General features: G+C 66.9%; 58 protein-coding genes and 2 tRNA genes (2 of these 60 only partly in view). 28 read left to right on the top strand and 32 right to left on the bottom strand.

The features are described 5' to 3' along the window. Window positions 1–381, bottom strand: the 5' portion of a protein-coding gene (locus tag BLQ70_RS08600; RefSeq protein ID WP_061967043.1) for a hypothetical protein. It extends 339 nt beyond the left edge of the window; 381 of the gene's 720 nt are visible here — the first part of the coding sequence; it begins with the start codon at window positions 379–381; the stop codon falls past the left edge of the window. A 240-nt stretch (window positions 382–621) separates the two neighbouring features. Between BLQ70_RS08600 and BLQ70_RS08605 the strand changes: the two genes are divergently transcribed. Both BLQ70_RS08605 and BLQ70_RS08610 read left to right on the top strand, forming a co-directional pair. Further along, complete coding sequence (locus BLQ70_RS08605; protein ID WP_091856603.1) at window positions 622–948, top strand: DUF6949 family protein; 327 nt, start codon at window positions 622–624, stop codon at window positions 946–948. A gap of 54 nt (window positions 949–1,002) precedes the next feature. After that, window positions 1,003–1,533, top strand: a complete 531-nt coding sequence (locus tag BLQ70_RS08610; protein WP_091856604.1) for a gamma carbonic anhydrase family protein — start codon at window positions 1,003–1,005, stop codon at window positions 1,531–1,533. Window positions 1,534–1,677: 144 nt separating this feature from the next. On the opposite strand, the gene BLQ70_RS08615 is transcribed toward BLQ70_RS08610, so the two are convergent. Further along, window positions 1,678–2,313 carry a transglutaminase-like cysteine peptidase gene (locus BLQ70_RS08615; protein ID WP_091856605.1) on the bottom strand — a complete coding sequence of 212 codons (636 nt, stop codon included), beginning with the start codon at window positions 2,311–2,313 and terminating at the stop codon, window positions 1,678–1,680. A gap of 363 nt (window positions 2,314–2,676) precedes the next feature. Between BLQ70_RS08615 and BLQ70_RS08620 the strand changes: the two genes are divergently transcribed. Then, window positions 2,677–3,315, top strand: coding sequence for a glutathione S-transferase family protein (locus tag BLQ70_RS08620; RefSeq protein WP_091856606.1), 639 nt, complete (start codon window positions 2,677–2,679; stop codon window positions 3,313–3,315). A gap of 40 nt (window positions 3,316–3,355) precedes the next feature. Here BLQ70_RS08620 and BLQ70_RS08625 read toward each other — a convergent pair whose 3' ends face one another. Together BLQ70_RS08625 and BLQ70_RS08630 are read right to left on the bottom strand one after the other, a co-directional pair. Further along, window positions 3,356–3,970 (bottom strand): PilZ domain-containing protein, encoded by a 615-nt coding sequence (locus BLQ70_RS08625; RefSeq protein ID WP_061967052.1) that lies wholly within the window; start codon window positions 3,968–3,970, stop codon window positions 3,356–3,358. Between the two features lie 60 nt (window positions 3,971–4,030). Continuing rightward, complete coding sequence (locus tag BLQ70_RS08630) at window positions 4,031–4,600, bottom strand: PAS domain-containing protein (RefSeq protein WP_061967053.1); 570 nt, start codon at window positions 4,598–4,600, stop codon at window positions 4,031–4,033. Between the two features lie 409 nt (window positions 4,601–5,009). Here BLQ70_RS08630 and BLQ70_RS08635 point away from each other — a divergent pair, with 409 nt between their 5' ends. Both BLQ70_RS08635 and BLQ70_RS08640 read left to right on the top strand, forming a co-directional pair. Continuing rightward, window positions 5,010–5,822, top strand: coding sequence for a rhomboid family intramembrane serine protease (locus BLQ70_RS08635; RefSeq protein WP_061967055.1), 813 nt, complete (start codon window positions 5,010–5,012; stop codon window positions 5,820–5,822). 175 nt (window positions 5,823–5,997) lie between these two features. Next, window positions 5,998–6,429 (top strand): CBS domain-containing protein, encoded by a 432-nt coding sequence (locus BLQ70_RS08640; protein WP_061967056.1) that lies wholly within the window; start codon window positions 5,998–6,000, stop codon window positions 6,427–6,429. Between the two features lie 24 nt (window positions 6,430–6,453). Here BLQ70_RS08640 and BLQ70_RS08645 read toward each other — a convergent pair whose 3' ends face one another. From BLQ70_RS08645 to folE, 3 genes are all read right to left on the bottom strand, one after another. Further along, window positions 6,454–7,431: a patatin-like phospholipase family protein gene (locus tag BLQ70_RS08645; RefSeq protein ID WP_244511946.1), complete on the bottom strand. Its 978-nt coding sequence runs from the start codon at window positions 7,429–7,431 to the stop codon at window positions 6,454–6,456. Window positions 7,432–7,633: 202 nt separating this feature from the next. Continuing rightward, window positions 7,634–8,041 (bottom strand): phosphoribosyl-AMP cyclohydrolase, encoded by a 408-nt coding sequence (gene hisI, locus BLQ70_RS08650; RefSeq protein ID WP_091856608.1) that lies wholly within the window; start codon window positions 8,039–8,041, stop codon window positions 7,634–7,636. Window positions 8,042–8,108: 67 nt separating this feature from the next. After that, window positions 8,109–8,753, bottom strand: a complete 645-nt coding sequence (gene folE, locus BLQ70_RS08655; RefSeq protein WP_091856609.1) for a GTP cyclohydrolase I FolE — start codon at window positions 8,751–8,753, stop codon at window positions 8,109–8,111. 296 nt (window positions 8,754–9,049) lie between these two features. Here folE and BLQ70_RS08660 point away from each other — a divergent pair, with 296 nt between their 5' ends. Then, window positions 9,050–9,496, top strand: coding sequence for an iron-sulfur cluster assembly scaffold protein (locus BLQ70_RS08660; RefSeq protein WP_091856610.1), 447 nt, complete (start codon window positions 9,050–9,052; stop codon window positions 9,494–9,496). Window positions 9,497–9,503: 7 nt separating this feature from the next. Here BLQ70_RS08660 and BLQ70_RS08665 read toward each other — a convergent pair whose 3' ends face one another. Further along, complete coding sequence (locus BLQ70_RS08665) at window positions 9,504–10,205, bottom strand: phosphatase PAP2 family protein (protein WP_170843349.1); 702 nt, start codon at window positions 10,203–10,205, stop codon at window positions 9,504–9,506. 164 nt (window positions 10,206–10,369) lie between these two features. Here BLQ70_RS08665 and yidD point away from each other — a divergent pair, with 164 nt between their 5' ends. The 6 genes from yidD (at window position 10,370) to BLQ70_RS08695 (ending at window position 17,069) form a co-directional block, all read left to right on the top strand. After that, a complete protein-coding gene (gene yidD, locus BLQ70_RS08670) occupies window positions 10,370–10,699 on the top strand; it encodes a membrane protein insertion efficiency factor YidD (protein WP_091856612.1) in 330 nt (109 codons plus the stop codon). A 65-nt stretch (window positions 10,700–10,764) separates the two neighbouring features. Continuing rightward, window positions 10,765–12,762 (top strand): threonine--tRNA ligase, encoded by a 1,998-nt coding sequence (thrS, locus tag BLQ70_RS08675; RefSeq protein ID WP_091856613.1) that lies wholly within the window; start codon window positions 10,765–10,767, stop codon window positions 12,760–12,762. Window positions 12,763–12,917: 155 nt separating this feature from the next. Next, entirely contained in the window at window positions 12,918–14,207 is a 1,290-nt protein-coding gene (locus tag BLQ70_RS08680; RefSeq protein ID WP_170843350.1) for a DUF2157 domain-containing protein, read from the top strand. Beyond that, complete coding sequence (locus BLQ70_RS08685) at window positions 14,207–14,824, top strand: GDYXXLXY domain-containing protein (RefSeq protein ID WP_091856615.1); 618 nt, start codon at window positions 14,207–14,209, stop codon at window positions 14,822–14,824. Before BLQ70_RS08680 ends, BLQ70_RS08685 begins: the two co-directional genes overlap by 1 nt. A 272-nt stretch (window positions 14,825–15,096) precedes the next feature. Beyond that, the gene (locus tag BLQ70_RS08690) at window positions 15,097–16,323 is read left to right on the top strand and encodes an OpgC family protein (RefSeq protein WP_061967072.1); all 1,227 of its coding nucleotides are present in this window, start codon (window positions 15,097–15,099) and stop codon (window positions 16,321–16,323) included. 23 nt (window positions 16,324–16,346) lie between these two features. Then, the gene (locus tag BLQ70_RS08695; RefSeq protein ID WP_061967073.1) at window positions 16,347–17,069 is read left to right on the top strand and encodes an SGNH/GDSL hydrolase family protein; all 723 of its coding nucleotides are present in this window, start codon (window positions 16,347–16,349) and stop codon (window positions 17,067–17,069) included. A 15-nt stretch (window positions 17,070–17,084) separates the two neighbouring features. Here the strand turns inward: BLQ70_RS08695 and BLQ70_RS08700 are convergent, their stop codons facing one another. Continuing rightward, window positions 17,085–18,014: a hypothetical protein gene (locus BLQ70_RS08700; RefSeq protein ID WP_091856616.1), complete on the bottom strand. Its 930-nt coding sequence runs from the start codon at window positions 18,012–18,014 to the stop codon at window positions 17,085–17,087. Window positions 18,015–18,171: 157 nt separating this feature from the next. On the opposite strand from BLQ70_RS08700, the gene BLQ70_RS08705 reads away from it, so the two are divergent. Further along, entirely contained in the window at window positions 18,172–18,741 is a 570-nt protein-coding gene (locus BLQ70_RS08705) for a nitroreductase family protein (RefSeq protein ID WP_061967076.1), read from the top strand. A 4-nt stretch (window positions 18,742–18,745) separates the two neighbouring features. After that, window positions 18,746–19,351 (top strand): flavin reductase family protein, encoded by a 606-nt coding sequence (locus BLQ70_RS08710; RefSeq protein ID WP_061967078.1) that lies wholly within the window; start codon window positions 18,746–18,748, stop codon window positions 19,349–19,351. 7 nt (window positions 19,352–19,358) lie between these two features. On the opposite strand, the gene BLQ70_RS08715 is transcribed toward BLQ70_RS08710, so the two are convergent. Genes BLQ70_RS08715 through BLQ70_RS08725 form a run of 3 tightly spaced genes read right to left on the bottom strand, consistent with a single transcriptional unit; the run spans window position 19,359 to window position 20,963 of the window. Then, entirely contained in the window at window positions 19,359–19,562 is a 204-nt protein-coding gene (locus BLQ70_RS08715; protein WP_091856617.1) for a heavy-metal-associated domain-containing protein, read from the bottom strand. Between the two features lie 19 nt (window positions 19,563–19,581). Further along, complete coding sequence (locus tag BLQ70_RS08720) at window positions 19,582–20,460, bottom strand: HpcH/HpaI aldolase/citrate lyase family protein (RefSeq protein WP_061967081.1); 879 nt, start codon at window positions 20,458–20,460, stop codon at window positions 19,582–19,584. Between the two features lie 5 nt (window positions 20,461–20,465). Beyond that, window positions 20,466–20,963: a MaoC family dehydratase gene (locus tag BLQ70_RS08725; protein WP_091856618.1), complete on the bottom strand. Its 498-nt coding sequence runs from the start codon at window positions 20,961–20,963 to the stop codon at window positions 20,466–20,468. A 193-nt stretch (window positions 20,964–21,156) separates the two neighbouring features. Here BLQ70_RS08725 and BLQ70_RS08730 point away from each other — a divergent pair, with 193 nt between their 5' ends. Then, on the top strand, window positions 21,157–22,233 hold the full coding sequence (locus BLQ70_RS08730) for a hypothetical protein (protein ID WP_091856687.1): 1,077 nt from the start codon (window positions 21,157–21,159) through the stop codon (window positions 22,231–22,233). Then, window positions 22,230–23,444, top strand: coding sequence for a DUF2336 domain-containing protein (locus BLQ70_RS08735; protein ID WP_091856619.1), 1,215 nt, complete (start codon window positions 22,230–22,232; stop codon window positions 23,442–23,444). The genes BLQ70_RS08730 and BLQ70_RS08735 overlap by 4 nt, the downstream gene beginning before the upstream one ends. A 12-nt stretch (window positions 23,445–23,456) precedes the next feature. On the opposite strand, the gene BLQ70_RS08740 is transcribed toward BLQ70_RS08735, so the two are convergent. The 5 genes from BLQ70_RS08740 to BLQ70_RS08760 form a co-directional block, all read right to left on the bottom strand. Continuing rightward, window positions 23,457–24,230: an NAD kinase gene (locus BLQ70_RS08740; RefSeq protein WP_061967091.1), complete on the bottom strand. Its 774-nt coding sequence runs from the start codon at window positions 24,228–24,230 to the stop codon at window positions 23,457–23,459. Between the two features lie 137 nt (window positions 24,231–24,367). Continuing rightward, complete coding sequence (locus tag BLQ70_RS08745; RefSeq protein ID WP_091856620.1) at window positions 24,368–25,351, bottom strand: MBL fold metallo-hydrolase; 984 nt, start codon at window positions 25,349–25,351, stop codon at window positions 24,368–24,370. Window positions 25,352–25,429: 78 nt separating this feature from the next. Then, entirely contained in the window at window positions 25,430–25,864 is a 435-nt protein-coding gene (locus tag BLQ70_RS08750; protein WP_091856621.1) for a hypothetical protein, read from the bottom strand. A 121-nt stretch (window positions 25,865–25,985) separates the two neighbouring features. Beyond that, on the bottom strand, window positions 25,986–26,492 hold the full coding sequence (locus BLQ70_RS08755; protein ID WP_091856622.1) for a hypothetical protein: 507 nt from the start codon (window positions 26,490–26,492) through the stop codon (window positions 25,986–25,988). Window positions 26,493–26,575: 83 nt separating this feature from the next. Continuing rightward, entirely contained in the window at window positions 26,576–26,866 is a 291-nt protein-coding gene (locus BLQ70_RS08760; protein WP_061967099.1) for a hypothetical protein, read from the bottom strand. 24 nt (window positions 26,867–26,890) lie between these two features. Between BLQ70_RS08760 and BLQ70_RS08765 the strand changes: the two genes are divergently transcribed. Continuing rightward, the gene (locus tag BLQ70_RS08765) at window positions 26,891–27,535 is read left to right on the top strand and encodes a DUF3617 domain-containing protein (RefSeq protein WP_244511947.1); all 645 of its coding nucleotides are present in this window, start codon (window positions 26,891–26,893) and stop codon (window positions 27,533–27,535) included. Window positions 27,536–27,634: 99 nt separating this feature from the next. On the opposite strand, the gene BLQ70_RS08770 is transcribed toward BLQ70_RS08765, so the two are convergent. From BLQ70_RS08770 to rlmB, 3 genes are all read right to left on the bottom strand, one after another. Beyond that, window positions 27,635–27,709 (bottom strand) — tRNA-Thr (locus BLQ70_RS08770). A gap of 171 nt (window positions 27,710–27,880) precedes the next feature. Beyond that, on the bottom strand, window positions 27,881–29,539 hold the full coding sequence (locus BLQ70_RS08775; RefSeq protein WP_170843351.1) for an MFS transporter: 1,659 nt from the start codon (window positions 29,537–29,539) through the stop codon (window positions 27,881–27,883). A gap of 274 nt (window positions 29,540–29,813) precedes the next feature. Continuing rightward, window positions 29,814–30,614, bottom strand: a complete 801-nt coding sequence (rlmB, locus tag BLQ70_RS08780) for a 23S rRNA (guanosine(2251)-2'-O)-methyltransferase RlmB (protein WP_061967105.1) — start codon at window positions 30,612–30,614, stop codon at window positions 29,814–29,816. Window positions 30,615–30,715: 101 nt separating this feature from the next. Here rlmB and BLQ70_RS08785 point away from each other — a divergent pair, with 101 nt between their 5' ends. Both BLQ70_RS08785 and BLQ70_RS08790 read left to right on the top strand, forming a co-directional pair. Further along, window positions 30,716–31,270, top strand: a complete 555-nt coding sequence (locus BLQ70_RS08785) for an AAA family ATPase (protein ID WP_091856688.1) — start codon at window positions 30,716–30,718, stop codon at window positions 31,268–31,270. A 256-nt stretch (window positions 31,271–31,526) separates the two neighbouring features. Then, window positions 31,527–31,611, top strand: a tRNA-Tyr gene (locus BLQ70_RS08790). A gap of 146 nt (window positions 31,612–31,757) precedes the next feature. On the opposite strand, the gene BLQ70_RS08795 is transcribed toward BLQ70_RS08790, so the two are convergent. Further along, on the bottom strand, window positions 31,758–32,435 hold the full coding sequence (locus tag BLQ70_RS08795; RefSeq protein WP_244511948.1) for a GntR family transcriptional regulator: 678 nt from the start codon (window positions 32,433–32,435) through the stop codon (window positions 31,758–31,760). 127 nt (window positions 32,436–32,562) lie between these two features. Between BLQ70_RS08795 and BLQ70_RS08800 the strand changes: the two genes are divergently transcribed. The 4 genes from BLQ70_RS08800 to BLQ70_RS08815 all read left to right on the top strand — a co-directional run bounded on the left by BLQ70_RS08800 (window position 32,563) and on the right by BLQ70_RS08815 (window position 37,325). Then, entirely contained in the window at window positions 32,563–34,236 is a 1,674-nt protein-coding gene (locus BLQ70_RS08800) for an IlvD/Edd family dehydratase (RefSeq protein WP_425284567.1), read from the top strand. Between the two features lie 302 nt (window positions 34,237–34,538). After that, window positions 34,539–35,750 (top strand): DUF3137 domain-containing protein, encoded by a 1,212-nt coding sequence (locus BLQ70_RS08805; protein ID WP_170843352.1) that lies wholly within the window; start codon window positions 34,539–34,541, stop codon window positions 35,748–35,750. Then, window positions 35,747–36,319 carry a LemA family protein gene (locus BLQ70_RS08810; RefSeq protein ID WP_091856627.1) on the top strand — a complete coding sequence of 191 codons (573 nt, stop codon included), beginning with the start codon at window positions 35,747–35,749 and terminating at the stop codon, window positions 36,317–36,319. The genes BLQ70_RS08805 and BLQ70_RS08810 overlap by 4 nt, the downstream gene beginning before the upstream one ends. Before the next feature lie 19 nt (window positions 36,320–36,338). After that, a complete protein-coding gene (locus BLQ70_RS08815; RefSeq protein WP_091856628.1) occupies window positions 36,339–37,325 on the top strand; it encodes an OmpA family protein in 987 nt (328 codons plus the stop codon). A 72-nt stretch (window positions 37,326–37,397) separates the two neighbouring features. Here the strand turns inward: BLQ70_RS08815 and BLQ70_RS08820 are convergent, their stop codons facing one another. The 4 genes from BLQ70_RS08820 to BLQ70_RS08835 all read right to left on the bottom strand — a co-directional run bounded on the left by BLQ70_RS08820 (window position 37,398) and on the right by BLQ70_RS08835 (window position 40,983). After that, window positions 37,398–37,892, bottom strand: a complete 495-nt coding sequence (locus BLQ70_RS08820; RefSeq protein WP_061967114.1) for a hypothetical protein — start codon at window positions 37,890–37,892, stop codon at window positions 37,398–37,400. A 13-nt stretch (window positions 37,893–37,905) separates the two neighbouring features. Continuing rightward, on the bottom strand, window positions 37,906–38,163 hold the full coding sequence (locus BLQ70_RS08825; RefSeq protein ID WP_091856629.1) for a hypothetical protein: 258 nt from the start codon (window positions 38,161–38,163) through the stop codon (window positions 37,906–37,908). Between the two features lie 89 nt (window positions 38,164–38,252). Further along, the gene (locus tag BLQ70_RS08830; RefSeq protein ID WP_170843353.1) at window positions 38,253–39,200 is read right to left on the bottom strand and encodes a tetratricopeptide repeat protein; all 948 of its coding nucleotides are present in this window, start codon (window positions 39,198–39,200) and stop codon (window positions 38,253–38,255) included. Window positions 39,201–39,267: 67 nt separating this feature from the next. Continuing rightward, window positions 39,268–40,983 (bottom strand): caspase family protein, encoded by a 1,716-nt coding sequence (locus BLQ70_RS08835; RefSeq protein WP_091856631.1) that lies wholly within the window; start codon window positions 40,981–40,983, stop codon window positions 39,268–39,270. Between the two features lie 252 nt (window positions 40,984–41,235). Between BLQ70_RS08835 and BLQ70_RS08840 the strand changes: the two genes are divergently transcribed. Next, window positions 41,236–41,631 (top strand): (R)-mandelonitrile lyase, encoded by a 396-nt coding sequence (locus tag BLQ70_RS08840; RefSeq protein WP_061967120.1) that lies wholly within the window; start codon window positions 41,236–41,238, stop codon window positions 41,629–41,631. Window positions 41,632–42,124: 493 nt separating this feature from the next. Here the strand turns inward: BLQ70_RS08840 and BLQ70_RS08850 are convergent, their stop codons facing one another. Continuing rightward, a complete protein-coding gene (locus BLQ70_RS08850; protein WP_170843354.1) occupies window positions 42,125–43,558 on the bottom strand; it encodes an undecaprenyl-phosphate glucose phosphotransferase in 1,434 nt (477 codons plus the stop codon). A gap of 185 nt (window positions 43,559–43,743) precedes the next feature. Further along, window positions 43,744–44,349, bottom strand: a complete 606-nt coding sequence (locus BLQ70_RS25275; RefSeq protein WP_139163505.1) for a hypothetical protein — start codon at window positions 44,347–44,349, stop codon at window positions 43,744–43,746. Between the two features lie 86 nt (window positions 44,350–44,435). On the opposite strand from BLQ70_RS25275, the gene BLQ70_RS08860 reads away from it, so the two are divergent. Then, a complete protein-coding gene (locus BLQ70_RS08860; protein ID WP_091856689.1) occupies window positions 44,436–45,185 on the top strand; it encodes an aspartate/glutamate racemase family protein in 750 nt (249 codons plus the stop codon). A gap of 3 nt (window positions 45,186–45,188) precedes the next feature. Here BLQ70_RS08860 and BLQ70_RS08865 read toward each other — a convergent pair whose 3' ends face one another. The 4 genes from BLQ70_RS08865 to BLQ70_RS08880 all read right to left on the bottom strand — a co-directional run bounded on the left by BLQ70_RS08865 (window position 45,189) and on the right by BLQ70_RS08880 (window position 49,593). Next, window positions 45,189–46,112 (bottom strand): 3-hydroxyacyl-CoA dehydrogenase NAD-binding domain-containing protein, encoded by a 924-nt coding sequence (locus BLQ70_RS08865; RefSeq protein ID WP_091856635.1) that lies wholly within the window; start codon window positions 46,110–46,112, stop codon window positions 45,189–45,191. Then, entirely contained in the window at window positions 46,112–47,845 is a 1,734-nt protein-coding gene (gene araD / locus BLQ70_RS08870) for an L-arabinonate dehydratase (protein WP_091856636.1), read from the bottom strand. The genes BLQ70_RS08865 and araD overlap by 1 nt, the downstream gene beginning before the upstream one ends. A 139-nt stretch (window positions 47,846–47,984) precedes the next feature. Further along, a complete protein-coding gene (locus BLQ70_RS08875) occupies window positions 47,985–48,902 on the bottom strand; it encodes a dihydrodipicolinate synthase family protein (protein ID WP_091856637.1) in 918 nt (305 codons plus the stop codon). After that, a complete protein-coding gene (locus BLQ70_RS08880) occupies window positions 48,892–49,593 on the bottom strand; it encodes a GntR family transcriptional regulator (RefSeq protein WP_091856638.1) in 702 nt (233 codons plus the stop codon). Before BLQ70_RS08880 ends, BLQ70_RS08875 begins: the two co-directional genes overlap by 11 nt. 197 nt (window positions 49,594–49,790) lie before the next feature. Between BLQ70_RS08880 and BLQ70_RS08885 the strand changes: the two genes are divergently transcribed. Continuing rightward, entirely contained in the window at window positions 49,791–50,762 is a 972-nt protein-coding gene (locus tag BLQ70_RS08885; protein WP_061967131.1) for a Bug family tripartite tricarboxylate transporter substrate binding protein, read from the top strand. Window positions 50,763–50,888: 126 nt separating this feature from the next. Here the strand turns inward: BLQ70_RS08885 and BLQ70_RS08890 are convergent, their stop codons facing one another. Then, the gene (locus BLQ70_RS08890; protein WP_091856639.1) at window positions 50,889–51,659 is read right to left on the bottom strand and encodes an HpcH/HpaI aldolase family protein; all 771 of its coding nucleotides are present in this window, start codon (window positions 51,657–51,659) and stop codon (window positions 50,889–50,891) included. Between the two features lie 203 nt (window positions 51,660–51,862). Between BLQ70_RS08890 and BLQ70_RS08895 the strand changes: the two genes are divergently transcribed. Beyond that, entirely contained in the window at window positions 51,863–52,873 is a 1,011-nt protein-coding gene (locus tag BLQ70_RS08895) for a DUF2891 domain-containing protein (RefSeq protein ID WP_091856640.1), read from the top strand. Between the two features lie 202 nt (window positions 52,874–53,075). Then, window positions 53,076–53,687 carry part of the coding region annotated (locus BLQ70_RS08900; RefSeq protein WP_091856641.1) for an NnrS family protein on the top strand (this coding region is incomplete at its 3' end). Its footprint extends 410 nt past the window's final position, so 612 of the 1,022 annotated nt are shown.

The raw sequence follows: 53,687 nt of genomic DNA on the forward strand, positions 1-53,687 counted from the left end.
CAACGTGACAAGGAGCCGCTTGCGGTTCTCCGGCTGGGCCGGGCCGAGGCTCGGCCAGTCCAGGCGCAGCCGGACCATGCCGACGAGCCGGCTCGTATCGCCATCATCATCGATCCCGGAGAGGTCCTTCGGGATCATCAGGGCGACATCGCCGACGCGGGCCGGCTGCGGCACGGCTCCCGGTTCGTCGCGGCGATGGGTCAGGTAGACGGCCAGCGCCGTCGCCAGCACGCCCGCCGTCAGGATCAGCAGCACCGCCTTCAGCAGGGCACCATCCGCGCGCGGAAGCGGGGCAGTCTGCCGCTGCAGGCGCATGCGCACCATCGAGGTCAGGTGGGCGGCCTGGTGGCCGGGCCGGTGGTAGGGCAGCGATGCGGTCATCCCGGTGCCTTGCGCGCTAGGCTCGTTATCGCATTTTCGTTGTCGCGTACCTTCGGTTCACGCGAACCGGTGTCCACTTCGCTCGAAAATGCTTTCGTCGCGACCACTGAATCACCGACGGCTTAACGCGCCGTAAACCATGACCGCGCCGGTACGGTTAACCATCGGTTAAATCTGTCCTTCACAGGCCACAGGTCATACGGCAGGCTCGGGCGTCGCTCTGGTCGAGAGTTTGCGTCCGTGACCATCCAGCCTTCCGCCGTCGAGGCGCTCCAGTCCCTGTTCCTCGGCTTCGCCTTCGCCGGATTGCTGGCGAGCGCGTTCGAGCTGTTCACGGCACGGCGCGCGGATTTCAAGCTGCTGCAGGCGGGTGGGCTCGCTGCCGTCGCCAGCGTGCCCGTGGTGGTCTTCTGCGCGCCCTTCCTGATCCTGCGCAACACCGTGCACAGCCGGCCGTCAGACGGGAGGCCGTTCGCCTTCGTGATGCTCGCGAGCATGACCGCCGCGATCTGGAGCCTGGCCTCGGGGCGGGTCGTGCTCGACCTGCTGCATTTCCTCGGCGCTTGACGACGGGCGTTGCGGGCCTGCAATCCTGAGGGCTCGAACCGTCAGGACAAGCCGATGCCCCTTTATGCGCTCGATGGAACCAGCCCCGAAACCGCCGAGGCCGGAGACTGGTGGCTCGCACCCGATGCGCATGTCATCGGCCGGGTCAGGCTGGCGGCAGGGGTCGGGATCTGGTTCGGCGCGGTGCTGCGTGGCGATAATGAATGGATCAGCATCGGCGAGGGCAGCAATATCCAGGAAGGCTGCGTGCTCCATACCGATATGGGCTTTCCGCTGACGGTCGGCGCCAACTGCACGATCGGCCATCGCGCCATCCTGCATGGCTGCGCGATCGGCGAGAACAGCCTGGTCGGCATGGGAGCGACGGTGCTCAACGGCGCCAGGATCGGCCGCAACAGCCTCGTCGGCGCCAATGCGCTGGTGACGGAGGGCAAGGAATTTCCCGACAACGCGCTGATCGTCGGCTCGCCGGCCCGCGCGATCCGGACGCTCGACGAGAAGGCCGCGGACGGGATCACGGCCTCGGCGCGCGCCTATGTGCAACGCTGGCGGCAATTCGCGGTCGGCCTGCAACGGCTGGATTGAAGCCAAAAACGCAGCGGGCCGGCTTCCCGATGTGGAAAGCCGGCCCTTGGCGAAACCCGATCCCTTGGGGACGGGTGGGTGGGGACGTGACCGAGCCTCGCCGTCCTTATCGCCGCAGCCGGCTTGTGGCCGCGGCAGTCTTCCTCAACGCTGCACCGAGGCGACCGTCGGGGTCTGCGCGCCGCCGAGCGAGGTCCAGCCCGTGCGGTACTGGGACTCGCGCTTGACGTAGACGTAGCCGGTCTGGCTCCAGGGCAGGATCGCGTTGCGCTTGTTGTCGAGGATGAAATCGCCGCGATCGGTACGGATCATCAGCACGGCGTGGCCGGCATTCTCCTCATCGATCACCACGGTGACCAGCATGGCGCGGCGCGGCAGGCCGGCTTCGGCCAGGCGCTTGCGCTTCAGCAGAACGTAGTCCTCGCAATCGCCCTTGCCATCCGTCGGGATGTCCCAGCGGTCGACGAGGCCCCAATGATCCTCGTCGGTGATCGCCTCGATCTCGCGATTGATCGTGTTGTTGACGGCGACGATCGTCTTCCAGAGCTTGGAGTTCACTTCGATCCGCTCGGCCTCGCGGGTGTCGACGCGGCATTCCGACGGCATACGCTTGCAGAAATCCGTCCAGGCATAGGGCGCACGGGCGTCGCCGGAAGCATCGGCCGGAAGGCTCGCCACCGGGATGCCGGCCGAGCCCTGAGCCTGAGCCGAGGTTGCGCCGGTCATGACGACCATGGCGGCCAGTGCGGTACCAATCAGATTGCGATGGAGTGAGAGCATGTCGTCCCCTTTCTGTCCCGGGGAGACGATGCGCGGCGGCAGATGGATTCGAACTGAAATGGAAACATACAAATTTATGTATTCGGCCGTCACAGCAGCCAAGTAAAAATCAGGATCAACCTTGTTCGAAATCGGAAGTAATGTTTCGATGCGATGGGACAACCAAGCGTTAACCATTAATTGTTCGTTGTGCTGAAAGGGTCGATTAACCTACTCAATCGTTACCGCGCCGAGGCGGCACGGAGGGCGTTGGTTGGTCCGCCGAATCCAGGGCGTAGGCGGGGAGAGGGCCGCGAGATCGAGTGGAACGCCAGCCTGCGATGAGGAATTGTTCCCGACCGACTCAGGTTCGAAAGGCTCGCTATGACTGCACTGACGATCTGGACCTATGATTGGGTGCCCGAGGGCGTGTGGGGTTTCGTCCGCGACCTCAGGCTGAGATGGGCGTGCGAGGAGGCCGGTCTCGCCTACGGCGTTCGCACCATCCCGTTCGACGGTCGCGAGACCAACCATCTCGCGCGTCAGCCCTTCGGCCAGATTCCGTTCCTGGACGATGGCAATGTGAAGCTGTTCGAGAGCGGAGCAGGCCTGCTGCACCTGGCCCGGAAAAGCGAGACGCTGATGCCGGTCGATCCGATCGGGGAAGCGGAAACGCTGCAATGGACGCTGGCCGCGCTCAATTCGATCGAGATGGTCGCCGTGCCCTGGTGGTTCCTGACGGTCTCTGGTGCCGCCGAAAATCAACTGACGGGATGGCTCGGCATGCGCCTCGGCCAGCTCGAAACGCTTCTGGGCGAACGCGAGTGGCTCGCGGCCGGCCGCTTCACCGTCGCGGATCTGCTGATGGCGGATGTGCTGCGGGTCGAGAAGCTCCGCGCCTTCGGCGACCGGCCGGCAACGGAGGCCTATGTCGCCCGCATCACCGATCGCCTGGCCTTCCGCAAGGCCAAGGCCGATCAGACCGCCTTGTTCAAGGCTGCCGACGCGAAGCGGCGTGCCTGAATGTGATGCGGAAAGGGCAGGAGGCCCGCAAAGCGGGGCTTCAGAGCTCCAGGTTCTCGTCGAGCAGGTCGGCCGAGAGCGGGAAGCGGAACTCGGCGGCATAGCCGCCGTCGAAGCGGCGCACGACGCGGGCCGGTGTCGTGCCGAGGCGAACCGGCGTGTTGATCGGCAGGTCGAGATCGCTGGAGAAGGCGGCGCCCGAGAGCGAGATGTCGATGATGCGGACGATATGCTCGGTGCCGTCATCCATCATCAGGACCGAACGCGGATTGCGCGGCACGATGCGCTCGTGGCGGCGATCCTCGGGCAGGCCGAGCTCTTCGCGATTGGCGAGCCAGGTCAATTGCGCCGTGAATTTCTCGCGCTTGCGGCTGGTCGCGGTGATGGTCATCGCGAAACCTTCGGCCGTGGTGCGGACGCAGGTGCCCTCGATACGGCCGAGATGCTCGAGATAGACGATGACGCGTTCGCCGGGCCGGGCCTTGGCCGGCGCCGCGAGATGGACGCCGCCAGGCGAAATGTCGATCGACTGGCAGGGATATTCCATGCGGTTCGGCAGCATGTAGCGCCCCAGCAGCACGACCTTCATACGGAAATGCCGCCTGCGCTCAGCAGGGAAAGCAGCCGCACGGGGCGTTTTGAGGGCGCTCAACATCAATTCCCGACCTGGATTCCCGGGTGATCCTAGGCGGGTTGGGTTAACGTAACGTTCAGATCAGGCCCGCCCGCCCGGTAATACCACGAGACGGGGCGGTTCGGCACGGCGCTGCGTGGCGGGTGGGCGTGCGGCCGCCGCGGGCCAGAGCATCCTGAGCGAGATCATCCGCATCGATTCGATGGTATCGAGGCCGAGCCAGTCCGGCGACAGGGCAGGCGAGAGCGCGCCCAGCACGCGGGCATGGGTGCGGCCCCGATAACGCAACGGCAGCAGCAGCAGTTCGAGGTAGATCGGCGTGCCGGTGGCCGATTTGCCAGAGAGGCCGGCAACCGCCCCTGCGCTCTCGTCCATCACGGTCTGGACGAGGCGGCGCATGTCGCCCTGGGCCTCCACATCGGCCCAGAGCGCGGTGAAGGCCCGGCCACGCAATTCCCGGCCGATCAGGGCGCAGAGTCGCGTCCCTGCGAGCCGGAAGACCGGGCCGATCGGCTCGTTCTCCAGCACGAAGGTGTCGGCAAGGGCGTGCCGCAAGGCCCCGGGCTCGATCTCGCCGCGCTCCGGCGCGGCCCGGTCGCCGCGCAACCCGTCCCAATATTCGAAAACCAGACGTGTGCTCGCGTTCTTCATCCTGTGCCCATATTGCCGTCTGTCTCTCCCCGGAGCGGCCTCGCGTCCGAAGATGACGCGGATCCGTTCGAAAGGAGGACGAATCAGTCCCTCGGAAGATCGCTGACGCATTCGCCGTGCCGTCTTGCCACCACCGCCTGAGTCGGGGGAGGCGGCAGGGTCGTTAGGGTTAATCAAGTGTTGCGATTGTGGATGATCGTTAAAATGCGCATCAATTGCCCCGGAATTCGCGGGTGCGGACAGCATGCGCGGCACGAGGTGGAGGGGGGCGTGAGCCAGCCGCCCGGCACGACCGGGCGGCCTCACAGCCGGCGAAAAAGGGGACGGCGCGAGCTGCTCCCCTTTTTCGTTGAGTCGAGGTGGTCGGCCGCTTGCGCCGCGCCGGTGCTTCGGCAAGTGTGACGGCCGCATGGCTTCCCACGATCCTTCCCCGCCGCGGCGCGAGCCCGTCTTCAACCTGCCTTCGGTCGTGGTCTGGCTGCTGGCGGTCCTGGTCCTGATCCAGGCCGGCCGCTCGCTTTTGTCGGACTATGACGATTACGTGCTGATGTCCTGGCTGGCCTTCGTTCCGGCGCGATTGACGCTCTGGCTTTCGCCGGGCCGGATCGACGACGTCGTCGGCGCGATGGCGCAGTCCACGGCCGGACAGGACGTGGTCGAGCGGCTGCAACTCGTCAGGCTTCTGCTCGCCGATGGCGGGGTCCGCCTCTGGACGGTCCTGACCTATGGCTTCCTGCACGGCTCCTGGCTGCATCTCGTCTCCAATGCGGTCTGGCTCGCGGCTTTCGGCAGCCCGGTCGCGCGACGGCTCGGACCTGGCCGCTTCCTCAACCTGGTGGCGCTGGCGACCATCGGCGGGGCGCTGCTGCACTGGTGGTCACGCGATCTCGACGTGCTGCCGCTGGTCGGTGCCTCCGCCGGCATTTCGGGGGCGACGGCGGCAGCGGTCCGCTTTGTCTTCGCGCCGGGCTTGCGCTTCGGCGAGCTTGGCGACGACGCGGTCGTGAAGGCGATCCCGGCCGAACCGCTCGGGCAGCTCTGGCGCAACTCGCGCGCGCTGCTGTTCATCGCGATCTGGTTCGTGACGAATATCCTGTTCGGCGCCGGGCTCGTGCCGATTTTCGGCGAGGAGACCAGCATCGCCTGGGAGGCCCATATCGGCGGCTTCGTCGTCGGGCTGCTGCTGTTTCCGCTGCTCGACCGGGGCCAGCAGCGGCGCTGACAAGAGCGGCTCCGGTCCGCTTCCCGCGATCTTGCCTGCGTCATGGTCTTCGCCCACACTCGCTTCATTGCGAAGCACTTCCCGAGCCAGCCGGCATGGAGAGTCTTGCCGGCGCTTGCGGAGTTCCAGCGAAACCGCGCGCCGGGAACGGCGCGCCTGCGAGGAGGGATGAGCCATGAATGTCGAGCAGTTGCTGAGCGGCAAGGGGCATGATGTCATCTCGATGCAGCCGCATCGGACGCTGTCCGAGGCGATCCGCACGCTGAGCGAGAAGCGCATCGGTGCCGTGATCGTCATGGGGGCGGATGGCGCGCTGGTGGGGATCCTGTCCGAGCGCGACATCATCCGGGCGCTCGGCGAGTTGGGCGGCGCGGCGCTGGAGAGCGCGGTCTCGCGTTCGATGACCTCGAAGGTCGTGACCTGCCGGCCGCAGACCAGCGTCGACGAGCTGATGGAGATCATGACGACGGGCCGCTTCCGCCACGTCCCGGTGGTCGAGAACGGGCGCGTCACCGGCATCGTCTCGATCGGCGACGTGGTGAAGCACCGGGTCGCCGCGATCGAGGCCGAGAGCCAGGCGATGCGCGACTACATCGCCATGGCCTGATGCCATCTGCGCGGCCGGAGGGCTTCAGCTCTCCGGCGCGATATGGTTCGCGGCAACGAGGGTCGCGATGTCGTCCAGGGCCCGCCGTGCCGCCTGCCGGCCGAGCTCGATGGTCTCTCCGGCGCGGTGGAAATCGAACAGGCCGATGCGGCCGAGCTTCGGGCCGATCATCACGTCCGGCGGGTCGCCCGCCAGGCGCGAGCGCGAAATCCGGTCCTGCGTGATGTTGAAGGCGTCGATCATCACGCCGGCGAGGCCGGGACGGTTCTCGGTCGGGCGGCCGACGATGTTGCGGACGCGCTTGGCGGCACCGCTGATCCCGTCATACCAGCGCGGCTCCGGCTCGACCCGCAGCTCCGGCACGAGCGGATCGGGGTCGGAGCTCTGATCCTGGATGGTCGTGCCGCGGCCCGCGAGATCGCTGTTGAGGTTGACGCAGATCACGACATCGGCGCCGAGCGCGCGCGCCGCCGTGACCGGGACGGGGTTGACCAGCGCGCCGTCCATCAGCCAGCGTCCGCCGAGCTTCACCGGGTCGAAGATGCCGGGCAGCGCGTAGGACGCCGTCAGCGCCTCGACGAGCGGGCCATGGGTCAGCCAGATTTCGTGGCCGAAGCCGAGCTCGGTCGCGACGGCGACGAAACGGCGATCCAGCTCCTCGATCCGGATACCGTCGAGATGCTGTTCGAGCAGGCGCTTCAGGCGCCCCCCCGCGATCAGCCCGGCGCCGCCGATATGGAAATCCATCAGGCCGACGATGCGGCGCTTGGTCATGCTGGTGGCGAATTCGCTGAGCTCGGGCAGCTTGCCCGCGGCGAGGCAGCCTCCGACCACGGCGCCAATCGACGTCCCCGCGATGACGTCGGGGCCGAAGCCGGCCTCGATCAGCACTTCGAGAGCGCCGATATGGGCCCAGCCGCGCGCCGCACCACCGCCGAGCGCAAGGCCGATCTTCGGCCGGACCAGAGCCGGCTGGCCCTCGACCGGGCGCATGTCATTCATTGCGGCACCACCTCCGCCGAGACCAAAGGCTCGCCGCGCGACACCATCCCACCGCATGGGCTTGTCCCTCCGTGGAATGAGAGGGTCTCAGAAGCCGATGAGCGAAAGATGAACGGCCAGCCTCCGGCCATTATCGCCTCTCTTTGACGGATCCGTGAAGGCGTGCCGGCGGCATCGACGATGTGCGCCGGCTTCAATCCGGTCAGTCGCAAACGATCAGCGGCTTGTCCGCTTCGTTTCGCAGCGGCTGGACCCGGTAGAAGCAGGAGCAGCGCCCGGTATGGCAACAGCCGCCGTCGCCGGCGACCTTCACCTTGATCCAGAGCGCGTCCTGGTCGCAATCGACCCGCATCTCGACGATGGTTTGGATCTGGCCGGAGGTCGCACCCTTGTGCCAGAGTTCCTGGCGGGAGCGCGACCAGTACCAGGCCTCGCCGGTCTCGATCGAGCGTTGCAGCGCCTCGGCATTCATATGGGCGACCATCAGCACCGCGCCGCTATCGGCCTCCGTCGCGACGACCGTCACCAGGCCGTTCGCGTCGAAGCGGGGGCTGAGCACCGTGCCCTCCTCAAGGGCGTGCTTGTCGGGCGCGGTGGGGAAAAGGCTCATCTCGGCTCCGGGCAAAGGCAGTCACGCGCCTTGTATGGGAACGACAAGGCACGGCCAACCGGCGCCATCACAGCCCCGGCGACTTGACCATCGTGAAAAAACGGACCTGCTCGGCCGGATCGTCCCGGAAAACGCCGCGATACTGCGATGTCATGGTCGAGGAGCCCTGCTTCTGCACGCCGCGCATCGACATGCACATATGCTCGGCCTCGACGAGGACGGCGACACCGCGCGGCTCCAGCACCTCCTCGATCACGTCGGCGATCTGGGCGGTCATCGTCTCCTGTGTCTGCAGGCGGCGGGCATAGACATCGACGATGCGGGCGAGCTTCGAGAGGCCGACCACGCCCTTCGACGGGTAATAGCCGATATGCGCCTTGCCGACGAAGGGCACCATGTGGTGCTCGCAATGCGAATAGAACGGGATGTCGCGGACGAGGATCATGTCGCGATAGCCCTCGACCTCCTCGAAGACACGGTCGAGGATATGGCGCGGGTCCTCGGCATAGCCCTTGTAGAATTCCTTGTAGGCCTTGGCGACGCGTCGCGGCGTGTCAGCCAGGCCCTCGCGCGACGGATCGTCGCCCGCCCAGAGCAACAGCGTGCGGACAGCGGCCTCGGCCTCTTCCTGTGTCGGCTTGCGGACCAGAAACTTGTCGGCGGAGGGGCTGATGGCCCCCTCGACGGACAAGGACTTAACCACAGGGATCATGTGGTGCCTCCCGTTGGGACGATGGAGCCTTGCGAACCGCCCCTTGAAGGCTGCGGCTGCTCGGCTGGTGCGACAAGTTTGATGCCTCACGGCGGAAGAGGTTCCCATGCCCTCCCGTTTTGCGGCGATCAACCTTATATTGGGTTCTGGTGCCGGTCATTCCAGACCGGCCGGAGCCGGGTCCGATCAGGTTATTCAACCTGATCGGTGAATCCGCCTCCGACTATACGATAGAGAACGCGTTGTCCGATCGGATTGCGCTGCAATCCGATCGGCGCGTGCTCTAGGATCGAACCATGCTGGACGACGTCTACAACAAGCGCATCCTCTCGCTTGCCGCCAATATCCCCCTGCTGCAGCGCCTGCCATCGCCCGACGCGACGGCGCGCGCCCATTCGAAGCTATGCGGCTCGACCGTGACAGTCGATGTCACCATGGAGGGCGATGTCGTCACCGGTTTCGGCCATGAGGTGAAGGCCTGCGCGCTGGGGCAGGCCTCGTCCTCGATCATGGCGCGCCACGTCGTCGGGGCGACGGCGGCGGAGTTACGGGAGGTGCGCGAGCAGGCGCGCGCCATCCTGAAGGACAATGCCGAGCCGCCCGAGGGCAAGTGGGCCGATCTCGCCGTGCTCGTGCCGGTGCGCGACTTCAAGGCGCGCCATGCCTCGACGATGCTGACCTTCGACGCAGTGGTCGATGCGATCGACCAGATCGAGGCGAAGCGGCGCGAGGCCGCGGCCTAGCCGTTTTTCACTTCACGCCGAAGGCGACACGGATTTCCGGCAGGGTCTCGTCGAAGCGGACCTTGAAGGCGTGGTCCGCCAGCAGGGCCTTGGCGACGGCGCGGCCGACCTTGTCGCCGGCAACGATATCGCTGGGATAGTGGAAGCCGCAGATCAGGCGGCTCTCGTCATAGCTCTTTACCCGTTCTTCCAGCTTGTCCGACAGCTCGGGGATCGCCGCCTTGAGAAGTTCGGCATAGAGGGCTGCGGTCGCGGCATGGCCGGACGGGAAGGAGGTGCCGACCGGCCGCGCACCGGGGCAGGGCTTGACCCGGACCTTGGCCCAGAGCTGGAAGGGGCGCTGGCGGCTGGTCAGGCGGTTGACGCTCTTCAGGAGGATACCGAGCTCGACCTGCGCCTCGCGGAACAGCAACCGCACCTCGCGATGGGTGTTGTCGACATAGCCAGTGTCCATGCCGTTCAGAAAGTTCACCAGAGCCTGACGCTGGTCCGCGATCGCGGCCTTCTCGCGTTCGGGCGTGCGGTTCAGCACGATCTGCTGCACCTGCTCGAACTCTGCCTTGCCCTCGGGGCTGTTCTGCGCCGGCGGCAGGCCGATGATATGGGCGATGTCGAGCTTGGCGCCGTCGAGCCAGAGCAGGTAAGGCCGCTGCTGGGCGGAAGCCGGCATGGCGAGGCCGAGGCCGAGCGCCAGTCCGGCACCGAACAAGGCTTTGCGAATGGGGGCTTGGCGAAAGCGAACGGCGCGCATCATGTGTCCGGTGTCGAGCAAGGGAAGCGGTTTTGGTGACGGCTGAACGGAACGAAGCAGACGATCTATTTCAGCGTCTTTTTGTTAAGCAAAGATGTTCGCGCTTGCGAAAGGCTGCGCTTTTGCCTCGGAAAGCCGCTCATATCGCGATTCGTGGCTATCAGCTCAGCCTTTCGATGCTGGTCGGGCGGCATTGCCGGCACTGGCCGAGCTGCTCGGCTTATACCGACGAGGCGATCCTTCGCTTCGGCCTCTGGCGCGGCGGCTGGGTCGGTTTCGCGCGGATCTGCCGTTGCAACCCATGGGGCACCAGCGGCGTCGACATCGTCTGCGAGGCATTGCCGCCCGATGCGAGGTGGTATAGGCCATGGTCCTATGGCCGCTGGCGCGGGACAAACGTGCCGGCGGCTTTCGATTCCGACGCCGAACCGACTGCGGGCGGCGGAACGTAACCCTCACATTCGCAGCCGGTCTGACTTACGGGGTCCGTATCCCCGAGTGAGCAGGAGCACGATCGATGACGATCTCCCTGACATTTCCCGATGGCGCCAAGCGCGAATTCCCCTCCGGCATCACCGGAGTCGAGATCGCCAAGGGCATTTCTCCCTCCCTGCTGAAGCGCACCGTCGCGATGGCGCTCGACGGCACCGTCGTCGATCTCTCCGACCCGATCACCACTGACGCCAGGATCGAGCTCCTGAACCGGGAAGATCCGCGTTCGCTCGAACTGATCCGGCACGACACCGCCCACGTCCTCGCCGAGGCCGTGCAGGAGCTGTTTCCCGGTACGCAGGTGACGATCGGCCCGGTGATCGAGAACGGCTTCTTCTACGATTTCGCCCGCAACGAGCCCTTCACGCCTGAAGACTTCCCGGCGATCGAGAAGAAGATGCGCGAGATCATCGCGCGCGACAAACCCTTCACCAAGGAGGTCTGGAGCCGCGACAAGGCCAAGGATTTCTTTGCCGCCAAGGGCGAGGCCTACAAGGTCGAGCTGGTCGATGCGATCCCCGCCGACCAGACGCTGAAGATGTATGCGCAGGGCGACTGGATCGATCTCTGCCGCGGCCCGCACATGACTTCGGTCGGCAAGGTCGGCAACGCCTTCAAGCTGATGAAGACGGCCGGCGCCTATTGGCGCGGCAACTCCGACAACGCGATGCTGACCCGCATCTACGGCACGGCCTTCGCGAAGCAGGAAGAGCTCGACGCCTATCTCAAGCAGCTTGAGGAGGCGGAGAAGCGCGACCACCGCAAGCTCGGCCGGGAAATGGACCTGTTCCACTTCCAGGAGGAGGGGCCGGGCGTCGTGTTCTGGCACTCCAAGGGCTGGCGCCTGTTCCAGGAGATCATCGCCTATATGCGCCGGCGCCTCGCCGCCGACTACGAGGAGGTGAACGCGCCGCAGATCCTCGACAAGTCGCTCTGGGAGACCTCGGGCCACTGGGGCTGGTACCAGGACAACATGTTCGCGGTGAAATCGGCCTCGGCCTTCGAGAACCCGGCCGATGCCGAGCGCGACCATCGCGTCTTCGCGCTGAAGCCGATGAACTGCCCCGGCCATGTCCAGATCTTCAAGCACGGTCTGAAGAGCTATCGCGATCTGCCGATCCGGCTTGCCGAATTCGGCAATGTTCATCGCTACGAGCCCTCGGGCGCGCTGCATGGGCTGATGCGCGTGCGCGGCTTCACGCAGGACGACGCGCATATCTTCTGCACTGAAGAGCAGCTTGCGGCCGAATGCCTGAAGATCAACGACCTGATCCTCTCGGTCTACGAGGATTTCGGCTTCACCGAGGAGCTCGTCATCAAGCTCTCGACAAGGCCTGAGAAGCGTGTCGGCTCCGATGCGGTCTGGGACCATGCCGAGCAGGTGATGACTGGCGTGCTGGAGCGGATCGCGAAGCAGTCTGGCAACCGGATCAAGACCGAGATCAATCCGGGCGAGGGCGCCTTCTATGGGCCGAAATTCGAGTATGTCCTGCGCGATGCCATCGGGCGCGACTGGCAATGCGGTACGACGCAGGTCGATTTCAACCTGCCGGAGCGCTTCGGCGCCTTCTATATCGGCGCCGACGGCGAAAAGAAGCAGCCGGTCATGGTCCACCGCGCCATCTGCGGTTCGCTGGAGCGCTTCACCGGCATCCTGATCGAGCACCATGCCGGGCATTTCCCGCTCTGGCTGGCACCCGAGCAGATCGTGGTCTGTCCGATCACCTCGGAGGCGGATGCCTATGCCGAGGAGGTGACGATGGTGCTGATGGGCGCGGGCCTGCGCGCTCGCGCCGACCTGCGCAACGAGAAGATCTCGTACAAGGTGCGCGAGCACTCGCTGGCCAAGGTCCCGGTCATCCTCGCCGTCGGCAAGCGCGAGGCCGAGGAGAAGACCGTGACGGTCCGCCGCCTCGGCAGCCAGGCGCAGACGGTGATGACGCTGGACGCCGCGCTTGAGGCGCTGGGCCAGGAGGCGCTGGCGCCGGATCTGGCGCGCAAGAAGGCCGTCAAGGCGGCCTGACGACTGGCCGTCATGGCCGGGCTCGGCCCGGCCATCTCGGAAACCAGCCTGTTCTGGCTGAGATTCTCGGGTCGAAGCTCCGCTTCGCCCGAGAACGACGGCGTGGAATGTACGCCCCTAGCGAATCCAGGCCTCGCCATGCCAGATTGCCGGCGATGCTGACAGGCTCCTATCGCAAGCGGCTCGAAGCCGATCTTCCCCGCTGGGTCACCGAGGGGTGGCTGAGTGCCGAAAGTGCCGCCGCGATCCGGCGCTCGGTCGCGCGCGAGCAGGGCGGCATCCGCCTGCCGGCGGTAATCGGCCTGCTCGGTGGCCTGCTGATCGCGGCCAGCGTCGCGGCCTTCGTCGCCGCGGGCTGGGAGGATATCCCGCGCCTCGTCAAGCTCGGCATGATCCTCGCCGCCATCGCTGCCTGTATCGCCTATGCCTTCCGATTGGAGCGTCAGGGCTCGCCGCGTGGCGCCGATGCCGCCGTGACCTGCGGCGTGCTGATCTTCGGCGCCGGGCTCGCGCTCGTCGGCCAGATGTACCATCTGCCGGCCGATTGGCCGGGCGGGGCCTTGCTGGTCTCGCTCGGCGGCTTGATCGCCGCATTCCTGATGCGCTCGAACGGCGCGCTCGCGATCGCGCTGATCGCGATCTGCGCCTGGAGCGGCGGGCGCTGGGAGGAGGCGCGCAGCGGCGCGCATCTCGGTTTCTTCATCCTCTATCTGCCGGCTTTGTGGCTCTCGCTGTCGCGCGACAACCGGCTGGTCCATCACCTCGTCGTGCTGGCGGCGGCCGCCTGGCTCGCCATGGCGCCGGGCTATGGCTTGTTCGATCGTTTCGATTACGGACTCCTGGCCTATGGGCTGGCGCTCGCCGTGTTCTATGTGGCGCTGGGCGCGCTGGCGCTCGACCGGGGCCTGCCATCGGTCCTGACCGCCTGCCTGCCCTGGGGGCTGCTCGGGCTGGTGCTGGTTCTGAATGTCGAATTGATCCGCATCCTCGACAGCGACGAGGCGCGGGCCGGACACGCCTTCCGCTTCGTCTTCCTGGCCTATGCCATCGCTTTGCCAGTCGTCGCCTGCATGGCGGGGCTCGCGCGGGAGCGGCGCTTTGCCTGGCCGCTGGCAGCGGGGCTTGCCTTCGCCTTGCTGGTGCCGGCCGTGTTCTGGACCGGCATCGTCACCGCCATGGCCGGCAAGATCATCGTTGCAAGCCTCGTGCTGCTGACCGCGACTGCGCTTGTCGCGGCAGGGGCGGTCGGCGGCATCAGGCGATTGGTGCTGGCAGGTTCGGTCCTGTTCGGCGTCGCGATCCTGATCCTGCTCTGGCAGACGATCGGCACGCTGCTCGACCAGTCGCTGTTTTTCCTCGTCGCAGGCGCGGCCTTGCTGGCGGTCGCCTCCGGTGCGCGCCGCCTCTTCGCCCGCCTCAACCCGCCTGAGAAGGAAGCCGCCTGATGCGCGCGCTTTCGGCCGATAACCTCGTCGCCAAGGTGCCGCTGGTCTGGCGTGCGCTGGCAACCGCGTTGCTGCTGGGGCTTGTCCTGCTCGCGCTTGTCGAGCAGCGGGCGCGCATCCTGCGGGGTGGGGCGGAGATCCGGCTGCGGAGCGTGCCGGTCGATCCGCGCGATCTCTTCCGTGGCGACTATGTCATCCTCGCCTATCCGATCAGTACGGTGGAAGCCGATGCTGCCGGCCAGCCGGCGTTCGAGCGCGGCGAGCGGGTCTATGTCAGCCTCGGCCAGGACGAGCAGGGTTTTGCCAAGGCGACCGGCGTCACGCGCGACTGGCCGAAGGCCGTGGACGGCACCGTGGTGATCGCCGGACGGGTCACCTCGACCTCGGCCTGTGCCACCAATGCCGACGGCGACTTCGATTGCAGCGGCCGGCGCAACCGCCTGCGCATCGCCTATGGGCTCGAGAGCTATTTCGTGCCGCAGGGCGAGGGCAAGGCGATCGAGACCACCGACAAGGCCCGCATCGAGGTCGTCGCTGCCGTCTCGTCTTCCGGGGAGGCCGCGATCAAGCGCCTGCTGATCGACGGCAAGCCGCTCTACGCCGAACCACCGTACTGACTTCGGCTCGCTGAACAGCCCTGATCCGACCGGCGCGGCATCACATTGCCGTGCCGGCCGCGCTTCGTCTCAAACCTGCCGCAAAGCCCCGCATGATCCGCCACACGCGGTTGTGACAACGCGCCGCGTGACGTGAATCCTCGCGAGTTATATGAACGCCAGATGAACGAATTCGACAACCAGCGTTCATCTTGAGAATGGGTAGCCGGGAACCCTCCCTGGCCCACAGCGTTTCGATCCGATATTCCGGCCTGCTGAAGGACTGCCGTCCCGTGTCCTCCGATTCTTCCTTCAGGCGCTTCCTGCTTCTCGGCCGTCCGGCCGTGGATGCGGCGCTGGCCGCGCCGGGGCGGGATGCACGGATCGACGTGATCCGTGGGCTTTCCCTACTGATCATCTTCATCAACCACATGCCGGGGAACGTCGTCTCGGCCTATATGCCGCATAATTTCGGCTTCTCGGACGCGGCCGATATCTTCGTGCTGCTGGCCGGCGTCTCGGCGACGCTGGCCTATGGCGGGCTGATCGAGCAGCGCGGCTTCGCGGTCGCAGGCCTGAAGCTCGGTGCGCGGCTCTGGACGCTTTACATCGCCCATATCGCGGTCTTCATCATCGTCTGCGGCGTCGTCGCCACGGCGGTGACGCGGACGCAGAACCCGCTCTATATCGAGGCGATCAACATCCAGCCGTTCTTCCGCGACACCGTCGAGGCACTGATCGGCGCGCTGACGCTGACCTACCAGCCGTCCTATCTCGACATCCTGCCGCTCTATATCGTGCTGCTGGCGCTGTTTCCGGTGATCTATTACGCGGTGCGCCTGAGCCCGCTGCTGACGCTGGCCTGCTCGCTGGCGATCTGGCAGGCGGCGCTCGCCTTCGAGCTCAGCCTGCCCAATGGCAATGCCGGGGTCTGGTTCTTCAATCCGTTCGCGTGGCAGGTCGTGTTCACGCTCGGCGTCGTCATCGGCCGTGGGGCGCAACTCGGCATTCGCGTCCCGCGCCTGGTGTGGCTCGATCTCGCGGCGGTCGCCTTCATCGCCTTCGCCTGGGTGGTGAAGATCTCGAGCGGCAATCCGACGGGTATCGCTGCGTTGAACGACTGGTTCGATTCTGTGCAGCTCGGTTCGGACAAGACCAATCTCGCCTGGACACGGCTCCTGCATATCGGCGCGCTGGCCTGGCTGGCGATCCGCTGGCTGCCGGCGGGACCTGCTCTGGCGAAGGCTCTGCCGGGCCGCATGCTGGCCAGTGCCGGGCAGAACTCGCTTCATGTCTTCTGCGCGGGAATCGTCCTCTCGATCATCGGACAGATTCTTCTTGCGGAAACATCCTTCGATCTGGGCGTTCAGTTGCTGATATGCACGGCTGGCGTTACAATTCTGACAGGGTTAGGGATTTTCCTGTCGTGGTACCGTTCGATCACGAAACGCGGCGCAAGCGCCGAGACGGCCCCGGCCCGTGGCGCACCGCCAGCGCGGCCTTCCTTCTCCTCGCACTGAATTCCGCGGCGGGCGCGGCGCCGATGCCGCCGCCGCCCGATATCCGCTGCCGTGCGGAAGCGGCCAAGACACTGTTCCAGCCGCGCCTGCCGGGGGCGCGCAAGGCCCTCCAAGAAACCGGCCGCCTGACCGTCGTGGCGCTGGGCTCCTCGGCGACCGCGGGCTCCGGTGCCAGCGCCGACGACAAGAGCTACCCGGCCGTGCTCCAGGCGGAATTGCGCCGGCGCCTGCCCGGGGCGGAGGTCAGGGTCGTCAACAAGGGTGTCGGCGGCCAGTCGGCCTATGACATGCTCCTGCGCATGCAGGCCGACGTCGTCGAGGAGAAGCCGGCGATCGTGATCTGGCAGACCGTCATCAACGATGCGATCCGCGATATCGGCGAGGAGAAGCTCGCCAAGATCCTGCGCAAGGGCGTGGGCAAGGCCCGCGCCGCCGGGATCGAGATGATCCTGATGGATCTGCCCTGGCTGCCGCGCGAGGGGCGCTACCCACATTACGACGATTACCGCGCCGTGCTGGTGAAGACGGCGCAGGATCAGGGGGTCTCGCTCTTCCCCCGCTATGCGATGATGAAGGGCTGGTCGAATTCGCGCCAGTTCACGCCGGAGGAACTCGTCGGCATGGACGGGCTGCATCTGGTCGATGCCGGTTACCGCTGTTTGGCGCTGCGGCTGGCCGACGGGATCGTCGCCGGAATCGGGCCGGTGAGGATCGAGACGGCCGGCAAGGGAAAGCCGACGAACTGAGGCGGGCGCCTCAGGCTACTTCGCCAGAACCTCGATATCGCGGTCGCTGCCCGACTCGACCTTGAAGTCGCGGGAATAGACCTGCCCCTCCTGTCGGGCGATCAGCACATAGTCGCCCTCCGCCAGGATGACCTGTGGGAAGGCGCCGATCGCCTCGCGGATGACGTCGCCGCCGGGGGTCAGCACACTGAAGGCAGTGCCGGCGAAGGCTTCGCCGCCGGCACTGGCGACGAGCTTCAGCGTGACCTTGGCGGCGCGGTGATGCAGCGTCGCATCCGTCACCTTGCCGTTCTCGACCTTCACATCGGCGCGCTGGATCGCGTTGGAATCTCCGTAGGTCGAGACGACGTGATAGGTGCCCTCCGGCAGGCGGATGATCTCGCCGGCCTTGGCGCCGTTCGTGATCAGCCGGCCTTCCGAGTTGCCCTGCAAGGGCACGAAAACCGAGAAGGACAGCAGCGTCCCCGGGATCGGGGCATCGCCGATCGAACCCGCGAGCGAGAGCGCGCCGGCGCTGATCTGGACCTGATCGCGCAGTCCCTGCTGGCCGAGGCTGACACGCTTCGTGCCGCTGGCGAAGCCGTAACCGGCATGAACGGTGTAGTTGCCGGGCGGCAGCGAAAAGGCGGGCTCCGGCTCGGAGGAGCGCGCGACGATCCGGGGCGACGCACCATCGACGCTTTCGCTCACGACGCGCCAGTTCAGTCCGGAGCGGATCGGCTTGCGGTCGGCCGCGAACTGGGCGGAGACGGAGAGGCGCGCCAGTCCGTTCGGCGCGACCGGCTGCCCTTGCATGGGGGCGGGGGCAGGGGTGTCTGCACCGGGGCCGGGATCGGGAGCCTGGGCGCCGGCGAGATTGGGCGCAAGCAGGACGGCCACGGCGAAGACGGCGCCCGCAAGGCGGCGGCCAGCTTCAAAACCATTTGGATTTTTGTCGTGTCGCATTCTCTTCACGCGAACCGGTGCCCACTTCGCTTGAAAATGCTCCAATTCAAGCATGCTTTTCGTCCTCGGCGGCTCTGCGGCGATGTATGAGCAGCTCCGCTTGTCCTCATCATGGCGAAGGAATAGGTCAATTCCAAAGCCACTGTCCGGATGTTTCATGACCGATACGCTCTCTCTGCTCAAGCTGCGTCGCTCCGTGCCGCCGCAGTTCCTCACCGCGCCCGGCCCCGACGGCTCCCAGCTCGACGAGTTGCTCGCCATCGCCGCACGCGTGCCCGACCATGGCAAGCTCTCGCCCTGGCGCTTCATCGTCTTCAAGGGCGCGGCCCGCGAGGAGGCGGCGGGAATCGTCGCGCGCATCTTCCGGGAGAAGAACCCGCAGGCGAGCGAGGATCAGGTCGAGTTCGAGCGCAAGCGCCTGCTCCATGCGCCCGTCATCGTCGGCGTGGTCTCGCGGGCGCGGGAGCATGCCAAGATCCCGCTCTGGGAGCAGGAGCTTTCGGCCGGCGCGGTCTGCATGAACATGCTCGTCGCCGCCTATGCCATGGGCTATGCAGGGTCGTGGCTGACCAACTGGTTCTCGTTCGACCGGCAGGTGCTCAGCGCCTTCGGGTTGGCCGAGGACGAGCGGATGGCCGGTTTCGTCCATCTGGGCACGCCGACGGCGCCGATCACCGATCGCGACCGGCCGGTGATGGCCGATATCGTCAGCTATTACGGGACCTGACGCGATGATCTATTCGGCGACGAAGGACGATCTCGGCCTGCCCCACGATCCGTTCAAGGCGATCGTGGCGCCGCGGCCGATCGGCTGGATCACGGCGCTGAACGCCAAGGGCGAGGTCAATCTGTCGCCCTACAGCTTCTTCAACGCGATCTCGTCGCGGCCGAACATCGTGATGTTCTCCTCGGAGAACAAGAAGGATGCCGTCGCCTTCGTCGAGGAGACCGGGGAGTTCACCTGCTCGCTGGTGACCAAGGCGCTGGCGCATCCGATGAACCTGACTTCGGCCCCCTTGCCACGGGGCGAGAGCGAATATGCTCATGCCGGGCTGGAGATGGCGCCGTCGCGCTTCGTCAAGCCACCGCGCGTCGCCGGCACGCCGGCTGCGCTCGAATGCAAGCTGCTTTCGGTCCAGCAACTGCACGACCTCGACGGTCAGGCGGTACCGCGCTGGATGGTGCTGGGGCAGGTCGTGGGCATCTTCATCGACGATGCCTTCGTCAAGGACGGGCGCTTCGACACGGCGGGCGCCAACCCGATCGCGCGCTGCGGCTATGCCGATTATGCCGAGGTGACGAGCCTGTTCTCGATCACGCGTCCGGCCGGCGGGTAGAGGCGTTTCAACCCGTCAGCGGCTTGGCGCTGTAATCCCCCAACTCCGCCAGCGCCTTGTTGATCGCCTCGGCATCGAGGCTGACACCTTCCGGCAGGCTGAGGCGCGGCGGATCGAGCGTGACCGTCGCGCCGAGAGCGGTCGCGGCTCGCTGGACGCGAGACGCGCAGCCGCCGCAATGCATCCCTGAAATCTCGAAAACCTGAGTCATTCGAATCGTCTCCGGCGGTTCATTCAGCCAGTTTGCGAGCTCGTGCGACGAGCCGCTCTGCCCTGATCAGATGGGGACGATCCAGCATTTCGCCATCGAGGCCGATGACGCCGGCGCCGGGATTGGCCTCGAACAGGGCGATGATCTGCCGGGCCTTGGCGAGCGCCGCCGGCGAGGGCGCGAAGATCTCGTTGATCGGTGCGACCTGCGCCGGGTGGATCGCCATCTTGCCGGTGAAGCCGTCGCGGCGCGCAGCCAGGCATTCGGCCCGGAAGGCGGCGTCGTCGCGGAAATTGGTGAAGACGGTGTCGATCGCCTCGACCTGGGCTGCCGTGGCCGCGAACAGGGTCAGCGCGCGGGCGAGGCGGTAGGGATCGGCGTAGGAGCCGTCCTCCAGCCGGTTGGTCTCGGCGCCGAGATCGGCGGAGAGGTCTTCCGCGCCCCAGGTCAGGGCCATCAGGCGGTGCGAGGAGCGGGCATAGCTGCCGAGCCCGAAGATGCCCTTGCCGGTCTCGGTGCCGATCGGGAGGATGCGCGTCATGCCGTCCGGCAGATCGGCCTCGGCCTCGCGCACAGCGATCTTCGCGGCGAGGTGGCCGACATCGGTGCCGCCCTCCGATTTGGGCAGCATGATCGCGTCGGGTGCACCCGGCATGATCGCGTCGAGATCGGCATCGCTCATCCCGGTCGCCAGGCCATTGATACGGACGATCAGCAGGGGGCGTTTCGGGAGGGCACGGGTCGATTCGAGGAAGGCACGGGTGATCTCGCGCGCCTGCGGCTTGGCGTCGAGCGCGACGGAATCCTCGAGGTCGAGGATCAGCGCATCAGTGCCGCATTCCAGGCCCTTCTGCTGCTTCTTCGGGCTGTCGCCCGGCACGAACAGGAGCGAGCGCATGCGGGTCAGACCGCGACCGTGGCAGGCGCGGGGCGCTTGCGCATGAAGGCCTGTCGGCGGCACTGGGCGACCAGCGTGCCGTCCTGCTTGTAGGCCTTGTGCACGAACTCGACGATGCCGGCATCGGGACGCGAGCGCGACTCGCGCTTGGCCGCGATCTCGGTGGTGCAGTTGATCGTGTCGCCCTCGAAGAGCGGGGCGGGGAAGACGACGTCGGTCATGCCGAGATTGCCGATCGTGGTGCCGACCGTGGTGTCGTTGACGGAGATGCCGATCATCAGGCCGAGCGTGAACAGCGAGTTTATCAGCGGCTTGCCCCATTCGGTCTCGGTGGCGCAGAAATGCGCGTCGATATGAAGGGGTTGCGGGTTCAGCGTCATGTTGGAGAACAGCATGTTGTCCATCTGCGTGACGGTTCGGGTCAGGCCGTGCTCGATGACCGCACCAACCTGGAAATCCTCGAAATAGATCCCGCCACGCTTGTGACGCACCACATCCGCCATCGACGCCTCCGTCCACATCATCCCGGCTGCTGAGCCGGAACGAGAAGTCGTAGAGGGACCTCTGCGGGGAGGGAAGCGGAAAGCGCTGCTGCCCCAGCGGCATGAGGTCCATCTTAACGGTTCGCTTACCATAATGGAGGCAATTTCGAGGCGTGCCTTCGCAATGCGCGCAAGGCCGCCGCCGAAGGTCTCGATGTTCCTCTTCACCACCCCGTCAAGCCAGAGCCGCGAAACGCAGCCAGCGAGCCCGGTCGTCAGCGCGATCCGCCAGGGCGCGGAGCGGACGGGGGCGGGGTTCGACTATCTGCTCAAGACGGCGCAGCGCGAATCCTCGCTGGAGCCGACGGCCAAGGCGAGCACATCGAGCGCGACGGGGCTGTTCCAGTTCATCGAGCAGACATGGCTCGCCATGGTCAAGCAGGAGGGCCCCAAGCAGGGCCTCTCGCAATATGCGGACGCGATCAGCGAGAGCGGCGGGCGCCTCAGCGTCTCCGACCCGGTGGCGCGCGAGAAGATTCTGCAATTGCGCAACGATCCGCAGGTCGCGGCCGTGATGGCCGGCGCGCTGACCCAGAAGAATCGCGACCAGCTTGCCTCGAGCCTCGGCCGACAGCCGCAGGCCGGCGAGCTCTACATGGCGCATGTGCTCGGCGCACGCGGCGCCTCCGACCTGATCCGCACCGTGGCCAGCGACCCCGGCCGCGTGGCTGCGCGCGATTTCCCGGACGCCGCCGCCGCCAATCGCGGCATCTTCTACGACAAGGCCGGCCGTGCGCGCAGCGTGCAGGAAGTCTACGGGGTGCTGGCCGCCAGCCATGCCAGCACGCAGGTCGCGGCCAACGTGACGCCGAGCGTGCAGGCGGGGCAGGGCGATATCCCGGTTGCCGAGGTGGCTGCCGGGCTGCGTGAAGGCCGCGCCAGGGGCCTCGTCGGGTTGTTCTCGACCGGCGGCTCGCGCGATCCGGTCTCGAAGGCCGTCGCCAATCTCTGGACGACACCGCCGCGTGGTGGCACGCGCATGGCCTCGCTGGAAGGTGGCGAGCGCTATTTCCCGCGATCGGGCCAGAGCGAAACCACGATGTCGGATGCCAATCCCGTTGCTGGTGCAGCGTCTGTCGGCGCCACGGCCAAGGCGGTCAACGCGCCGCTGCCGCCCTCGCGGCCGACCGACCTGACCCAGCCCGCCGTGGCGGCCTCGCAGCCGGCAGCGACACGACGAAGCGGGCCGCTCGACCTGTCTTCCTTCATGATTCAGCGGAGCGGAGCATGATCGTTCGGCGCTTCCTGCTTTGGGCTCGTACCGCACCGGCGGAGGCACGCGCGAGCGGTGCCGCCAGTCTCGCGGCGGCCTATCTGCGCTCCGGCATGTCCGACGAGGACAGGCACGAGGCCGAGACGGCACTGATGGCGCTGATCGACGATCCCTCGCCGCTGGTGCGGCGGGCGATCGCCGAGGAGATGGCGCCCTCGATGCGCACGCCGCGCAATCTCGCGCTCAGCCTGATCGCCGAGCAGAGCGACGTCGCGGCCTTGGTCCTGGCGCATTCGCCGGTGCTGACCGAGGCCGACCTCGTCGATGCCGCCGCGATCGGCGATACGCTCGCCCAGAAGGCCATCGCCATGCGCCGCTGCCTGCCGCTTGGCGTCTGTGCCGCGCTCGCCGAAGTCGGCTGTGCAGAGGCGCTCGTCACGCTCGCCGGCAACCGCACGGCCGAGATCCCCGATTTCTCGCTCGAGCGCATGATCGAGCGGCATGGCGATAATGGCGCCCTGCGCGAGGCGCTGCTCGAACGCGCCGATCTGCCGGGCGGCTTGCGCCAGGCCATCGCCGCCAAGGTCTCCGACACACTGGCGAATTTTGTGACCGGTTGCGGCTGGCTGACGCCCGAGCGCAGCGCCCGGCTGGCGCGCGAATCGACCGAGCGGGTCGCGGTCGCGCTCGCTGCCGGTGGCGAAGCCAGCGATGCGCCGGCGATCGTCGAGGTGCTCAGGGTTACCGGCCGGCTGACGTCCGGGCTGATGCTGCGCTCCCTGCTCAGCGGCGAGCCGGCCCTGGCCGAGGCTGCTTTCGTCGCCCTGTCCGGCTTGCCCGAAGAGCGTGTGGCGGCGCTGTTGCGCGACAAGCGCGGCGCCGGGCTGAAGGCGCTTTGCCGCAAGGCCGGGCTTCCGGCTTCGCTGGAGCCGGCCTTTGCGGCCGCCATCCTCGCCCTCAACGCGCGCGGATTCGATCGCGGTGCGGCCGGCAACGGCATTGACCGCAGCCTTTTGCGCGCGGTCCTGATCGCCTGCGAAAGACTGGAAGGGCCGGAGGTCGACGGATTGATGGGCCTGCTGCGTCGCATGGATGCGGAGGCCGCCCGCGAGGAGGCGCGCGGCCTGGCGGATTCGCTCGCGGACGACGCCGCGCTCGCGCTGCTCGTCGAGGCCGATCCGTCCTTCCTGATCGAACTCGCCGAAGGCGATCTGCGTGACGCGGCCTGAGCCCGGACCGCTTCAGTAGCCGAACTGCTCGCGCAGGATGCGCTCGTCCAGGCTGTGGCCGGGGTCGTGCATCATCACGAGATCGACATTGCGATCGATCTCGATTTCGACCGAGCGGACCTCGTCGATCTGGGTGTGATCCGCGACGGCGCTGACCGGGCGCTTCTCGGCCTCCAGCACTTCGATCGAGACGCGGGCATGGTCGGGCAGCAACGCCCCGCGCCAGCGCCGGGGGCGGAAGGCCGAGATCGGCGTCAGCGCGAGCAGCGGCGCATCCAGCGGCAGGATCGGGCCATTGGCTGAGAGGTTGTAGGCGGTCGAGCCGGCCGGTGTCGCCAGCAGCACGCCGTCGGCGATCAGTTCCGTCAGGCGCACCTGACCATCGACCGAGATCCGCAGCTTCGCCGCCTGGTAGGAACGCCGCAGCAGCGAGACCTCGTTGATCGCGCGGGCCTGCACGGTCTTGCCGTGCTGATCCACCGCCTGCATCGAGAGCGGATGCACGACGCTGCGCTGCGCGGCCTCGAGTCGCTTGCGCAGGCCGCGTTCCTTGAACTCGTTCATCAGGAAGCCGACCGAACCCCGGTTCATCCCGTAGATCGGCTTGCCGGTGCCGAGGAAGCGATGAAGCGTCTGCAGCATCAGGCCGTCGCCGCCCAGCGCGACGATCACCTCGGCATCGGCCGGGTCGGCATTGCCATAGCGCTCGACCAGCCGGGCCAGCGCCGCTTCCGCTTCGGGAGTATCGCTGGCGACGAAGGAGATCGCCCCGAATCGCTCGGTCATCACATATCCTGAAACGGCAGCCTCGGCAGTATCCCGGCAGGCTTACCATGACCCGGCAGCCGGCCGCGAGGCCGGCCGCCCAAGAAAAAGGCCGGGCGAGATGCCCGGCCTCGTATCTGCGGCAAGTGTCAGGGGCTTCAGAGCGCCGTGCTCCACTGCACTGGCACCATCTCGAAGCCGTTGCCGTGCTTGGCGATATGCCCGGTCGCGGGGAAGGGCGCGTGGTAGAACGCGACCTGCATCCGGTCAGTCGAGACCATGTCGAGGAGCTTGCGCCGCGTCGCCGCCGCCTGCGGGCCGTCCATGTCGAACACGGCCGACCAGTCGGGGTTGCGCACGAACAGGGCGGGATGATTGGTCGTGTCCGACATGATCATCAGCTTGCCGTTGCCGGAGGTCAGCGCGAAGACGGTGTGACCTGGCGTATGACCGGGCGCCGCGATCGGCGTCAGACCCGGCAGGAGCTCCTTGCCGGGCTCGAACTGCTTCACGTCCTTGGCGATCGGGCCGAAGACGCGGCGCACGCCGGCGAAGGCGCCTTTCATGCCCTCGGGCGCGGCATTCATCTTCGCATCGTCCATCCAGAAAGCCCATTCGGCCGCCGGCACCATCACCTCCGCGTTGGGGAATACGGCCGTACCGTCCTTCAGCCGGAAGCCGTTGATGTGGTCGCCGTGGAAATGGCTGAACACGACGCTGGAGACGTCCTTCGGGTCGAGGCCCGCCGCCTTGAAATTCGCCATCCAGGTGCCGGAGGTCGGCGCGCCCGAATCGCCGTTGCCGGTGTCGATCAGAGTGAGCTTGCCGCCCTGCTGGATCGCCAGCGTGGTGAAGGTGATGTTGAGTGCGTCCTGCGGCAGGAAGGCCTGCTCCATCGCCTTTTTCACATCAGCGAGCTCGGCATTGCGGACGAAGCCTTCGAGCGGGCGCTTGCCGAAGCCGTCATTGATCGCGGTGAGGGTGATGTCGCCGATCTTGTAGCGGTAGAATCCGGGGGCCTGGTTCACGGGAATTCCTTGTGCCTGGGCCGGGCCGGGCCCGGGCAGATCGAGTGTTGCAGCGGCAATGAACGCACCGGTGCCGACCAGAGCGGCACGGCGCGTGAAATCTGTGTCCTGCATGGTCTGTTCTCTCCCCTCGGGTGAGTGGCAGACTAGCGGCGGCCGCCTTGCGTTCAACCGCAAGGGCTTGTCGGTAGGTCAAGTTTCCGTGAGGCGCGGGTCCGAGGAGGCGGCGGGCGCGGGCGGTCCGCGCCGTGCGAGCGCGCGCAGCATGGCGGCACAGAGCGCGAGCGAGCCCATGACACCCTGGCCCGAGCAATCGGCGACGAGCGCCTGGAAGGCCAGGCTGTCGTCGCTTGCGAGGCATTGCAGGCTCCAGTTCCAGCCCGGCGCCTTCTGCCGCAGCAGCGACACGGCGATGTCGATATCGGCGCTGACCGTCCCAAGCGTCTTCCAGAAGGAGCCATGCTGGTAGATGCCGCCGGCCGGCGTGCGACGGTTGACCAGCCGTGCCGGCTTGCGCCGCACGACGAAGCCCAGCGCCTCGTAGATATCGGCATCGAGCTCGCGATCGGGCTTGCTGGAAGCCTCGCACCGGGCCGCGAGCGAGAGAAGTTGAGTCCGGTCGTCCATTCCGGTCCGTACAAAGATCGATGAGATCGGCGCGCTGCAGGGCGGCGCCGCAAGCTGTGACTTCTAGCCCATCATCGCGCCTGTCGGCCAGCCATGGAATGACGATGCCGGCCGGCCGACCTCAGGGACCGACGACCGTTCCGCGGGCACGGCCGCCCGGCACGCGGCAGGAGCATCCGATCCCGATCGGGGCCGGCTCATAGAGCGTGCAGATCTTGACCGGCGTGCTGCATTGGCCGCCCTCCGCCGCCGGTATCGCCTCGTAAGCCGGATAGACCGGATAGGCCGGCTCGTACGGATAAGTTGCGATCGCGCCGAGCGTGGCTGCCGCCGCCAGGCCCGAGGCGGCGCCCCAATAGGGGTAGCCGCGGCGATATCCACGATAGGGATAATGGCCGGCGCGGCGCCAGCCCCATCCGCCGCCATGCCAGCCGGAGCGGGCATTCTGTCGATAGGCGGGGATGGCCGGCCGCATACCGTGCGGCCTCATGCCGATGCCGCGTGAATGAAAGCCTCCGCCGCCATGCCGGAAGCCGGCGCCGCCGAAATGCGGCTGGGCCGACGCGGCCAGGCCGGTGGCCAGGAGCAATGGCGCGATGGACGCGGTGACGAGAAGAAGACGACGCATGCGAACCTCCCTGCAAGACCGGGGTTTCGCCCCACCCAAGGGAACGTCACGGGAGGCGGGAGGTTCCGGGCGGGAAGCGCGCGTCAGTCGTTGAACCAGCGCGACTGGCTCTTGCAGCGATAGCCGACGAAGCAGGTCTGGCTGTCCCGGCTCGGCACGAAGGCAGGGTCCAGGCCCTCGTCGAACTCGCAGAAGCTGCGATCGCGCACGAAGCGATCATAGGTGTAGCCGCCAGTCCCCAGCACGATGGCGCCGTTGACCTGGACATCACGCTGGCTCGCCGCACAGGGGCGCGAGACCGTCGAGGGGCGCGTTTGCGCCGCCGCCATTCCGGCATTCAGGAGAAGGGCGAGCATGAGGACAATGGCCTTCATTGAAGCCTCCCGGAGCTTGACCGGATGGGTAACCGCCCGGCCTGCCAAACGTTCCCGGAGCAGCCGATCTGTCAAGGCCGCTTTCTCGGTCGTCTCGCCGGCCCTGCGAGGCGCTGCCTCATTCTGGCCTTGGCGCCCGTCTTGTCTGGACATCGCCCATTTCAGATCGGAAAGCGTCCCATGAAACCTGTGTTGATTGCCGCACTCGGTCTTCTCGTTGCGCTGCCCGCCGTCGCACAGCAGCAGATTCCGCAACGCAAGCCCGGGCTGTGGGAGACGAAATCGACCGGCAACGAGGGCGAAACGATCGCGAAGCAATGCGTTGGGCCGGGAACCGACCAGTCGATCGTCGGCGGGCTTGCCGCCGGGGCCTGCTCGAAGATGCTGGTGACGAAGACGGCAACGGGCTACGCCGTCGAGACGGAATGCGCGGTCGGCCAGATCAAGGCCTCCGGCAGCAGCGTCATCACCGGTGATTTCGAGACGTCGGTCCGGACCGAAGGGACGACGAAGCTGAGCGGAATGCCTGGTCAATCCGCTCCCGTGGAGCGCAAGCTGGTCGTCGAGGCCAAACGCCTCGGCGAATGCGCGGCCGGCCAGAAGCCCGGCGACATCATCATGCCGGACGGCAAGGTCATCTCGATGCCCTCGGCGAAGCCCGCGCCGTAAGCTCGGAATCGAACGCGATCCGGCAAGCGGTGCCGCATCGGAGCGTTCGTCACGGGCATATCGGCGAAGAGGGTGTCCGCGCGGATGATCGTCTGGACATGGTGCCGGCGGAGAGGATCGAACTCCCGACCTTCGGTTTACAAAACCGCTGCACTACCGCTGTGCTACGCCGGCGCCGTCGCATTCGGCCCTGTGGCCGGAAGCTGCCGCCTCGGAAAAATGTGCCCCGAAGTCGACCGAAGCAGCGGTTACCAGCCGCGCGGCGCGAGGGCAAGCCTGTGTATCCGTGCCCATGAAAAAGACCCCGCCTTGGGAGGCGGGGCCCGGATCGCCGTCAGGCGATGATCACTTCAGGATGTCGCGATCCTTGGTCTCCGGCAGGAAGAGCAGGCCGATCACGAAGGTGCCGAGCGCCACAATGATCGGATACCAGAGGCCCGAGAAGATGTTGCCGCTAGCCGCCACGATGGCGAAGGCGGTCGGAGGCAGGAAGCCGCCGAACCAGCCGTTGCCGATGTGATAGGGCAGCGACATGCCGGAGTAGCGGATGCGGGTCGGGAAGAGCTCGACCAGCAGCGCGGCAATCGGGCCGTAGACCATGGTCACGAACACCACGAGGATGAACAGGATGCCCGCGGCCTGCAGAGCGCGGCTGTCGGTCAGGACCTGACCGATGGTCGGCGTCTTCAGGATGGTCGGGTCACCGGCCTTAGGATAGCCGGCGGCCTGGGCGGCGGTGACGAGCTCGGCGGCCGTCGCCGGGGCGTCGGCACCGTTGATCGAGGCCTTGAGCGGCGAGCCTGCCGGGCCGGCGACCAGATCGTAGTGGATCGAGTTGGTCGCCAGGGTGCGGCGGACGACGTCGCAGGGCTTGGTGAAGGTGCGCACGCCGACAGGGTCGAAGAGCGTGCCGCACTGGGCTGGGTCGGAGGTGAGCACCAGCTTGACGGTCTCCGTCGCGGTGATGAGCTTCGGATTCGCGGTCTTCGCGAGCATCGTGAAGAGCGGGAAATAGGTCAGGGCGGCGATCAGGCAGCCGGCCAGCAGGATCGGCTTGCGGCCGATCTTGTCGGAGAGCCAACCGAACAGGATGAAGAACGGCGTGCCGGCGAGCAGCGAGAGCGCGATCAGCAGGTTGGCGGTGGTGCCGTCGATCTTCATCGTCTGTGTCAGGAAGAACAGCGCGTAGAACTGGCCGGTGTACCAGACGACCGCCTGGCCGGCGGTGCCACCGAACAGCGCGATGAGGCCGATCTTGGCATTCTGCCAGTTGCCGAAGGCTTCCGAGAGCGGGGCCTTCGAATGGGTGCCTTCTTCCTTCATCTTCACGAAGGCCGGCGATTCGGAGAGCTGGAGACGGATCCAGATCGAGAAGCCGAGCAGGATGATCGACAGCAGGAACGGAATGCGCCAGCCCCAGGCCGCGAAGGCTTCCGGCGACATGCTGAGGCGCAGGGCGAGAATCACGATCAGGGACAGGAAGAGGCCGACCGTCGCGGTCGTCTGGATCCACGAGGTGTAGAAGCCGCGCCGACCCATCGGGGCGTGCTCGGCGACATAGGTCGCGGCGCCGCCATATTCGCCGCCGAGCGCGAGGCCCTGCAGCAGGCGGCAGACGATGAAGGCGGCGGGCGCGAGATAGCCGATCGTCTGGAAGCTCGGCAGGAGGCCGACGATGAAGGTGGAGATGCCCATCACGGTCATCGTGACCAGGAAGGTGTATTTGCGGCCGATCATGTCGCCGAGGCGGCCGAAGAACAGGGCGCCGAAGGGGCGGACCGCGAAGCCCGCGGCGAAGCCGAACAGCACGAAGATGAACTTCGCCGTGTCGTTGTCGCCGGGCACGAAGGTCTGTGCGATGTTGGCGGCGAGCGAACCCGCCAGATAGAAGTCATACCACTCGAAGACCGTGCCGGCCGACGAGGCAATGATAACCTTCCGTTCCTCCTTGGTCATCGGCCGGGGCGCTGCCCGCGAGTCCGATGCTTGCGATGCCATGCTCATGGCGCTTGTCTCCCCTGGTGAAGCCCTGAAGCCGGCATGCCGGCAACCCCATCTCGCGCGGTTCGCGTTCTAAAATGACGATGGCCGCGCTGCCGGAAGGCCGGTGAGTCCCGTCATTCCAGCTCGATTCAGAGGATTGCGCGCGGATTGTCGCAGGGGCAATCAGGCACTTGGTCGTGCACCGTTCGTCTATAAGACTATCGGTGAGGAGCCGATGCAGGCCGGAAAAGGACGGGTTAGCGCCCTTTTCAGCCTGGCGCGCCGTGCAGGTCGATCACTTGCGGCGGCTGGCCGCGTAAAGCGCGATCGCCGTCGCGTTCGAGACGTTGAGGCTGGTGATCGTGCCGGGCACTTCGAGCCGCGCAACATGGTCGCAAAGCTCTCGCGAGCGCTGGCGCAGGCCCTTGCCCTCGGCGCCCATCACCATCACCAGCGGGCGGCGCAGGGAGACGTCGTCGAGCGCGACATCGCCGTCCGAATCGAAGCCGATGCGCAGGAAGCCGCGCTTGCCGAGCGTATCGAGCGCATCGCCGAGATTGCGCACGGCGATCAGCGGCACATGCTCCAGCGCGCCGGAGGCCGATTTCGCCAGTACGCCGGTCGCGGCCGGGGAATGCCGGATCGTGACGATCACGGCCGCGGCAGCGAAGGCTGCGGCAGAGCGCAGGATGGCGCCGACATTGTGCGGATCGGTGATCTGGTCGAGCGCCAGCACGACGCAATCGTCCGGCAGGCTGTCGAGATCGGGCGAGGGCAGGGGATCGCAGACGAGATAGAGGCCCTGGTGCACCGAGTCGGGGGTGAGCAGCCGGTCGATCTCGGAGGGGCGCACGATCTCGGCTTCGAGCGGCAGGACCTCGACTTGCTCCTGCAGGCGGCGCAGCCCATTCTCCGTGGCGAGCAGACGCCTGTGGCGCCGCTGCGGATTCTTCAGCGCCTCGATGACGGGATGCACGCCGTAGAGCACGGCCTCGTCGATCTCGCCCGGCCGGTGCGGCGGCGGGCCGTCGGGGCGGCGGGCGCCAGGTCTGCCTCCGGCGGGCCTGGCATGTTTCGGGCGGAACGGCGGAGCCATCGCTCTCTCCAGTGATTGCCGGATTGCCGTGCCACGACGCGGCGCGCTTGGCCAGCGCGAACCACCCTTTTGCCAACAGATCCGCGAGGACAGGAACCATGATGCCAGGCGAGACGGACAGGCTGATCGCGATCACCGGAGGGCCGGGTTCGGGCAAGACCAGCCTGATCGAAGCACTGGCGGGGCGCGGTCACGCGGTGCGGCCCGAGGCCGGGCGCGCGATCATCCGCGACCAGCAAATAATCGGCGGCCGGGGACTGCCCTGGGCCGATCCTGCCCTGTTCGCCGAGCTGATGCTGGCAGCCGACCTGCGCAGCCATGCCGAGGCGCTCGCGGGGCGGGAAAGCGTGTTCTTCGACCGTGGCGTTCCCGATATCGCCGGGTATCTGGCACTCTGCGGCCTGCCGATTCCCGACCATGTCGAGCGGGCGGCGTGGCAGCTGCGCTATCGCCGCACCGTGTTCATCGCCCCGCCCTGGCGGGACATCTTCACGCAGGACGCCGAGCGGAAGCAGGATTTCACCGAGGCGGAGCGGACCCACGCGATCATGGCCGAGACCTATCCCCGCTATGGCTATGAACTGATCGAACTGCCCCGTGCGAGTGTTGCCGAGCGGGTCGCCTTCATCGTCGGTCACGGGCATGCCGGGAATTGACCGGTTGTGGACTGATTTTTCGTATCTCGCGCGCGTTCGTTTCGCTCACCGCCCCGATCGGGCAGTTGCCCTTGCGAGCCCTTCGGGCTCGGCCCCGCTTCGGCACGGCGCCCCATCACAACGAATTCGCGCCATCCGCCTTTTTGCCGTTGACAGGGCGCGGCCCGGTCACCATAAGTCCGGCCGCGCCTACCGGTCGTCGCGAAAGTGACATATCGGTGGCCCTGGGCTCACAGAGCCGATCAAGGGCGCAGGCGGGGGAATGTCCCGAGCGGCAAAGGGGGCGGACTGTAAATCCGCTGGCTATGCCTTCGCAGGTTCGAGTCCTGCTTCCCCCACCATTTCCGATCAGACTGCGAACCGGCCAGCAGCCTGGCTTCGCAAGTTGCTGGCGAAGCTGCCTCTTCTGCGGATGATCCTGATTTTTCCGGCTCGACGACAATGCTGTCGGCGAATGTGATGCGGAATCACGCTTACTTGGGAGCATTCAAGCGCGGGAAGGGCGCCCGCCGGATCGCCTCTCCACGGCGGCGATATAGGCGTCGCGTGAAGGGCTCAGATGGTCGCGGCACAGGCTGACGAGCCGTGCTCTGTCGCCAGCGGCGATTGCCGCGATTATGGCTCGGTGCTCGTCGCGCGCGAGAGCGAGATGCTGGTCGCTCCCAGCGGTGATCGAGCGCACCCCATGGACTTTCTGGGCCATGGCCTGGATCAGTTCGACGAGATGCCCGTTGCCGCACGCCCCGAACAGCGTCTCGTGGAACGTCATGTTCGCCCGAAACGCAGCGCGGGCGTCGCTGTTGGCCACCGCAGCGCTGTGGGTGTCCTGGATGTCCTCGAGCCGCGAGACGAGGCCGGCAGGCGCGGGGAGGGGAATCTGCTCGGCGGCCAGCGTTTCGAGAGCCACCCTGACCGAATAGATCTGGCGGACGTCCCCGGGGTCCAGCAGCCTCACGACAGCGCCGCGGTTGGGAACGCGCTCCACCAGCCCGACCCTTTCGAGCTCGGCCAGCGCCTCGCGCACGACATGGCGCTTCACCTCCAGCCGTTCGGCCAGGTCTTCCTCCACCAATCGCTCACGGGGCATCAGCCAGCCGAGCACGATCTCCTCTTCGAGCGTCGCAGTGATGCTGCGGACGCGGTCGGTCGTCTGGAGCTTGAGCAATCTCGCGGACATGTCCCCTTATATCTCTTCAACAGTATTGTTGACAATCTTGGCAACGATATGCATCCGATGATGCATGACCCAGCACGACGATGATACGCCGCCTCCCGGCCCTGCTGCGCGTGGCATGCGTCGCAATCTCGCGACCTATGGCGACCCGGGCTTCTCGCTGTTCCTGCGCAAGGCCTTCATCAAGGCGGCCGGATTCTCCGATGACGCGCTCGACCGGCCGATCATCGGCATCACCAACACCTTCAGCGATTTCAACCCCTGCCATGGCAACGTGCCGCGCCTGATCGAAGCGGTGAAACGCGGCGTCATGCTGGCCGGCGGGCTGCCGATGGAGTTCCCGACGATCTCGATCCACGAATCCTTCGCCAACCCGACCTCGATGTTCCTGCGCAACCTGATGGCGATCGACACCGAGGAGATGATCCGCGCGCAGCCGGTGGATTCCGTCGTGCTCATCGGTGGCTGCGACAAGACCGTTCCGGCGCAGCTCATGGGCGCCGTCAGCGCCGACGTGCCGGCGATCCAGCTCATCACCGGGCCCATGCTGGTCGGCCATCACAAGGGCGAGGTGCTCGGCGCTTGCACCGATTGCCGCCGTCTCTGGGGGCAGCACCGCGCCGGCCAGATCGACGAAGCCGAGATCGAGGTGCTGAGCGGGCGCCTTGCCCCGACCCAGGGCACCTGCATGGTCATGGGCACGGCCAGCACGATGGGCTGCCTTGTCGAGGCGCTCGGCATCGCGCTGCCCGGCACAGGCACCATCCCCGCCACCCATGCCGACCGGATCCGCGCGGCCGAGGCCAGCGGGCGCGAAGCGGTGCGCCTCGCCAAGGGTGGGCCGAAGCCGAGCGAACTTTTGACCGAGGCCGCCTTCCGCAATGCGCTGACCGTGCTGCAGGCGATCGGCGGTTCCACCAACGGGCTTGTCCATCTCGCCGCGATTGCGCGCCGGGCCGGCCTGAGCATCGACCTGGAGGAGTTCGACGCGATCGGCCGCAAGGTGCCGGTGCTGATCGATCTCAAGCCCTCCGGCGACCATTACATGGAGCATTTCCACTGGGCCGGTGGCGTGCCGAAGCTGATGAAGGAGCTGGGCGAGCATCTCGACCGCTCGGCCGCCACCATCGACGGCCGCACCATCGGCGAGATAGCGGACGCTGCCGAGGAGGTGCCGAACCAGAGCATCATTCGAACGGCGCAGAGTCCGGTGAAGCCGACCGGCGGCATGGCGGTGCTGCGCGGCAATCTCGCGCCCGGCGGGGCGGTCATCAAGCACTCCGCCGCTTCGTCCGCACTGCTGACGCATACGGGCCGGGCTGTCGTCTTCACCTCGGTCGAGGACATGGTCCGCCGCATGGATGACCCGGGCCTCGACGTGAAGGCCGACGACGTCCTCGTGCTGACCAATGCCGGCCCCAGAGGCGCGCCCGGCATGCCCGAGGCAGGCTACATCCCGATCCCGAAGAAGCTGGCCCAGGCCGGCGTCAAGGACATGGTCCGGATTTCGGATGCCCGCATGAGCGGCACGGCCTTCGGCACCATCGTGCTGCATATCACCCCGGAATCCGCCGTGGGTGGCCCGCTCGGGCTCGTTCGCGATGGCGACCTGATCAGGCTCGATGTGCCCGCGCGGACGATTGCGTTGCTGGTCGACGAGGTCGAACTCGCGCGCCGCAAGGCAGAATGGCACCCGCCGGCGCATCTTTCCGAAGCGTCGCGCGGCTACCGCCATCTCTATCTGACCACCGTCCTGCAGGCCGACGAGGGCTGCGATTTCGATTTCTGCTGAACGGCCTCCGCGAAGCGACCGGAGGCGACGCCACCTGCGACATCGATAAGGTCAACGTGCTTGCCGGCGTCGGGCGGCGCGTCGTCGAGGCCGGCAACCGTCATCCCCGGCAGAAGGGGACGCCTGGTCCATCAAACGAGGGACGCGGAGCCTGACGGTTTCCGGCGTGATCGTGCGAGGTGAACCGCACGGATACGCGCTGGATGGAACGTCCCGATCGCCCTGTCACAACGCAGCCCGAAGAGGGCTGGCCGTCTTCGGCGGTCGCGTTGCAACGCCAGCAGCGCAGGGCGAAGCGCATTATGGAACGCATCGCGCTCTTCGTGATCGCGGGGCCGGTCTGCCTGGCACTGCTCGCCTTCCTGATCTTCTGGCTCGGATCGGATTCCGGCTGGGCGCTCCTCGGACTTCCGCTGATCGCGCTCGCGGCGCTGGTCTCGCTGGCGCTGCCGCTGCTGGTTCCGGCGCTGTTCGTCCTCGGAGCCTGGGCGCTCTTCCGCAGCTATTACAAGAAGCCTCCGGCGGCACCTGCCGCGGCACTGGTTTCCTCCGATGCTGCTTCGCCGCTCGTGACAGAAGTCGCCCTGCTGGAGGCCTTGCGCGGCAAGCTCGCAATCGAAGCCCGGCGGCGGACGCTGCTCTTCGTCCCACTCGGCCTTGCGGCGGCCCTGCTGCTGTATTGGCTGATGATCGGAAGCAGTGGCTCCTCGAAGGGCTCGCCTTTCGTCGCCCTCGTCATCTTCCTGGTGATCGGCGGCGGCGGAGCGTGGATCTGGGCGGTCGGGGTTCCGGGAGGCCGCTACCGGAAGGCCTTCAAGGAAAGCCTGATCCCGCGCCTGCTCGCGGCCCATGGCGAGCTGGTCCACAACCTCGGGGCGAAGCCCGATCTCAGCCGTGCCGTCGCGCTCGGCCTTCTGCCCGCCTATGACGATCTCGATGCCGATGACGGCTTTACCGGGCGCTATCGCGGCCGCCCGATCACGATCAGCGAGATCGCGGTTACCCGCAAGGCGGGCAAGAGCAACCAGACATTGTTCCAGGGGCTCTATGTCGAGCTCGGCGTCTCCACGCCGTTTCGCGGCACGACGATCCTGCGCGACCGGGACGGCCAGCAGCCCGGCAACGGCTTGCAGAGGCTGCGCCTCGAAGACCCGGTCTTCGAGGAGGTCTACGCGACATGGTCGAGCGATCAGGTCGAAGGCCGTGCCGTCCTGACGCCGGCGGTGATGGAGCGGCTGCTCGTGATGGCGGACGGCCAATCCTTCCTGCCGCCGCTCTTCCTGGTCAGCGGCGACAGGATGGTGTTTGCGCTTCCGACCATCATTCCCGGCGCACTGTTCGAGCCCCCCGGCCTCGAGACCCATGTCGCGGCACAGCAACTCGCCAGCCTCGAAGCCGATTTCGCCCGCGTCTTCGCGCTCGTGGACGCGATGATCGACATGCATGTCGCCGTGCGCGCGCCGCACGAGGCGCTTCCTCCTTCGCCCACACACCCTGCCGGGAGCCCGCCATGACCCTGTTCCTGATCCTGCTCGCGCTCGCCGCCGGCATCGTCCTCTATGTCTGGTATGCGGCGATCGTGACGCGCCGGAACAAGGTCGCGGAGACGCTGGGCGGCATCGACGCGCAGCTCCAGCAGCGCCATGACCTGATCCCGAACGTGCTCGCCATCGCCCGCCGCTTCCTCGAACACGAGAAGACGCTGCTCGACCAGATCACGGCGCTCAGGACGCAGGCGCTGCCGCAGATCGGCGAGCGCGATTTCGGGCGGATCGCCGAGAAGTTCAAGGCGGAAGCCTCACTCGGCGCCGACATGACCCGACTGTTCGCGGTGGCGGAGAGCTATCCCGAGCTGACCTCGTCCGGGCCGATGATGGAGGCCCAGCGCAGCTATGCCGAGGTCGAGGCCAACATCGCTGCGGCCCGGCGCTTCTACAACAGTGCCGTCGGCAATCTCCGCAACGCGGTGCAGATCTTTCCTGGCGGCCTGCTCGCCGGGGCGGCCGGCGTCGGCACCCTGCCGCCGTTCTACGAGGCGGAGGCCGCAAGCCGCGCTCCGGTTTCCGCAGCCGACCATCTGTGACAGCCAAAGAGGTGTGACGATGCCCCGTTCGCTAAAGCTCTTCACGCTCCTGCTGACGCTGCTGCTCGCGCCGCTTGCAGCGGCGGCGCAGGATCATCCGCTGCTCGGCCGCTACAACGATTCCAAGCAGGTCGGCTACAAGGTCGACGCCTATGACGAAGCCCGCATCATCACCGGCAAGATCAACGAGCGCGGCTCGACGGCGCAGGACGGGCCGGGCTGGGCCCTGATCGAAGGCAAGATCACGACGCTCTACTACATCCTGCCTGCAGGCCGGACGAGCCTGGAAGCCCAGCGCAACTATGAGGCCGCGCTGAAATCCAAGGGCTTCGAGATCGCCTTCACCTGCTCGACGGAAGGCGGAAGCTGCTTCAACGAGGGGCCGTTTCCCGGCCTTTTCCTCGGGCTCGCGCTCGATGGTCGGGTCGACATGCCCAAGCTCCAGCTCGGCGATCTCGTCCGCAATTACTTCGGCAAGGGCAATGGCCGCTATCTCTACGCCAGGCTGAACCGGCCAGCCGGGACGGTGCATGTCAGCCTGGCCTTCTCCGATGACGAGAGCCGGGGGCGGGCGGTGATCGCCCGCGTCATCGAGAGCACGACGATGGATACCGGCATGATCAAGGTCGTCGAGGCCGACGAGATGAGCCGGAACCTCGATGCCCAGGGCCGGATCAATCTCTACGGAATCCTGTTCGATTTCGACAAGGCCGAGATCAAGCCGGAATCGCAGCCGCAGCTCCAGCAGATCGCGGCGCTTTTGAAGCGTAATCCGACGCTCAGGCTCGATGTCGTTGGGCATACCGACGGGCAGGGCGGGGCGGCCTACAACCTCAAGCTCTCCGATGCGCGCGCCTTTGCGGTGGTCGCCGATCTCGCGATGCGCCACGGCATCGACCGGACGCGCCTCAACCCCGTCGGCAAGGGCATGGACCAGCCGATCGCCTCCAACGCCGACGAGGCCGGCCGGGCGCAGAACCGCCGGGTCGAGTTGGTGAAGCGATAACGTTCTGCGAAAGGGCGGCGTCGTTGCGGGCATCGCCCGGAACAACGCCGCCCTCATCGGGGAGACAGCGCTTCAGATGTTGTGCAATTCGGCGATGAGGATGGCTTCCCAGTCCGTATTGTTCTTGGCCTCGCCCTTCGCCGGCCACTGGATGTGGATATGGGTCAGGTGCTCGAAGGCGATCCGGTCCATGGGCTTGGCGGTCGGCTTGGCAAACCGGGTCTTGTAGATGCCCTCGGCATCCCATTCACCTTGGTCATAGACCATGAGGTTCCAGGCCATGTCCTTCTGGCAGCGCAGGAAGGCATCGACCAGCCGATAGCCGATCTCGCGTTCGCTCGACCATTTCTCGAAGTTGGGCGGCTCCCAGGCGTAGATGATGATGTCGAGGGCGCGCCCCGTATTATGAGCGTCGTCGGCTGCGCCGCGGCCGGCTTTCTGCAGGCGGCCCTTGCGAACCTCCTTGCGGGTTTCCTTGTCGTAATGGTCGAAGGCGAGCGACTGGAGCACGCCCGGGCCATGTGCCTTGAGGACGCGCTCCAACGCTTCGACGGCTTTCGCGACCATGGCGCGACGGGCCTCAGCGCCTGCCGGGCCGTCCGCGGCGCCCCCAGCGGCGCGCGGCGGCGACGCGATGGCGCCACCATCCGCCGGCGCGTCGACGGTGGGTGAGGCGCCCCACCAGCAGCGAGAATTCGGCGTCGGTTTCAGGGGCTGCCGCGAGGGCTTGGTCGAGGGACAGGCGCGACGGCGCGGCTTCGGCAGGCGCTGTCAGCGCTGCGGTGGCGCCACTGGCGACAAGCCCGGCGAGGGCGATCAGAAAATCACGGCGTTGCATGGCAGAATCTCTCCTGTGAAGGGTGAGATGCTGCGCCTCCTCCGTTCGAAATAAGTCATCCAAGTGGATGAGATCGTTGAATTTTATTACTAGCGCATGCGGCAAGAACGCCTCAGGTTCCTGGCGGCGACTTCGTCTCCCAGCGTCGAGCCTTCGCGCCAGTATTCGCAAGCCTTGGTGCGGTCGCGCGGCACGCCCTGGCCGTTGGCGTAGAGCACGCCCATGTTGGTGTAGGCGCCCGGCGTCTTCGCGGCGATGGCGCGCTGGTAGTAGTCGCGCGCCTTGGCATAGTCGCGCCGGACGCCGCTGCCCTCCGCATACATCGCACCCAGCTGGACCAGGGATTCGTTGAGCCCGGTTCCGGCGGCACGCTCGTAGAGCGCCATGGCGAGGCCGGAATCGCGCTTCACCCCGGCGGCGCCGCGGCGCAGGATGCTGGCGAGATCGTGCATCGCCCCGGCATGGCCGAGTTCGACCGCCTTGCGCAGATAGGTGACCGCATCGGCGGTGTTGCCGCTTTTCTGGATCGCGCGGCCGAGCTGGAAATAGGCACGTCGCGGCGCGCCAGCCGTATCCACCGCCTTGCGGCAGGCGCGGATGGCGGCCCCGGCATCGATCGCCGCGAAGGTGACGCCGGGGACGCTTGCCGGCTTCTCGGGATCGGCCGCAGCGGCCGCGGCACGGTCGCAGGCCTCCAATTCGGCGGAGGAGCCGGCGGTCGGATCGGCATTGCCGATGACGACGGCGCGACCGGACCCCTGGTCGACGGATTTCGGGATGGGGACAGCGCCCTTCAGGCTCGCGATCCTGATCTCGGCCAAGGCCTTGTAGATGCCGGTGAAGCGGCCAGCACCGACCTGGTCGAGATAGGCCTGGTACATGGCGGGATCGCTGCTGGACTGGATACTCTGCCAGAAGATGTCCTCGGCCGAGAGCTGCGCCTGCGCGATGCGCAAGGGCGCCGGGGCGGCGGCCAGGGGAAGCGTGCCGCCTGCCAGGGCCGTCAGGATCAGGGCGAGGGAACGTGCGGACGACATGGCTGCTTCCTTCGTCATCGGCTTGCCGGCTCCGTGCCGGCGTCTCGTCTGCGGGCGATCGGCGGCGCTATCGCCCGGCGCAATTGGCTTTCTCCCCGGCGATGGAGGCGGCGTTTCCGGCCGCTGCACCTTGCCTGAACAACTCACAGGCCTTGCCGATATCCCTGAGGACGCCCCGGCCGTTGAGATAGGCGGCGGCCAGCTCCGGATAGACCGTCGGCTCCTGAAGCTTGAGCGCGAGATTGTAGAAGGCGACGGCCTTGGCATGGTCGCGCCCGGTGCCTTGCCCATTCGCATAGATCAGGCCGATGCGGACGACCGCGCCGCTGATGCCGGCATCGGCGGCACGGTAGAACAGGGCGAGCGCGCGGGCTGCGTCGCGGGGCCTGTCCTGACCGGCGAGAAGCTTGTCGGCCAAGGTGTAAAGGGCGAGCGGGTGGCCGAGATCGGCTGCCTTCTGCAGGAAGCGAGTGGCGTCGACGCGGTTGCCGTTCGCCTCATAGGCGCGAGCGAGCTGGTAGAAGACGCGCCGGGGCGCCGCCTGCGCATCGGCTGCCCGCGCGCAGGCGGAGATGGCTTGGATGGTGTTGGCGGCGCTCAATTCCCCGCCTGGGATGTCGGCCGGTTTCTCGGTGTCGCGGCTGTCGGCGGCAGTGCGGTCGCAGGCGGCGATATCGGGATCGCTGGATGGCGCCGGGGACGAGGCGGCCGGAGGCGGCTTCGGTGGCGCCATCTCGGTGCGGGCCGGCGGGGAGGGCGCGCCGCCGCGCAGCGCGATGAGACGCAGTTCGGCGAGTTTGCGGTAGGTGCCGCTGAAGGTGTTGCCACGGACCTGCGCGAGATAGGCCTCGAACATGGCCGGCTGCATGCTGCCCTCGATCGATTGCCAGAAGACGTCCTCGGCGGCGCCGGGCCGGGGCTGTCGAGGCGCGGGCGCATCGGATTGGGCGAGGAGCTCCGGCTTTGCGGCCGGCAGCGCGCCGGTCAGGTTCACGCGGCCGACGATGCCGTCGTAATAGGCCGGGATCTGCTCGTGGCCGATGCTGCGGGCGAGATCGCGGACCTTGGCCTGCGTCTCCTTGGCGATGTCGATCAAGGTGAGGTCGGTGCGCTCGACCAGGGGCAGGAAGCTGCGGACGAAGATCGAGGTCGCCGCCGGATCGTTCGGCGAGAGCTTGTCCAGCGCCTGCTGCTTGGAGCCGGCCGAGAACATGATGAAGACGCCGTTCGAGGCATCCATGCGGGCGAGCCCCTGCGAGCCGACGAGCGCGCGCGTGCCGGGGCGGGCGAAGGGATTGTTGCGGCAGGCATCGAGAATGGCGACCACGGTGCCGGCGCCGCGTGCCTGCAGGCGGTCGATGATCTCGGCGGCGTTGAAGGCGGCGTCCTTGACGAGCCCGGATTCACCTTCGCGGGCAGCGGGCACGTCGACCGGCAGCAGCCAGTTCTGGCCGTCGATCTCGAAGCCGTGGCCGGAATAATGGAAGAGCACGGTGTCGCCGGGGGCGATGCGCCCCTCGATGGCGGCCAGCGCGCGGCTGATCTGGCGCTGCGTGCCGTTCTCGACCAGCTCGATCTCGAAACCGGCGCGCTTCAGGGCGGCGCTCATCGCCCGCGCGTCGTTGACGCCGGCGCTCAGCGGCGAGATTTCCTGATAGGCGTCGTTGCCGACGACGAAGGCGAGCTGTTTCGCCAGAGCGGCCGCGGGCAGGCCGATCGCAGCGAAGGCCGACAGGAGCGTGCCGGCGACCCAGGCGATCCATGAAGGGCGATCTCTTGCCATCCTCCGATGGATGCAGGCCGGACCTCCCGCTGGCTTCCTTCATTTGAACGATGCCGTGCGTGAATGCGGGAAGGGCGGAGCGAGGCGTGCCATCCCGAGGTGGTTTTTGGCGTGCTTCCCAGGGCCGCCACGGGCTATTCGCAAGGTTGCCTGATACGCGGGCGGCGGCGACAGAGGCGTCATCGCACTGGATTCCCGGTCGCGACGGCGGCATGCTCCTCGAAAATCCGGATCGGAGCGAGGAGCAGTTCATTGGATATCACGCGCGCAGGCTCCCGGCCTTCCGGGAAGGGGCCCTCGGACTGGTTCACCGGAGCGGTCCGGATCGATCCGCTCTGCAATGCGCATGCGGCCGAGCGCGTCCAGGGCGCCAGCGTCACCTTCGAGCCGGGCGCCCGCACGGCCTGGCATACGCATCCCCTCGGCCAGACGGTGATCGTCACGGCCGGCCTCGGCCGTGCGCAATGCTGGGGCGGGCCGATCATGGAAATCCGGCCCGGCGACGTGGTCTGGTTCCCGCCCGGGGAGAAGCACTGGCACGGTGCCTCTCCGGCCACGGCGATGACGCATATCGCGATCCAGGAAGTTCAGGACGGCAAGGCCGTCGACTGGATGGAGCAGGTCTCCGACACCCAATATGGCGGGTAGCGACAGTCGCGGTCACTGGCGCGCCTGCTGGGGAGCGCTCGTATCTTGTGCTTTTATTTTGTTGCGAATTGGATCATTGATATATGCGTGGTTTAACGCCTGCGTAACCTTACGAGAGAGTCATGCGACCCGAACGCGTGCAACGGTTTCCCGCACCTGTTCACGCCCCCGGCTTCGGCCGACGGCCGCAAGCGGCGAACGATAATGAACCGGCGAATTCCGAAAGCATCGCGAGCATCGTGATCGGCCGCTCCCTGCTCGTCGGGGCGGCGCTGCTGGTCATCGCGTTTCTCGCCGGCTGGGGCTTCTGGCTCGGCCGTGCCGTATGGCGCCATTTCGCCTGACCGGGTGCCGATGCGGCCTGCCGGTTCGCCGATCAGGGGCGGGCTGCCATGCGCTTGCCACGCGCCTCGCCGCGCGGCCCGATGATCCCGGCCGTTGATCCTGCACCGGCTTCTTCCGAAAACCGCATGCCACGTTTCAGGCCGATGCTTCAGCGGGCGTTGGCGAAGGCCTTCCGGCTCAGAACGGTCCGGAACAGGATCCGGATGTCGAGCCAGAACGACCAGTTGTCGATATACCAATGGTCATAGGCGACGCGCCCGGCCATCTTGGCGTCGGTATCGGTCTCGCCGCGGAAGCCGTTCACCTGTGCCCAGCCGGTGATTCCCGGCCTGACATTGTGGCGGCGGGCATAGTTGGCGATCTTGCGTTCGAATTCGACATCATGTGCCAGCGCGTGGGGGCGCGGGCCGACGAGCGACATGTCGCCGGCGAGGACGTTCAGGAACTGCGGCAGCTCGTCCAGGTTGTAGCGTCGCAGCAGATGGCCGAGGCGCGTGATACGGGGATCGTTGCGTTTGGCCTGAACGACGACCTTGCCGTCATCGGTGGTGGTCATCGTGCGGAACTTGAAGATCCGGAAGGCCTGCTGATTGAAGCCGTAGCGCCGCTGGCGGAAGAGCACGGGACCGGGCGAATCGAGCCGGATCAGGACCGCGATCAGGAGGAGGAGCGGCAAGGTCAGGATGATGCCGCAGGAGGCGGCGACGATGTCGAAGGCGCGCTTGGCCGCGACTTCCACCGTCGAGAGCGGCTGGCGCGTCAAGCGCAGGCTCGACAGCGTGCCCGTATGCACGACATGCGCATTGCCGAAGCGTTCCATGATCGGCTCGGGCGCGAGGTGGATCGCGACCGGCAGGTTCATGAAGGCGTCGACGCAGGCCGTGATGGCTTCCTGCTCGGACCAGGGGACGGCGATGAAGACCGCGTCCGGTCGCGTCATCCGGCAGTTCGCGACGGCGGCTGTGAGATCGGCGGCAAGCGCGGCTTCGCCGCCCGATTTCAGAAAGGCGACGTCGGTGACTGCGAAGCCCATATGCCAGGGCTTGTGCCGTGAAACGAAGGACATGATGTTCGCTTCCCGCCCGATGAGAAAAGCGCGCTCGGCGGTGATCCGTCCGCTCCGGCTGCCGGCGGCGACCAGCCGGACGACGGCCGAGCGGGACAGCGCAATGACGGGGATGCCGCAGAGATAGGTCGCGACCATCACGATGCGTGAATAATGGTCCGCGATCTTGGCGAGGAACAGCAGGGCCAGGAAGGCGACGAGGGTGATGTTCCAGACGGCGAAGGCCGAACCCATCTGTCCCCGTGCCGAGAGGTAATTCGCGATCTGATAGCGTCCACGCATCAGATTGACGAAGACGAACAGCGTCGCGAGCATCGCCGCCAGCTCCCGCGTGGAGCGGTCAACGCCCGGCAGGCCGGTCGCGCCGAGGTGATAGGCGAAGGACACCGCATAGACGAGGGAGGCGACAACTGCCGCATCGCAGGCCGCCGTCAGGGGGCCGAGCCAAAGCCGCCCGAGACCCGCATAATTGTCGGGCAGAGCCTGCGGCATATCGCTCAGATCATTGACGCTCATCTCTCTCCCGCCCGGCTTGCGCATGTTCCGTAGCGGCACGATGTGCCGGTCTGGAGCATGGTGGGAGCAGAGTGGCAAGGCGCATGCCGCGGCGATGCGGGCCAGTTTGGCGCAGGTGAGGGCTTTTTTTGGGGACAAGGAAGCCTGTGCCGACAGCGTGCCGGCACAGGTTGTGCCAGGATGAATCAGGCAGGCTTGCGGAAGCGCTGCGCCATCGTGTCGAAGGTGGCGGAGAGGATGCTGCCGAGCGTTGCGCCGGCGACCTTCACGATCGCATCATGCGGCAGGCCGTGGCGGGTCTTTTCCAGCGTCTGGAGCCATTCGAGGCCGATGGCGAGGGCGACGATGCCCGCCAATACGAGCCAGCGCTGCCGCGGATAGGCGAAGGCGAAGGTCGCGCCGGCTGCAAAAAAGGCGAGGAAGCGCTCAAGATCCGCACCCAGCAGCGGAATATGCGGGCGCACTCCCAGCGGCGACAGCGTCGAGAACAGGATCGCCAGCAGCGCGGCCCAGCCCGCGAACGCGGCAAGGCGGCGAAGCTTTTCAAGCGAAGGAATCAAGGCCGGGCTCCGGACGAACAGCGAGACGGGCAGGCGAGACCGGGACCAGCGCCGGCAGAAGCGCGCGAAAGCCGGTTTTATGACAATGCAAAAACGACGAAGCAATGGCGGCGGCGAGAGTTTTGGCCGGGCCTTATGAATTTTCTCTTCGTCATGGGCTTTTCCGGCATCCAGGCCTTTGATCCCGCATCGGCTTTTCCTGAGAATCGCGGGATTGCTCCCAATTTTCATACAGTCGCATTTTCCACACGCGAACCGGTGCCCACTTCGCCCGAAAATGCTCTAGCTTGCTGACACATCGGCAGATGGGAGGCTTGATGACCGGGATTTCGACAGCGTCCGCGGCGGAGCGGATCGCGCGGGGCGGCAAGGCGATCTATGGCGTTCCGTTGGGCATCCTGATGCTGGAGGCGCGCTTCCCGCGGATTCCCGGCGACATGGGCAACGGCACGACCTGGCCTTTCCCGGTGCTGTACCGCGTCGTTGGCGGTGCCAGCCCCGAGAAGGTCGTGCTCAGGGGCGCTGCCGGCCTGCTGCCCGATTTCATCGAGGCGGCGCGCGATCTCGTCCGGCTCGGCGCCGAGGCGATCACCACCAATTGCGGCTTCCTCTCGCTCTTCCAGCGCGAGCTCGCGACGGCTGTCGGCGTGCCGGTCGCGACCTCGTCCCTGATGCAGGTGCCCTGGGTGCAGGCGACGCTGCCACCCGGCAAGCGCGTCGGCGTCGTCACGGTCTCGGCGGCGACGCTGACGCCGGCGCATCTCGAGGCGGCCGGGGTGCCGCTCGACACGCCCGTCACCGGTACGGAGAACGGGCGCGAATTCTTCCGCGTCCTGATCAAGGCCGAGAAGGACGACATGGATGTCGCGCTCGCCCGGCAGGACGTGGTGCAGGCGGCGCTCGATCTCGTCGCCGGCCACCCCGACATCGGCGCCATCGTGCTGGAATGCACGAACATGCCGCCCTATGCGGCCGATGTGCAGGCGGCGACCGGGCTGCCGGTCTACGACATCTATTCGCTGATCAGCTGGTTCCACGCCGGCCTGCGACCGCGCCGCTTCGGCTGAGCGTCACTCGCTGACGAGCTTGCGGGCGCGCAGCAGCGCCAGCAGCCCTTCGTCGCGGCGCTCTTCGAGCTGCGCGATCGTGCGCCCCGCGGCTTCCTCCGCCACGCCCTCGATGATCCGTTGCTGGACGTCTTCGTCGAGGGAAGGCGTCCCGAGGGATTGCCAGCGCCGGACCTGGCTCGGCCCGAGATGGGCGAGATAGCCGGCGATGCCGCCTTCGCCGCCGCCGAGATGGTAGGTCATGTGCGGCCCCATCAGGGCCCAGCGCAGGCCGGGGCCGTTGCAGAGCGCGGCATCGATCTCGGCGACGCTGGCGACGCCCTGCTCGACCAGGTAAACCGCCTCCCGATAGAGCGCGGAAGCCAGCCGGTTGGCGACATGGCCGGGCATCTCGCGCTGGAGGACGACCGGGCGCCGGTCGAGGCTGCGATAGAAGGCGGCGGCGCGATCGACGATCGCCTCATCCTCGCCGACGATCTCGACCAGCGGCACGAGATGCGGCGGGTTGAAGGGATGGGCGACGATCACCCGGCGCTTGTTCCGGCAATCGGCCACAATCGTGCTGCGCAGCAGGGCCGAGGTGCTGCTGGCGATGATGATCTCAGGCGGCAGCTCCGCATCGAGACGGGAGAGCAGCGCGCGTTTGGCGGATTCGTTTTCGGGGCCGTTCTCCTGAACGAAATCAACCCCTTGCAGAGCTTCATCGAGATCATTCGTGAACTGATACTGGCCGGTATTGGCCAGCCCGAGCGCGGCGAGCTGCTCGCGCGCCCGCTCGACCGTGTGGCGGAACTTCTCCTCCGCGCCGGGCGCGGGATCGTAGGCTGAAACGTTCAGGCCATGGCCCATGGCGAGCGCGGCCCAGGAACTGCCGATCAGCCCGGCGCCGATGACGGCGATGCGCTCGATGTCGCGGATATCCTGCATCAGTGGATCTCGGGCTCCGGCACCTTCGTCGTTCCCTCCAGATAATCGAAATCGCAGCCCTTGTCGGCCTGGCGGATATGCGCCGCCGACATCTTGCCCCAGCCGCGCGGATAATCGCGGTCCGGCGGCGTCCAGACGGCGAGGCGGGCGGCGATCTCGGCCTCGGTGAGATTGACCGAGATGCTGCGCGCCTCGACATCGACGCTGATGATGTCGCCGGTCTGCACCGCGGCGAGCGGACCCTTGATATAGGCCTCCGGCGCGACATGGAGGATGCAGGCGCCGTAGCTGGTGCCGGACATGCGGGCATCCGAGATGCGGAGCATGTCGCGCACGCCCTGCTTCAAGAGCTTCTTCGGGATCGGCAGCATGCCCCATTCCGGCATGCCGGGGCCGCCGACCGGGCCGCAATTCTTCAGCACCATGATGTGGTCTGCGGTGACGTCGAGATTCTCGTCGTTCACGGCTTTCATCATCGCATCGTAATGCTCAAAGACGAGGGCCGGGCCGGAATGCTTGAGCAGCCGCGGCTCGGCGGCGGAGGGCTTGATGACGCAGCCATCGGGCGCGAGGTTGCCCTTGAGCACGGCGAGGCCGTTCGCGGTCGATACGGGTTTGTCGAGTGGGCGGATGACGTTGTCGTCGTAGACCTTGGCGAGTGCGATGGTCTCGGCGATCGGCTTGCCGGTCACGGTCATCGCATCGGTGTGGAGCTTGCTTTCGAGCTGCTTCAGCAGCGCGGGCAGGCCGCCGGCGTAAAAGAAATCCTCCATCAGGAAATCGCCGGAGGGGCGCAGGTTCGCGACGACGGGGACATTGCGCGAGAAGGCGTCGAAATCATCCGGCGTCAGCGGCACGCCGGCGCGGCCGGCCATGGCGACGAGATGGATGATCGCATTGGTCGAGCCGGCGACGGCCATATGCACCGTCAGCGCGTTCTCGAAGCTCTTGCGGGTGAGAATCTGATCCGGCGTCAGGTCCTCCCAGACCATCTCGACGATGCGCTTTCCGGCAGCTGCGGCCATGCGGGGATGGGCGGCGTCGGCAGCGGGGATGGCGGAGGCGCCGGGCAGGGTGAGGCCCAAAACCTCGGCATGACTCATCATCGTCGCGGCGGTGCCCATCACCATGCAGGTGCCATAGGAGCGGGCGATGCCGCTTTCCATGTCCTTCCAGTCGCTGTCGGTGATATTGCCGGCTTCCTTCTCGGCCCAGTATTTCCAGACGTCCGCGCCCGAACCCAGCACCTTGCCGGCCCAGTTGCCGCGCAGCATCGGCCCGGCCGGGACGAAAATGAAGGGCAGGCCCGCGCTGCAGGCGCCCATGATCAGGGCCGGCGTGGACTTGTCGCAGCCGCCGAGCAGGACGGCCCCGTCGAGCGGGTGGGAGCGGATCGATTCCTCGGTCTCCATCGCCAGGAAGTTGCGATAGAGCATGGTCGTAGGCTTCTGATATTGTTCGGAAACCGACATCACCGGGATCTCGATCGGGAAGCCGCCGGCCGCCCAGACCGCGCGCTTCACCGCCTCGGCGCGGTCGCGCAGATGGGTGTGGCACGGGTTGATCTCGGACCAGGTATTGATGATGCCGATGACCGGCTTGCCCATGAACTCTTCATGGCCGAACCCCATCTGCAAGGCCCGCGAGCGGTGCCCGAAGGAGCGCAGGTCGCTCGCCCCGAACCAGCGCCAGCTACGCAGGGTCTCGGGCGTCTTGCGGGGGCGGGCGGACATGGGCTTTTCCTCGAATTCTTGTCGTTCTAACCGGCGCCGGAGGCGTGATCGGGCTTGACCCGATCATCTCGGAAACCAGTGTCATCTTGTCATGAGATTCTCGGGGCTGCGCTATGCTCCGCCCGAGAATGACGGCTCGTCACTCAGCGGCAGCCTTCACGGTACCCCAGCTCGACACGATGCCGCGCAGCTCTGCCCGCTCGGCCTCGTTCAGTTCGGGCAGGCCGGGGAGGCGGACCGGGCCAACATTCGTGCCGAGCAGGCCGAGCGCCTCCTTCACCACCGTGACATTGGCGCCGTTGCCATATTTGGTGCGCAGCTTCTCAAAGCCGGCGATGGCGTCGACCTCGCGACGGGCGGTGTCGTAATCGCCGGCTTCCAGAGCGCGCCAGACGGCGAGCGAGCGTTCCGGCGCGACATTGATCAGGCCCGAGGTGAAGCCACGGGCGCCGAGCGCATGGAAGGGCGCGGCCCAGCCTTCGGCGAGGCCGCAGATCCAGTTGGCGGAAGAGCCTTCCGTCTCGCGCACGCAATCGGCGAGCAGCATCATGTTGTTCGAGGCGAATTTCACGCCGGCGACGTTGGCGTGGGTCGCGACGCGGATCAGGTCCTTCACGCCGATCGCGTCCGAGCGGATATAGGCGACGAGCGGGATCGTCAGCGCTTCGGCGATGGCGAGGATGTAGTCGGCCTGGGATTGCGGGGCGGCGAAGGGGTCGAGCGGGTGATGCACCATCGCGGCATCGCAGCCGGCTTGGGCCGCCAGCTTGCCGGTCGCCACGGCTTCGCGCAGCGAGCGGCCGATGCCGGCGGTGACCAGCGCCTTGCCGGCGGCGGCTTCGGCAGCGGTCGCATGCGAGCGCTCCACCTCGGCCGTCGTCATCGGATAGAATTCGCCGGTATTGCCGGCCGAGACGATGTTGTGAATGCCGGCTTCCGCGATGCGCCGGACGATCCTGCCGGTCAGCGCCCAGTCGGCTTCGCCATCCGCCTTCCAGGCGGTGACGTGGACGCCGGAAATGCCGCGCAGCGCGCGGCGCACCTTGTCATTCGTCATAGTCCAGTCCCTCCGCATCCGCGCCGAAGACCAATCGTACATGGGCCTTCGCCGAGCGGACGATGTGACGGCGCATCCTGAGCTCGGCGAGCGCGGGATCGCGCGCCAGGAGCGCCTCGTAGATGTCCCGATGTTCCTCGAAGCCGCGGCGGCGCTCATCCAGCTCAGAGTGCAGGGCGATGCGCTGGGCATGGTCGTACATGCGCTGGCCGTCGAGCCGGCGTTCCAGATAGGTGCAGCCGGAGATGCGATGGATCGCGCGGTGATAGGCCTCGTTCAGCGCGACGAGATCTTCGAGGTCGCCATGTTCGGTCGCCTGCTCCATCTGGGCGATGAGCTGGCCGAGCTCGGCTGCGCCGACCTTGGTCAGATGGTTCGCCGCGATATGGGCCATGACGCTTTCGAGCGCGGCACGGCCGAGCGCCATCTCCAGCGCCTGACGGGGGGAGAATTCGACGAAGACGCCGCGCCGCGCCTCGGTCCTGACCAGCCCCTCGCTTTCGAGCTTGCGGATCGCGTCCTTCACCGGGGTGGTGCTGACGCCGAGCATCTCGGCGAGATGGCGTTCGTTCAGCCGCTCGCCATTGCGGAAGCGCCCGGCGACGATGGCGCGGCGCAGGCGCTCGTGGACATGCTCGCGCAGCGAGCGCAGCAGATCGGGAGCGACAGGTTCGACGGCAGGCTGCAACATGATTCTTCCGCGGCGCGCGGCCGAAACCGCCTCGTCGCGGTGGTCGGCCCTGCGCCATGAGCCATCAAGACAGCACAAAGCGCCGTGTGCGGCAATCTGAAATTTCAGATTTCAAACTCGCAATCCTGTGCTATCGCTTGGGGTAAGCGCCCGCCACGAGGTGCGAGCGGATTGGCCGCAACGGGAGGAACGAACCGATGAGCATTACACGCAGGACCGTCATCGCCGCCGCCTGTCTCGCCGCGGCAGGCCCCGCCTTCGCGCAGGGCGAGTATCCCGGCAGCAAGGTCGTCACCATCGTCGTGCCCTTCGCGGCCGGCGGCACCACCGACCTGCTCGGGCGCATTCTGGCCGATCGGCTGGGCCAGCGGCTCGGCGGCAAGTTCATCGTCGAGAACCGGCCCGGCGCCGGCGGCAATACCGGCGTCGCCGCCGTGGCGCGCGCTCCGGCCGATGGTTACACGCTGACCATGGGCACGGTGTCGAGCCATGCGATCAACCCGGCCGTCTATGCCCGGCTGCCCTTCGACCACATCAAGGATTTCGCGCCGATCTCGCAGGTGGCGAGCGTGCCGAACATCCTGATGGTCAATATCGACCTGCCGGCCAAGACCGTGCCGGAGCTGATCGAGCTCCTGAAGAAGAACCCCGGCAAGTACTCCTTCGGTTCGTCCGGAGCGGGCACCTCGACCCATATGGCGGCCGAGCTGTTCAAGGTCTCGACCGGGACCGACATGGTGCATGTGCCCTATCGGTCGAGCGGGCAGGTGACGCAGGACCTGCTCTCCGGCCAGATCCAGATCACCTTCGACAACATCACCATCGCCTGGCCGCATGTGCAGGCGGGCAAGATCCGCGCGCTCGCGACCGCGACGCCAAAGCGGCTCGCGGTTGCCCCGGACCTGCCGGCGCTGTCGGAGTTCATTCCGGGCTACGATGCCAGCTCATGGCACGGCTTCTTCGCGCCGTCGGCGGTGCCGAAAGAGATCGTCGCCAAGCTCTCGGCGGAGACGCAGGCGATCATGAAGGAACCGGCGGTGATCGAACAGCTCAAGAAGCTCGGCGTCGATCCGGTCGGATCGAGCCAGGAGCAGTTCACCGCCCATATCGCCTCCGAGACCAGGCGCTGGGCCGAGGTCGCGCAGAAGGCGAACGTCAAGATCGAGTGAGCCACAGCCCGTCATGCTCGCCCTTGTGGCGAGCATCCACGTCTGACCATTGGCCTCGGCGCGTAAAGACGTGGATGGTCGGGACAAGCCCGACCATGACGGCGAAGTTTCGGCTGGAAAATTGCATCAACGCTGCGGGGCGAAAGCCTTGGCCAGCGCGTCGGCATGCTTGGTCATCAGGCCGAGATCGGAGCCGACCGCGACGAAGCGATAGCCCCATTCGATATAGCGGCGCGCATCGGCCTCGGACGGCGTCAGGATGCCGGCCGGCTTGCCGAGCGCGGTCAGGCGCTTCACCGCATCCTGGATCGCGGCCTGGACTTCCGGGTGGCCGGGGTTGCCGATATGGCCGAGCGAGGCCGAGAGATCGGCCGGGCCGATGAAGACGCCATCGACGCCATCGACCGAGGCGATCGCCTCGATCTGGCTGAGCGCCTCGCCGGTCTCGACCTGCACCAGCACGCAGATCTCACCATCGGCGCGCTTGAGATAGTTCGGCACGCGCCCGTAATGGCTGCCGCGGCCGCTGACCGTGATGCCGCGGATGCCGGCAGGCGGATAGCGGCAGGCTGCAATGGCCCTGGCTGCCTCCTCGGCGTTCTGGACGAAGGGCACGAGCACGGCCTGCACGCCGATATCGAGCAGGCGCTTGAGCAGCACGGCATCGTTCCAGGCCGGGCGGACGATCGGGGTCGCCGTGCCACCCTTCAGGGCCTGCAACTGGGCGAGAACGTCGGGCGGCTCGTTGGGGGAATGCTCGGTATCGACCAGAATCCAGTCGAAGCCGCTCTGGCTGATGATCTCGGACACGATCGGGCTGCACAGGCTGCTCCACAATCCGATCTGAAGCTCGCCGCGCTTCAGCGCGGCCTTGAAGGCGTTGGCAGGCAGATCCACGGCTTTTCCCCCTCGGGCGAATGGTTGGCGACGCTGCCGAGCCGATCGAAACCGGCGTGGAGCGCGCCACCCTTGTTAGACCAGACCGAAGCGATGAAGGAACCCGACGCGAGGAGATGGCGGGGTTGCACCTTGATGACGCATGGCGCTTTGCGATGGCCGAATCGCTGGTAGGTTGCGCGGCATCGGAGACAAGCCACGCCATGACCACTCCCTCGCTCACCGAAGAGATCGCCCAGCGCTTCGCCCGTATCGCGCTGGGTCATGTCCGCCGCGAATATCCCAACAAGCCGGACCATACCCTGGCCGGGCCGCAGGACGCGCGGACGCCGAGCGAGCTGCATCCGGTATTCTATGGCAGCTATGACTGGCATTCCTGCGTGCACAGCTACTGGATGCTGGCCCGCTTGCTGCGCCGTCATCCGAAGATGGAAGCGGCTGCCGATATCGTCGCATTGTTCGACGAACAGCTCGTTCCGGAGAAGATCGCGGTCGAATGCACCTATCTCGCCCAGCCGACGGCACGCGGCTTCAAGCGGCCCTATGGCTGGGGCTGGCTGCTGAAGCTCGCGTCTGAGTTGCGGGGGCTGGATGACGGGCGCTGGGGCCGGGCGCTGGCGCCGCTCGCCGAGGCTTTCGCCCAGCGCTTCCGCGACTTCCTGCCGATTGCGACCTATCCCGTGCGGGTCGGCACGCATTTCAACACCGCCTTCGGCCTGCGGATGGCGGCGGATTACGCGGATGCGACCGGGGACGGCGCCTTCCTCACCCTGCTGCGCGAGACGGCCTTGCGCTGGTACGGCGCCGACGCGGACTGCCCGGCCTGGGGCGAGCCGAGCGGCGACGATTTCCAGTCCTCGGCGCTGATCGAGGCGGAATGCATGCGCCGCCTGCTGCCGGCGGAACAGTTCCTGCCCTGGTTCGAGCGCTTCCTGCCGCGCATCGCGCAGAGCGAGCCGGCGATCCTGTTCACGCCGGCGACCGTGACCGACCGGACCGATGGCAAGATCGCGCATCTCGACGGGCTCAATCTCAGCCGGGCCTGGTGTTGGAGCGCGCTGGCCGCAGCCCTGCCGGAATGGGACGTGCGGCGCCCGGTCATAGCGAACGCCGCAAGGCTGCATCTCGAAGCCGGGCTGCCGCATATCGCGGGCGACTATATGGGCGAGCACTGGCTCGCGACCTTCGCCGTGCTCGCCATCGAGGAGCGGTAAGCCGGTCGATGCGGCTCCGAATCACGCCGGGCAAGGAACATAAGGGATCTCATGCGCCGGAAGGACCGGCAGCGCTTTTAGCGATCAACCCTGAGTTTGCGTTTTCGCAAATAGGCGATCCGCCCAGCGGCTAAAGTTGCGACGCCAAAGGGGGCGGGGGCGCAACGATCCGCCGCGCCCGGTCACGCCAGGAGAAGCCAGCATGGCGCCCATTCCGAGGCTGAAGGCCTATGATGGACCTGCGCTGCTGTCCTACGGCTTCCGGCCGCTCTTCCTGCTGGCTGCGCTGCAGGCCGGGCTGACGATCCTGGTCTGGCTCGGCTTCGTCACCGGCCATCTCGTCATCCCCACGGCTTTCGCGCCGGTCGATTGGCATATCCATGAAATGCTCTTCGGCTATCAGGCGGCCGCGGTCGGCGGCTTCCTGCTGACGGCCATTCCCAACTGGACCGGGCGATTGCCGGTGCAGGGCGCGCCGCTGCTCGTGCTGGTTCTCGCCTGGATCGCCGGCCGTGTCGCGGTCGCGACTTCGGCGTTGACCGGATGGCATTTCGCGATGGCGATCGATGCGCTGTTCCTCATCCTGCTGGCTGGTGCGGCTGCACGCGAGGTCGTCGCCGGCCGCAACTGGCGCAATCTCAAGGTCGTCGTGCTGATCGGCCTGCTGCTCGCGGCCAATCTCGCCTTCCACCTCGAAGCGGCGCTGACGGGCGGGGCGGATTATGCCCGCCGCTTCGCCATCGCCACCGTGCTGATGCTGGTCGGGCTGATCGCCGGGCGTATCGTGCCGAGCTTCACGCGCAACTGGCTGGCG

It is taken from the genome of Allobosea robiniae, from assembly GCF_900102525.1.
Taxonomy (GTDB): Bacteria; Pseudomonadota; Alphaproteobacteria; order Rhizobiales; family Beijerinckiaceae; genus Allobosea; species Allobosea robiniae.

Bases quoted from the DNA above. Each gene is read 5' to 3' on its own strand.
- rlmB (WP_061967105.1), bottom strand. From the start codon at position 30,614: ATGGCTCCGCCGTTCCGCCCGAAACATGCCAGGCCCGCCGGAGGCAGA.
- BLQ70_RS08880 (WP_091856638.1), bottom strand. From the start codon at position 49,593: ATGTTGCAGCCTGCCGTCGAACCTGTCGCTCCCGATCTGCTGCGCTCG.
- BLQ70_RS08805 (WP_170843352.1), top strand. From the start codon at position 34,539: ATGGAACGCATCGCGCTCTTCGTGATCGCGGGGCCGGTCTGCCTGGCA.
- BLQ70_RS08830 (WP_170843353.1), bottom strand. From the start codon at position 39,200: ATGTCGTCCGCACGTTCCCTCGCCCTGATCCTGACGGCCCTGGCAGGC.
- BLQ70_RS08765 (WP_244511947.1), top strand. From the start codon at position 26,891: ATGGGTAACCGCCCGGCCTGCCAAACGTTCCCGGAGCAGCCGATCTGT.
- BLQ70_RS08860 (WP_091856689.1), top strand. From the start codon at position 44,436: ATGACCGGGATTTCGACAGCGTCCGCGGCGGAGCGGATCGCGCGGGGC.
- BLQ70_RS08640 (WP_061967056.1), top strand. From the start codon at position 5,998: ATGAATGTCGAGCAGTTGCTGAGCGGCAAGGGGCATGATGTCATCTCG.
- BLQ70_RS08785 (WP_091856688.1), top strand. From the start codon at position 30,716: ATGCCAGGCGAGACGGACAGGCTGATCGCGATCACCGGAGGGCCGGGT.
- BLQ70_RS08730 (WP_091856687.1), top strand. From the start codon at position 21,157: ATGTTCCTCTTCACCACCCCGTCAAGCCAGAGCCGCGAAACGCAGCCA.
- folE (WP_091856609.1), bottom strand. From the start codon at position 8,753: ATGATCCCTGTGGTTAAGTCCTTGTCCGTCGAGGGGGCCATCAGCCCC.
- BLQ70_RS08685 (WP_091856615.1), top strand. From the start codon at position 14,207: ATGCGCGCGCTTTCGGCCGATAACCTCGTCGCCAAGGTGCCGCTGGTC.
- BLQ70_RS08705 (WP_061967076.1), top strand. From the start codon at position 18,172: ATGACCGATACGCTCTCTCTGCTCAAGCTGCGTCGCTCCGTGCCGCCG.
- BLQ70_RS08895 (WP_091856640.1), top strand. From the start codon at position 51,863: ATGACCACTCCCTCGCTCACCGAAGAGATCGCCCAGCGCTTCGCCCGT.
- BLQ70_RS08680 (WP_170843350.1), top strand. From the start codon at position 12,918: ATGCTGACAGGCTCCTATCGCAAGCGGCTCGAAGCCGATCTTCCCCGC.
- BLQ70_RS08810 (WP_091856627.1), top strand. From the start codon at position 35,747: ATGACCCTGTTCCTGATCCTGCTCGCGCTCGCCGCCGGCATCGTCCTC.
- BLQ70_RS08835 (WP_091856631.1), bottom strand. From the start codon at position 40,983: ATGGCAAGAGATCGCCCTTCATGGATCGCCTGGGTCGCCGGCACGCTC.
- BLQ70_RS08850 (WP_170843354.1), bottom strand. From the start codon at position 43,558: ATGAGCGTCAATGATCTGAGCGATATGCCGCAGGCTCTGCCCGACAAT.
- BLQ70_RS08645 (WP_244511946.1), bottom strand. From the start codon at position 7,431: ATGAATGACATGCGCCCGGTCGAGGGCCAGCCGGCTCTGGTCCGGCCG.
- BLQ70_RS08815 (WP_091856628.1), top strand. From the start codon at position 36,339: ATGCCCCGTTCGCTAAAGCTCTTCACGCTCCTGCTGACGCTGCTGCTC.
- BLQ70_RS08710 (WP_061967078.1), top strand. From the start codon at position 18,746: ATGATCTATTCGGCGACGAAGGACGATCTCGGCCTGCCCCACGATCCG.
- BLQ70_RS08885 (WP_061967131.1), top strand. From the start codon at position 49,791: ATGAGCATTACACGCAGGACCGTCATCGCCGCCGCCTGTCTCGCCGCG.
- BLQ70_RS08725 (WP_091856618.1), bottom strand. From the start codon at position 20,963: ATGGCGGATGTGGTGCGTCACAAGCGTGGCGGGATCTATTTCGAGGAT.
- thrS (WP_091856613.1), top strand. From the start codon at position 10,765: ATGACGATCTCCCTGACATTTCCCGATGGCGCCAAGCGCGAATTCCCC.
- BLQ70_RS08610 (WP_091856604.1), top strand. From the start codon at position 1,003: ATGCCCCTTTATGCGCTCGATGGAACCAGCCCCGAAACCGCCGAGGCC.
- BLQ70_RS08630 (WP_061967053.1), bottom strand. From the start codon at position 4,600: ATGAAGAACGCGAGCACACGTCTGGTTTTCGAATATTGGGACGGGTTG.
- BLQ70_RS08800 (WP_425284567.1), top strand. From the start codon at position 32,563: ATGCGTCGCAATCTCGCGACCTATGGCGACCCGGGCTTCTCGCTGTTC.
- BLQ70_RS08720 (WP_061967081.1), bottom strand. From the start codon at position 20,460: ATGCGCTCGCTCCTGTTCGTGCCGGGCGACAGCCCGAAGAAGCAGCAG.
- BLQ70_RS08615 (WP_091856605.1), bottom strand. From the start codon at position 2,313: ATGCTCTCACTCCATCGCAATCTGATTGGTACCGCACTGGCCGCCATG.
- BLQ70_RS08750 (WP_091856621.1), bottom strand. From the start codon at position 25,864: ATGGACGACCGGACTCAACTTCTCTCGCTCGCGGCCCGGTGCGAGGCT.
- hisI (WP_091856608.1), bottom strand. From the start codon at position 8,041: ATGAGCCTTTTCCCCACCGCGCCCGACAAGCACGCCCTTGAGGAGGGC.
- BLQ70_RS08700 (WP_091856616.1), bottom strand. From the start codon at position 18,014: ATGCGACACGACAAAAATCCAAATGGTTTTGAAGCTGGCCGCCGCCTT.
- BLQ70_RS08875 (WP_091856637.1), bottom strand. From the start codon at position 48,902: ATGACGAATGACAAGGTGCGCCGCGCGCTGCGCGGCATTTCCGGCGTC.
- BLQ70_RS08695 (WP_061967073.1), top strand. From the start codon at position 16,347: ATGCCGCCGCCGCCCGATATCCGCTGCCGTGCGGAAGCGGCCAAGACA.
- BLQ70_RS08620 (WP_091856606.1), top strand. From the start codon at position 2,677: ATGACTGCACTGACGATCTGGACCTATGATTGGGTGCCCGAGGGCGTG.
- BLQ70_RS25275 (WP_139163505.1), bottom strand. From the start codon at position 44,349: ATGAAAATTGGGAGCAATCCCGCGATTCTCAGGAAAAGCCGATGCGGG.
- BLQ70_RS08660 (WP_091856610.1), top strand. From the start codon at position 9,050: ATGCTGGACGACGTCTACAACAAGCGCATCCTCTCGCTTGCCGCCAAT.
- BLQ70_RS08715 (WP_091856617.1), bottom strand. From the start codon at position 19,562: ATGACTCAGGTTTTCGAGATTTCAGGGATGCATTGCGGCGGCTGCGCG.
- BLQ70_RS08755 (WP_091856622.1), bottom strand. From the start codon at position 26,492: ATGCGTCGTCTTCTTCTCGTCACCGCGTCCATCGCGCCATTGCTCCTG.
- BLQ70_RS08635 (WP_061967055.1), top strand. From the start codon at position 5,010: ATGGCTTCCCACGATCCTTCCCCGCCGCGGCGCGAGCCCGTCTTCAAC.
- BLQ70_RS08740 (WP_061967091.1), bottom strand. From the start codon at position 24,230: ATGACCGAGCGATTCGGGGCGATCTCCTTCGTCGCCAGCGATACTCCC.
- BLQ70_RS08625 (WP_061967052.1), bottom strand. From the start codon at position 3,970: ATGTTGAGCGCCCTCAAAACGCCCCGTGCGGCTGCTTTCCCTGCTGAG.
- BLQ70_RS08775 (WP_170843351.1), bottom strand. From the start codon at position 29,539: ATGAGCATGGCATCGCAAGCATCGGACTCGCGGGCAGCGCCCCGGCCG.
- BLQ70_RS08825 (WP_091856629.1), bottom strand. From the start codon at position 38,163: ATGCAACGCCGTGATTTTCTGATCGCCCTCGCCGGGCTTGTCGCCAGT.
- BLQ70_RS08820 (WP_061967114.1), bottom strand. From the start codon at position 37,892: ATGGTCGCGAAAGCCGTCGAAGCGTTGGAGCGCGTCCTCAAGGCACAT.
- BLQ70_RS08735 (WP_091856619.1), top strand. From the start codon at position 22,230: ATGATCGTTCGGCGCTTCCTGCTTTGGGCTCGTACCGCACCGGCGGAG.
- BLQ70_RS08745 (WP_091856620.1), bottom strand. From the start codon at position 25,351: ATGCAGGACACAGATTTCACGCGCCGTGCCGCTCTGGTCGGCACCGGT.
- BLQ70_RS08760 (WP_061967099.1), bottom strand. From the start codon at position 26,866: ATGAAGGCCATTGTCCTCATGCTCGCCCTTCTCCTGAATGCCGGAATG.
- BLQ70_RS08865 (WP_091856635.1), bottom strand. From the start codon at position 46,112: ATGCAGGATATCCGCGACATCGAGCGCATCGCCGTCATCGGCGCCGGG.
- araD (WP_091856636.1), bottom strand. From the start codon at position 47,845: ATGTCCGCCCGCCCCCGCAAGACGCCCGAGACCCTGCGTAGCTGGCGC.